Source organism: Rubripirellula amarantea, assembly GCF_007859865.1.
GTDB classification, from domain to species: domain Bacteria; phylum Planctomycetota; class Planctomycetia; order Pirellulales; family Pirellulaceae; genus Rubripirellula; species Rubripirellula amarantea.
In genome coordinates this window covers 576,715-634,385 of record NZ_SJPI01000003.1, presented here as the reverse complement: position 1 = coordinate 634,385, position 57,671 = coordinate 576,715, and the positions used below count along the sequence as shown (strand labels likewise).

Below are 57,671 nucleotides of genomic sequence, written 5' to 3'. Positions count from 1 at the left end.
ACAACCCAACGATGAGGTCGCGTTAAGGCGAATCATTAATACGCCGCCGCGGGGCCTGGGGAACAAGACAATCGAAATACTGCTGGGGCGTGCAGTAAAACGCGGAGTTCCGCTTTGGGACATCATGAATGACCCCAACGAAACCGCCGAACTTACCGGGCCGGCACAACGTGGGATCGAGGACCTACAGCAGCTATCCAAAGACGTGCTTCATCGCAGTCAGAACGAGTCGTTGGTCGCCGCAATGGAAACGTTATTGTCACGCACTTCATTCTCAACCGAAGTGGCTTCTCGCTACGACAAGCCTGAAGAGCGTGAAGCGAGAATGGCGTCCATCGGTGAATTGACCAACGCCATGGGCGCTTTCGAGGATTCCAACGACAACCCTGACTTAACGGGTTTCCTGGGGGAAATCGCGTTGTCAGGTCGAGAAATGGGTAGCGAAAAAGACAAGCTAGCCAAGCAAAATGCTGTCTGGTTGTTGACCATGCACGCCGCCAAGGGATTGGAATTCCCGATCGTATTTATGGTCGGTATGGAAGACGGCCTGCTACCTCATAGCCGCAGCGTGAAGAGCGGCAATGAGGATGACATCGCGGAAGAACGTCGGCTGTGTTACGTGGGCATTACGCGGGCTCAAGAAACACTTACGATGAGCCTCGCTCTTACGCGGCGCAAATGGGGTAAGCCACGACCAACGATTCCTAGCCGGTTCTTGTACGAGATCGTTGGTAAAGCCGACAATCCGAACAAGTATCGCAAGAAGCGATAAGCCGGTTCGAGCGGTACTCGTTCACTCGCCGTCGCTCAGCACCGCCATAAACGCTTTCTGGCTGATTTCTACATTTCCGACCGCCTTCATTCGCTTCTTGCCTTCTTTTTGCTTTTGCAGCAACTTTCGTTTGCGAGTGATGTCACCCCCGTAGCACTTGGCGGTCACGTTTTTTCGCATCGCGGGAACCGTTTCGCGAGCGATCACGCGGCTACCGATTGCCGCTTGAACGGCGACTTCGAACATGTGTCGTTCGATTTCGGACTTTAGCTTCTTGGCGACCGCGCGTCCTCGCCGATCCGCGTCGGCTCGGTGGCAAACAATCGCTAAGGCATCGACACGGTTGCCATTGACCATGATGTCGAGTCGGCAAAGGTCAGCGGGCTCGAAGCCAACCATTTCGTAGTCAAGCGTTCCGTAACCTTTGGTCGCGCTTTTAATCTTGTCGTGCAAGTCATACACAACTTCCGCCAAGGGAATGTGATACGTCAACATGGTGCGATTGGCACCAAGAATTTCGTGGGCTCGCTGGATGCCACGTCTCTCTTGGCACAACTTCATTACCGAGCCGATGTAGTCATTGGGAACAATGATGCTGCAGCGTACGATTGGCTGGCGAAATTCTTCGATATCACCGGGATCGGGAACGTCTTGTGGCTTGTGAATCGTGTGCGTATTGCCGCGTTTATCGACCACTTCATAGGTCACGTTCGGAGCGGTTTGAACCAAGTCAATGTCGGACTCGTTCTCCAATCGTTGCTGGATGATTTCCATGTGCAACAGACCCAGGAACCCGCAGCGAAATCCAAACCCAAGTGCATCGCTGGTTTCGGGTTCGAATTCGAAGCTGGGGTCGTTGACGGCTAAGCGTTCCAATGCATCCCTGAGGTCCGTGAACTCTTGCCCGTCACTAGGAAACAGGCCGCAGTAGACCATTCGCTTGGGACGCGCGTATCCAGGAAGAGCCGGCGCGGATTTGTCGATGTTATCGACCACGGTGTCACCGATGTGCACGTCTCCCAGGCTCTTGATGTTGCAGATCAAGTAACCGACTTGGCCGGCGCTGAGCTCGTTGCAAGAAACTCGCGCTGGCGCAAATTGTCCAAGTTCAACCACTTCATGAACCGAACCTTTGCGGGCGAATTTGATCTTATGACCTCGCTTGACCGTTCCCTGCATGATCCGGACATAGGTAATCGCACCGCGATAGTCGTCGTAATTAGAATCGAAAACCATCGCTTGCAGCGGCGCATTCGGGTCGCCGGTGGGGGCGGGGATTCGCTCGATGATGGCCTCAAGCAAGTCATTCACGCCCAATCCCGTCTTCGCACTGACCCGAACACATTCAAACGGATCCGTTCCGAGCGAATTCATCATTTCCTCGGCCACCTCATCCGGCCGGGCATTCATCAGGTCAATCTTGTTGATGACGGGAACAATCGTGAGGTCATGTTCCAACGCAGCGTAGGCGTTGGCGACTGTTTGGGCTTCGACGCCTTGAAAAGCGTCAACAAGCAACAGCGCGCCTTCGCAACATGCCAACGACCGCGAGACTTCGTACTGAAAGTCAACGTGCCCGGGGGTATCGATTAAATTCAATTCGTACTCAATGCCACCGCGTTGGTACTTCATCGCTACGGCACGAGCTTTGATCGTAATGCCACGCTGCCGTTCAAGTTCCAGATCGTCTAGCAGTTGCTCTTTCATCTGCCGAGTCGTCACCGTTCCGGTGCTTTCGAGCAACCGATCCGCCAACGTGCTCTTGCCATGATCGATGTGAGCGATGATGCAAAAGTTGCGAATTTCTTTTTTCATAAAAGTTTGGCTGAGGCCGCTCTAATCTTGAGCGTGCTCCTTACGTGCATAGCCAGCCAACCCCAAGTATCCAGCTTCGGGGCCAAGCGTAGCGAATTTAATATGGGTTCCCGCGAAAATGTTCTCGAAGGTTCGGCTGCGAAATTCCTCGCTGATGCCCGCCAAGAACCGTTGGCCGATTTTGCAATTCGGTCCACCAAAAGTCATCGCGCCACCGAGCACGACGGTACCGGGGTCGATTGTATGAACCAGGGTAGTGATTCCCACGCCGAGCCATCGCGCGGTTTCGTCGACGACTTGCAAGGACAAGGCATCGCCGTCCAAAGCCGCTTCGTAAACCTTTTTGGCGGTCAGTTCGCTGTTTTCCCCGCCCAACAGTCCTGTCAATGCGCTCTGGGCACCTTGAGTCAACAGTTCGCGAGTGCGTTGGACCACTCCACTTGCCGATGCGTAAGCTTCCAAGTGGCCGCGACCGCCGCCCCAAACACACAATCGGGCCGTTGGTGCAGGATCCACAATCATGTGACCACATTCGCTGCCACAACTATTTACTCCGTTTATCAGTTCATCATCGACGATAATTCCGCCACCGACGCCCGTGCCCAGGGTGAGCAACAGCATGGAAGATTCCGCTCGTCCGCTGCCTAGCCAAAATTCGCCGTAAGCTGCCGCGTTGGCGTCGTTCAGGAAGGAAACGGGCCGGTTAGTGCGTGTTTCAACTGCATCGACAATCTTGTAGCCCCACCAAGCGGGCAACTGAGGTGGCGAAACGAGTAATCCGTTGGGCAAATCCATGGGGCCGGGCGCACCGAGTCCAATCCGCAGACCTCGAACCCCAAGCGAGTCTTCGGTCTTTTGGATGACTTCAGCGATCTGGTCCATCGCCGCATCCGCACCCTCGCTTTGGCGGGTCGGCAAATTGGTGAACGAGACCACATGTCCGCTGTCATCGACCAACGCAAGCTTGATACCTGTGCCGCCAATATCGACGCCCCAGAAGAATGGAGCGGTCGCTTGAGCTATTTCAATCGTGGCATTTGAATAAGTCATACTAAGCAGTGATAATGGTTTAGGTACTTCAATGTCTTGTGTGTCGTGGGCGGCAAGTATAGAAACGGCCACGATTTACCACAACGAGCGTTTTCCCACGCCCCTATCTCAAGCGAGCATCGCTGCCCCACCAGCGACCATTAACGGTTTGCAAATTACCCCTGAATCTCGGCGAATCATCTTCCTAACGGCTGGCGCGGCTGGGATGTTTTGCGGCAGTTGCATGCACGATAACGCATTGGCGAAAGCCTTGATCGCGCAAGGCCACGATTGCATTCTGCAGCCGGTGTACACGCCGCTTCGTACCGATGAGGTGAGCGTGGCGAGGGAATCAGTCTTTTTCGGTGGAATTCAGCTTTATGCAATCGAGCGTTTCCCGTGGATACGGCATCTTCCCGCTAAGTTGCGGCGTTTGCTCGATGCTCCCGCTTTGATCCGAATGGTCACTCGCCAGGACCGAGCCACCGACCCCAAGGTGCTCGGTGAGCTCGCCGTTTCAATGCTTCAGGGGCATGAAGGTCATCACGCCGCCGAGGTCGAGCGTCTTACCCGGTGGATCGTTGATGATGTGCAACCCGATGCGATCGTGCTTAGCAATCTTTTGATTGGCGGTTCGTTGCCTCACATTCGCGCCCAGCTTGATCGAGCCGGTCGCAGCGATGTGCCTATCGCTGTGATGTTGCAGGGAGATGACATCTTTCTTGATTTCCTTCCTGAGCCCTTCCGCGAAAAAGCGTCGACGCTGTGCAAGGGTCTGGTCAAGTATGTAGATAAGTTTGTGACCAATAGCGATTTTTACAGCAGCAAGATGGGAGAGCGTTTTGAAATTCCTCTGGACAAGCGAGCCCACCTGCCTTTGTCGATCGACACCATGCCCTACCAAGTGCTCGCCGATGGTGATCCACGGTCGCAAGAGAGCGGCGAACTGAGATCGGTCGATGACTTCCGTATTGGTTACCTTGCGCGTATCTCACCCGATAAGGGACTTCACCACCTTGTCGATGCGTTTATTCATCTGGCGAAAGATGGCGAACACGAGAATGCCAGTTTGCACGTCGCGGGATATCTTGGTGCCCAGTACAAACCATACTTTGATAATCAACTCAAACGGCTTCGTGACGCTGGTCTAGGCGATCGCTTTACTCATCACGGTGAGTTGACGCTTGACCAAAAGGTCAGCTACTTGCGTTCGCTCGATTTGCTTTGCGTGCCGACCGATTATCACGATCCCAAAGGCTTGTTCGTTTTGGAAGCGTTGGCATCGGGAGTTCCAGTGTTGCAACCCGACCATGGCGCATTCGGCCAGCTCATTCGCGAGACTGGCGGTGGGATGGTTTACGAATCAGGGAACCTCGAAGATTTGGTTTACAAGATTTTTGAGCTCAAGATTGACGATCAAGCGAGAAGATTGTTCGCCGAGCAAGGCAGGATTTCCGTTATGAAAAATCACTCAACCACACAGGTTGCTGCTCAACTGATCGACATTCTTTTTGCCGACAAGCAGTGATCGTGTCGGGTGTAAAAGAAGCACACCGTAAATCAAGCCGCAATTCACTCGGTATGCTACACCAAGAAAACTTGTAGTTTTCGGCATCCGTGAGCGCCTAAAACAAGGCTTTGCTCAATGTCCGCCGTCTTGCTAGGGCCGGATATAAATATCCCAAAGCCAGGTTCGGGTGTACCGAGTGCCGCGTAGCCTTCATGCATGTTGTGAAGTATCTTCGCCTTGGGCACGATGATCGCTGAATATTGTGCGATGAAAAGCATGACTCGGTGAGGCAACGTTTTTCCGTCGACCCAGATCGAACCGTTCTCGGCAACGCCAAATTCGCCCGTTGCGATCACCCAATCCAGCGATTCGAGATGATGGGGATCGGTGACCAAACTCGCGTCGACGTTGCCCGGTACGTAGTCCGGTGCCAGTGACGCGATTCGCTCGGCGTCTGCGAAAACCGGAATCTCGCTTAGTATCTGGTGGACCTGTTCAATGCGATCGATCACGTGAGCTTGTCCGCCCACGGATTGCAGTGATTCGATGAATGTATCCATCGGATTATCGTAGGTCGTTAGTCGACTTGAATCGACAATCGGAAGTTCAGGACCTTTGACGTCATGTCCGCGTAGTCGGTCCATAACGGCTTGCTTGCTATGGGTATGGGGAATCATTTTGGCGGCTTTCGATTCTGGCGGTACCAATCGCGAAAGCTTTCCCTCGGTGGTTCCGGTAGCTCGCGTGCAATGGTCCAGGTGTTGAAACGGTTATGGGTCGCGAACCGAGGCAGGACTCTTAATGCGGTTCGACCAGCCTTACCCATTAACGCAAACATGCGGGGATGACGGAACAAGAGTGAGGCTGCTTTCATGCTCCATCGCTTGTTCAGCGGTACCAGTTTGCGTCCCACTAGTTCACCACGCCACGCCAACAGTTGATGGTGCAGCGGAATTTTGACCGGGCAAACGTCAGTGCACGAACCGCAAAGGCTGCATGCATAAGGCAAGCTTTTATGCCGCTTGTCGTCACGAGTGGGGGAAAGAACCGATCCGATAGGGCCAGGAACCGTCGCGCGGTAAGAGTGTCCGCCGCTGCGCCGATAAACCGGGCATGTGTTCATGCAGGCACCGCATCGAATGCAATGCAGGGCGTCGCGAAAGGCTTTGCTTTGTCGAAGTTTGCTGCGTCCGTTATCCACCAACACAATATGCAATTCGCTATTGGCGTCACGCGGTCCATGAAAATGCGATGTGTAGCTGGTAATGGGTTGACCGGTAGCGCTGCGAGCGAGTAATCGCGTGAAGACAGCCAAGTCTTGTTGGCGAGGAATCAATTTCTCGATTCCCATGCAAGCGATATGGACTCGCGGCAACGACGCACCCAAGTCGGCATTGCCTTCGTTGGTGCAAACAACAAAACCCCCGGATTCAGCGATACCGAAGTTCACGCCAGTGATGCCAACTTCGCCAGCTAAGAACTTTCCGCGAAGATGACCGCGAGCCGCTTCGGTGAGGTATTGAGGATCGGAGGCTCCTTCATCCGTGCCAAGATGTTCGTGGAAGGTTTCGCCGACTTCTTCTTTCTTAATGTGGATCGCAGGCAAAACAATGTGACTAGGTGTTTCGCCACGAAGTTGAACAATTCGCTCGCCAAGGTCGGTGTCTACAACGTCGATACCGTTATCTTCAAGGTAATGATTGAGCCCACATTCCTCAGTCAACATCGACTTACTTTTAATGATTCGAAGAACGTCGTGCCGTTTCAAAATGTCGAGAACGATTCGGTTGTGTTCCTCAGCATCGGCGGCCCAATGCACGACTGCTCCCATTGCGGTAGCGTTGCGTTCGAAATCTTGCAGGTATCGATCTAGATTCGCAATCGTGTGTGTTTTTATCTGGGACGCGAGTTCACGCAGGTATTCCCATTCTGGAATGCTGTGGGCTTGCCGATCACGCTTGCTGCGAACGAACCACAAAGCCTTGTCATGCCAATGCGAACGTTCGTCGTTGTTGACGAAGTCGCGAGCGGCGTCAGGATGGTCGACGATAGGTAGTTTCATGAATCTTGAACGACTGTTTCTAAGCTGTTTCTAAGCGGGCAAAGGTCGACCAGCGAGGATTTGAGCGGCGTGCATGACCTTGATGGGATTATTCTCGCGACGAATCAGACCTTGCAGATGCATCAGGCAACTCATGTCACCCGATACCAACACTTCGCTGCCGGTTCTTACATGATCAGCCACCCGGTCACGTCCCATCGAAGCGGAAACCTCTGGTTCATTGACCGCAAAGGTGCCGCCGAAGCCACAACATTCGTCAGAGCGTTCGGGTTCGCAAAACTCAATGTCTTGAATTAACGATAGGAGGCTGCGAACCTTATCGACTCGTGGCGTCATGTTCTCGCTTGATGAGGCGAGCCGCAATTCACGGAGTCCGTGACAGCTTTGGTGTAGTGAAACGCGATGGGGGAATCGGACGTCAAGATGATCAAGCTTTAGTTCATCGTGAAGATATTCGCAAAGCTCGAATGTTCGCGATTTCACTTTTTGGTAGGCCGCATCGTCGGGTGCAAAGAATGCGTCGTAATGGTGCCGCACCATAGTGGTGCAGGACCCCGAGGGACACACGATGGTGTCGTAATCGGCAAAGATATCAACCATTTGCCTTGCCACGGGTGCCGTGTCACTAACGCAGCCTGTATTGGCCATGGGCTGACCGCAACAGGTTTGCGTGGATGGGAAAACGACGTCTTCACCGAGTCTCTCGAGTAACTCGAGAGTGGAAATTGCAACGTCGGGATAGAATTGATCGACGTAGCACGGAACGAACAGAGCAGTAGTCATGCGGGCATCAAAAGCGGAAAGATCACTGAGGCGGGCCTCCCACTATAGCTGATGTCCTCACCAAACGAATCACTCGGTTGAAGTGTTCGTCAACTCTTCTAGCAATTTGTTCACTTTTTCGTGGGTCGTCTCCTTCGCGGCCACCACTAGCGTGTCCCCAACCACGACAACCGAGCTCGGACCGCCCACGACATCCCAAGTATTGGGGTCGATCAATTGAATTGCTTTTACCACAGCTTCTTTGTCTGCTGCCAACGCCGAATCCAAGCGATGTAGTCGAATCGGCATGTCGTTTTCAGCGGCCTCAAGTGTTGTGATTTGCAACGTTTCATCGTTGATTACGTAGGTCAACGCTAAGTCCCGCAACAACAGCCGTAGGAAGCTTCGTAGTGACACCTTTTCCAGCGACAAAGTAACCGTGTCTTCTGAGGAGATTCCAATTTCGTCCAATGCACGATTGTCGATCACCATCGGAATTTTGTGCGCACGCGAAAGGATCGCGATTGCATCGCTTAACGGCTGTTCAATGAAGCTATGGGTTGTCTCGTCATCGAGCGCTGCACGAATGCGTTGCTCAACAATCTGAGTATTGACTGATTTCGCTATCGAATTTTGAACCGCTTCTTCCGTTGTCAACAACGGTGTTTGCTTTACTCGGTTGCGAGCCGATGGTTGTTGAAACGGATCCGCCTGCGGTGCCAATGGATCGGCACCATTTCCAAGTCTCGGGGGATTGTTGCCAAACGGGTCCGATGCCGGTGGAGCTTGGGGGGCGCCCGGAGGAATTGGACTTGGCGGATCAGCAATCGCCGATCCTGAATTTCCAAACGCAACCATCGCAGCCGCAAACACTGGTAAACAGAACGCTCTCATGACCATCATCAGGAACCTTTTCGCACGAAGAGGAGAATAGAGGGTGTCGGAAGCTGCCAAAACATCTCGGTTGTCGGGACGGCGGTTTGGCGACGCGACGCTCTTTCATCCTATCGGGACGCCAACGGGAAAGCAAAAATAATGGCCCTTGATTTGGACGATGCAAGCGTGGCGTCTGCTCAGGAGCGAAAGGTCGTTCGGTGAGAGTTTTTCGATCACGCTGGACGAAACTTTGACAACACGGGTATCCTTTTGGCTACTTGATCCACCTTCGATCGTTCCTTCGCACAGGGTTCCCACGTGATTCGCTTACTGTTTGCATTGAGTTTGTCTCTGTCTGCTGGTTTATTCTCGGTTGCAGACCAACCTGACAAGATCGCCGAGCCCCCAAAGGTCTCTGGAATCGACCAGTCTTTGTTCAGCCCCACCGTTGAACCAGGTGACAATTTCTACACGTATGCCAACGAAGTTTGGCTCAATAAGACTGAGATTCCCGGTGACAAGTCCAACTATGGCATCTTTACTTTGCTGGACGATCAAACGCGCGAGCAGGTGCGAACACTGATCGAGAAAGCTGCTGCCGAAGGAGGCGAAAAAGGTTCAGCGACTCAGAAGGTCGGCGATCTTTACAATTCGGTCTTGAATCTCGAAGCACGCAATCAAGCGGGCATCAAACCAATCAAGCCGATGTTGGAGATGATTGACAACGCTGAGCCCGAGGACTTGGTGCGCGTTGCTGGCAAGCTTTCCAAGCGTGGTGTCAATCCAGCCTTCGGGATGTATGTCAATGTGGATGCGAAGGATAGCGACAGCTATGCCGTTTACCTCACCCAAGGTGGGCTAACCCTGCCCGACCGAGATTATTATCTCGAGGATGATGAACGCTACGTCACGCTTCGCGATCAATTAAAAACCTACATCTCCGACATGATGACCATCATCGGTGTTGATAATGCTGAATCAGCGGCGGCACAAGTTCTTGAAGTTGAGAAAACGCTCGCTGAGTATCAGTGGACGAAGACTGAGAATCGGGATCCTGTCAAAACCTACAACAAGAAAACCGCTGAAGAAATGCGGGCGTTGATGACGGTATTCGATTGGCAAGGCTACGCCGAAGGCGCCGATATGGGCAGCGTTGAGTCGTTCGTCGTTCGCCAACCTAGTTATTTCGAGATGATCGGACAGTTGTCCCGTAACATCGACAGTGATGCCGCTAAGAACTACATGCGGTTCCGCGTGATCGACACCTACGCAGACAGTCTGAGTGAGGAAATCGAACAGCGTCATTTCGCGTTCCATCAAACAGCCGTCAGCGGCGTTACCGAACAAGAGCCAATGTGGAAACGTGCCGTTTCAACAACCGGCAGCGTGCTGGGCGAATTAGTGGGCCAGATCTACGTCGAAGAACACTTCACGCCGGAAGCGAAAGAGGCGATGAACGAATTGGTCGAGAACTTGAAGAAGGCGTTCGCCGCTCGAATTGAGACGCGAGATTGGATGGGTGAAGGAACGAAGAAGCAGGCGCTTGAAAAGTTGTCGATGTTCACCACCAAGATCGGCTATCCCGATGAGTGGAAGGACTATAGCAAGCTGCAGATCGATTCACTCGTGCTAGCTGAGAACTTGATTGCTTATGGCGAGTTCGAACATGCTCGAGAATTAGCAAAGCTCGGTGGACCTATCGATCGCAGCGAATGGCATATGACACCGCAAACGATCAACGCGTACTACAACCCCGTGATGAACGAGATTGTTTTTCCGGCCGCGATCTTACAGCCTCCGTTTTTTAACCTCAAAGCTGATGATGCCGTCAACTATGGTGCCATCGGGGCGGTGATTGGTCACGAGTTAAGCCACGGGTTCGACGACAAGGGTAGCAAGTACGATGGCAAAGGTAATCTTCGTATGTGGTGGACTGAAACCGATCGCGAAGAATTCGAACGACGGGCCAAAGACTTGGTCGGCCAGTACAGCGAGTTCGAGCCCGTCAAAGGCAATTACGTCAATGGCGAGCTCACGTTGGGTGAAAACATCGGCGATCTTGGTGGGCTTAGTGTTGCCTACGAGGCCTACCGGTTATCGCTCAATGGTCAGGAGGCACCTGTCATTGACGGTCTCACGGGTGATCAGCGATTCTTTTTGGGATGGTCGCAAATTTGGCGTCGACTGTATCGCGAGCCGGAACTGCTCAAGCGATTGGTAACCGATCCACACAGCCCCAGCGAGTTTCGCGTCAATGGAATCGTTCGCAATATGGACGCGTGGTACAAGGCGTTCGACGTCAAACCTGATGACGACTTGTACTTGGCCCCCGAAAAGCGTGTTCGGATCTGGTAAGTAGGGTTCGGCTTGGTCACCTATCGTTTTCGTGACAAGCGATTCGAGGTTATTGAACGTCGTGGCGAAGATTGACTCTGTCGCAATCCGCCACGCCTTTCAATCGGTGTAGCGAATGCGAAGTTCTCGGTTCACCGAGTCGACCGAAATCAGCTTTCCCCAGTAAAGTTTGCTACCCATTTCGTCCAGGCTGCCATCGTGGACCAAGAGCACGATCGCTTCGTCGCCAAAGGATCGTACTGAAATCGCGTCGGGACGAAACTCTTGGCGAAAGTCCTCTTCGATGATGGCAAGCTCGGATGCGGGCGGTGCGTCCAAAATTCTAACCACGGTGATGGACTTATCACGGTGTCGGCGACGAAAGGCCTGCTCGGCAGTCGATGCGGCCGTGTCCTGCGAAGCTTCCTTAGTGGAGATGCCCTCGCTTTCAGGGCTCGATTTCATCGAATTGGCGTAGCGCTCGGCTCGTTTTCGAGCCTCGAGTTCGTCGACTGAGATTCCTTCGTGTCTGGCTTCCTCCCGTCGCATGGCATCACGTTTCTCGGTGGCCTCGTCAAGCATCGCCATTTCGGTGGGCGATCGTCGGATCCGCCGATCTGTCTCTGCTTTCGCCTCGTTTTCCTGGCGGATTCTGTCTTCATTGAAACGCCCTTGAAACCCGCCAGCGGTCTCATCGGTTTCTTGGCTGGGATTCGTTGCGTCAGTCGATTCGATATTCGCCGCTAACTGTCCGAACGACGGCTGGGTTTCATACTTCAAAGCGAGTTGGTATAGCTTTTCGTCGCTGCCACCAAGAAACTCTTCGCTATCCTTCGTGAAGTTTTGGTAGGCCAGCGCCTCGTCGAGCGCACCGAACTGGTCTTCGAGCAACCGAAAGCGAGCGGCCTGTTTCACATGGTAAGTCGCAAGGATCGGCGCGTAGGAGGAACTTGGCCTGATAGTGGTCCCACCCATGTCCTGTCGTTCATATTGCGAACGCAGCGTGGCAACTTGTCGTTCGGCTTTACTGAACGTGTCGCTGAGTGACTGATATTCGCGGTCATCGGCTACGTCGTAAAGCTTCGACCATAGCTGTCGATACACCATCAAGATTTGGTATTCGATTTCCTCAGCGGGCGTCTCGGGGCGCGGAACCGGTTTCCAAGCCGTGTTGGTAACAGCAGCGAAGTCCGCGATTGCGAAGGCCAACCGATTGAGTTGACTTCGGATTTCCCCGTTGGCGATCATTCGTCGACTTTCCACTGCCGAAACATTGCGTTCTAGTGCACTGGCGCTCTGTTGTTGAGCGTTCTTCTTTGCCCAGGTTTCAAGCTCGATCGCCTCGGCCTGCGTCAGTGTTGGCAATGAGGCCGCGCGGCGTGCAAGGTCGCGGAAATCAGATGTGACTGTCGCGAGTTCTTGCATCTCAACGTCGCGAGATTGCGAATCATGAATCCGACCCACGCTGGCGGTTGCTTTCTGCATTGACTTCGACGCGCTAGTGATTACCGATTTGTGCGAGTCGAGACTTGGCAGGCTTTGCAGCAGTGATGCCATCTCGATTCGGTCTTTAAACGCGAAATACAAACCACCAGCCATCAGCATGGCTAGACCCACACTGGCGGCAATGACGATGTGCTTGAGAGATTGGTCTTTGGCGACCGGACGTTTGCGGTGATATGGCGAAAGGTGCGAGTCTGCCAATCTGGGGTCGCCCCCACCGAAGTGGGCTTGGCCCGAATGCACCGAAGATGACGACGCGGTTGCAGGAGGCGAAGTTCGAGGGGATTCAGGGAGGTGTTGGGGGCGACGAGTCGGCGGGGGAGCCGAAACGATCAGCGGCGCAGGTAGTTGAGTGAAGTTATCCTGTGCGGGCGCTGACGTTATCTTTCCGTCGGCTGATAGCGTGATCACTCGAGAGCATTTAGGGCAAGCGATTTGCGATGGTCCCGTGGGCCGCTGCACCAGCATCGGAAGACTGCATTTAGGACACTTTAGCTCAATCGTATCGTTCACGTGGTGGGCCCTTGTGGTGGGCGTGACTTCACGCGGAGTGTGAATTCGACGGCCGCCTCACTGATTTCTTCGAGTACTTCAATTCTTCGCAGCCGTTTTTCTTAAACCAAAAACCGTTGCTTGGTTAATCTTCTATTGTACTCTGCCCCGATCGAGTTAGCTCGTGGGGGTTTCAGGTTCGCGTCAGTTTAAACTAGAGGTTAGACTTCGGTGCACGATGGAAGCCTGGGAAAGAAATGTGAACCTGGGAAAGATTCAAATCTTGGCGGTCACGCCACTGGATTTGCCATGCTCTTGATTGGATTTCTGATTGTGTCCCGCCGAGATCCCCTTCAATCGCCCTTCCGTCGGAACATAAATCCCACCATGCAGTTGTCGTTTGATTTTCTCTTTAGGCCAACGCACCGTTATTTCTTGTGGGTATGCGTATGCTTCTTTGCCTGGGCCACAAACGCCAATGCCGATAACGCCTCGCGTGAAGCCGGTTATCGCGATGTATTGTCGCCGTTATTAAAGACTTATTGCATCGATTGCCACGAATCGGGCAGCGATATCTCGCTCGAAGATCACGCCTCGGCCGGAGACTTGTTGAAGGATCGCAACTTGTGGGTTCGCGCGTTGGCGCAAGTGCAATTGGGCTCCATGCCGCCTGAAGATGGCGAAATGATGGATGCGGCTACTCGTGAGTCGATGATCAAGTGGCTCGACGAGCTTGCTAACGCTGTTGATTGCGTTCGAAATCCGAACGCGGGAAAGGTTGCGTTGCGCCGACTCAACCGAGCTGAGTACCAAAACACGGTACGTGATTTGACGGGAGTGAATTACAAACCCGCCAGTAACTTCCCTGGCGATGACGTTGGCTACGGTTTTGACAACATCGGTGATGTGCTTTCGCTACCACCATTGCTAATTGAAAAGTATCTCGACGCTGCCGAGTACATTTCCGGCAAAGCGATTTACACTCCCCCACCAGGCGAGATTTACGAGATCGACAAAGTTCCCAGTGACTTGATCGGTGGAGAAAAATATACGTACCGTAACGGCTCGCTGAACATGGGCAGCAACGGAACGGTGGCGATGCAGACGGACTTGCCCTTTGGCGGGATCTACACATTAACGTTAACCGCCAGTGGTGACCAAGGTGGTTCCGATCCATGTCGTATGAAAGTCCAAGTCGGACGCAAGGAAAAGATCATCGATGTCCCGAACAAGGAACCCAAGGATTACGAAGTTCGGATGCGATTGGCGAAAGGAACTAAGAAGTTTGAAATTAGTTTCGTGAACGACTACTACAAGGATGGACAGGATCGAAACCTTCGCGTCCATCATTTGCATTTGCGTGGGGACGAGGTCACATCGTCCTTAGTGTCACCCAAGCAGTTGCCCGCGAGTCACAGGAAGCTAATCTTCGTGACCCCCGGATCGCAGCGAAGTGATGACCAGGCGACTGCCTCGGTTGTAAGTCGCCTCGCCAGTCGGGCGTTTCGCCGACCTGCTAATCGCGACGAAGTGAATCGTTTGGTGAAGCTGGCTGCGGACGTTCGCGCCGATGGTGGTAGCTATGAGGAAGGAATCCAGGTGGCACTGCAAGCCATTCTTGTTTCACCGCATTTCTTATTCAAAGTTGAAGCTCCGCGCGGCCCCGATTCCAGCGGCAAGATGCCGCCGATTTCGCAATACGAACTCGCTACCCGCATTTCGTATTTCTTGTGGAGCAGCATGCCCGACGACGAGCTTCTACTGCTTGCTCATCGGGGTGAACTGCGAGACCGAAAGAAATTGCTCAGCAAGGTTGCTCGGATGATTCGTGATCCACGCGCTAATCGATTTGTCGAAAATTTTGCAGGTCAATGGCTTCAGTTGCGTAACCTCGACTCCGTTAACCCAGACACTCGGATGTACCGAATGTTTGATGATGAGATTCGAGATCTAATGCGGCGAGAGACTTTGACATTCTTTGCCGGAGTGATGCGAGAGAACTTACCCGTCACAACTTTGTTGGATGCTGATTTCACATATCTCAATGAACAGCTCGCTCGCTACTACGGCATATCGGGCGTTACCGGTGACAACTTTCGAAAGGTCTCGCTAGCTGGTACCCCGCGAGGTGGATTGTTGACGCACGCGAGTGTCTTGACCGTCACAAGCAACCCGACGCGCACGAGCCCGGTCAAACGAGGAAAGTGGATTCTCGACAACCTACTGGGCACACCACCGCCACCCGCGCCGCCGAATATTCCTGAATTGGAAAAGAGCAAGCTGGTAGGGACCCTTCGCGAGCGAATGGAACAACACCGAGACAATCCAGCCTGTGCAGCGTGCCACAACATGATGGATCCGCTGGGGTTTGCAATGGAGAATTTTGATGCCGTGGGAGCTTGGCGAACGCGAGAAGGACGAGATGAAATCGACGCGTCTGGGAAGATGCCCGACGGAACTGAATTCTCCGGCGTTGAGGACCTGCGCAAGTTATTGTCGACGACGCGGCGAGATCAGTTTGTTCGCTGTTTGACTGACAAGATGATGATTTACGCGATTGGTCGCGGGACGGAATATTACGATAAATGTGCGGTCGATAAGATCATGGCTGACGTGCGTGCCAAGGATTATCGCTTCGCCTACCTGATCGTGGGAATCATCGAAAGCGATCCTTTCCAAAAACAAGGATTTCGAGAATAGGAGCGTGAAACGCCGGACTACAACCGGCGGCGATTTTGGATGATAATTGACGGATGCCCGCCACATCCAAAACTTTGTCCGAAAACTCGACAACCCCGAAGGTGAAATCGAGGGATGGTTTCGGGCAGTCTTCTTCACCCGAACGGGCATCTAATCGACAAGCCCAACGATTCTATCGCGGCCGGTTTGCGATTTTCAGAACGCTTGCAGAACGTTGGCATGCAGCCGCGGGCTTAGTCCGACGTCGTTGGTTTGGGTTGATCGCCGCGCTGGTGTTAGTTTCAACGCTTCTGACTTTGTGGATCGGTTTGATCGCTCGCAATTCGATGCGAGAGGTTACCCGAGAGTCGATGCAGACCATTTTGCTCGCCAATGTTTCATCGCTCGAAATGTGGTTGAGTGAACAGCGAGCCATTGCCCGTCGCGCAGCTGAGCCTGAGTCAATTCAATCGGCGGCTGCGGCATTGCTTTCGAAGTCAACGTCAACGAAGCAGCAAGAATCCGTCGCGCTTCCAAACAGTGCTGCGTTGAACACGCTGGTCAGCGAGCTGCGAAACGATGCACACATTGGATGGTGCGTCGTAACGCTTGATGGCGTTGTGGTGGCATCGAGCGTGGAAGGATTGGTCCTAGAGCGGCTGCCGATTCCGGAGACAATCACGCGTCGCATCATTGGATTGGAAACAGCAATCTGTCATCCCTTTGCTTCGCCCATCGCTATGCAAGATTCAGGTCCGCTTTCGATTCCCGGCGGACCGGTAATGGCCTCATTGGCTCCCATCAAAAACGGAGCGATAGCCGTGGGCAGCTTGATGTTTCTGCTCGATCCCCTCGAGCGATTCACCCAGTTGCTTTCCGTTGCCCGTCATGGGCAATCGGGGGAAACCTATGCATTCGATTCCGATGGCGTCATGTTGTCCCGAAGTCGATTTGAAGACCAACTACGTGACGCGGGGAAATTACCCAGCGATCAGCGAGTGGTTAGCACCTTGAATGTGTTGATCTATGACCCTACTGACGAAGTGACCGTTCGAAACAAGACTTCGTCCACTCGCAATCAGCCAAGGCTGACGTTTATGGCGGATCAGGCCACTCGCGGTGGGACTGGTGACAATGTGGTCGGCTACAACGACTACCGCGGCGTTGCAGTCGTGGGGGCGTGGACGTGGTTACCCGAGTACGAGCTTGGTGTCGCGACCGAGTTGGATGTCGATGAAGCTTATCGAGCTCTTGGATTGTTGCGACGTTCGATGCTTGGCCTGTTAGCTTTGTTTGGCACCGCAGTCCTTGGCATTGTTGTCTTGGGTGAAACGACCTACCACATGCATCGCAAAGTCGACCTGTTTCGGGAATCTTCTCGTGGGCTGGGGAAGTACGCGATGGGCGAACTGCTCGGTCGCGGGGGAATGGGGTCGGTTTACAAAGGCACTCATCAATTGCTGCAGCGACCTGTCGCGATCAAGGTGCTCGCCAAGGACGAGCTAGACGAACTTGACGAGTTATCCGCTTCCCGATTTCAGCGCGAAGTTCAATTGACAGCTTCTTTGCAGCATCCCAACACCATTGATATCTATGACTTTGGCCTGACGGATGATGGAGTGTTCTTTTACGTGATGGAATATGTCGATGGGCTGACTCTACAAGAACTAGTTGATTGCTATGGGGCACAGCCGCCCGGACGTGTGATTCATCTGCTGATCCAGATTTGCGGATCCTTAGCTGAGGCTCATCAAAAGGATATGATTCATCGCGACATCAAACCCGCCAATCTTTTATTGAGCTCGTTTGCGGGAGTCAGCGAGATCATAAAGGTCGTCGATTTTGGGTTGGTAAAGAAAGTTTCGACCGTTTCGTGCGACGATACGCTCACACGCACCGATTCGATCACCGGAACGCCCATGTATATGTCACCCGAGGCGGTTCGGGATGCGGCTCTGACGACGCCGCAAAGCGACCTGTATTCTGTGGGGGCGGTAGGATATGTGCTGCTGACGGGGCAACCACTCTTTGACGCTGCGGGATCGGTCGACATTTGCATGAAGCAGCTCAATGAGAACCCCATTCGTCCTATTGAGCGACTTGGCAGGCCTTTGCCCGAGGATCTGCAAAATGTGATCATGAGCTGCTTACGAAAAAACGCTGGCGAACGACCGCGAACCGCCGAAGACCTAGCATTGGCACTGCGATCATGCAACGATGCCAACACCTGGGACGAATTCGAATCTGCTCGTTGGTGGGAAGACGTCTTACGGTCCTCCAACGCGGACGCATCGTCCTGCGGAAAAACCAATGACGGCAAGCACGACTTTGTGACGGAAACATGAGCATTTTTGGAACTGCGAAACGAGGATCGAAAACGTACATTGACTGGTCGTCTCTGTTGTCGTTGTTGGAAGACGATGACCAGCGTGCTGCGGTCGAACGCGTTTATCCCAACGAAGGTCGCGAAAGTTTCTTGTCAGCGCTGCGTCGATTTGATGCTCGCGATAGCACGACCACGTTGGCTGCGGAGGTGCTTTCGGCGGGGCGTCAATTTCATACCGCCGAACAACTGGTTGATTGGCCGACCGTAGCGGTCGCGGGAATGCTTAACAGCGGTAAGACTTCGTTGGTGGCAACCTTCCTAAGTGAGCAGGGCCGCGCTAGGACCTTGCGAGGAAGCAGCAACCGCGAAGGCACACATCGTTTTGTCTTGTGGTTGCCATCGCAATGGGAAAGTGACGCCGAGTTGTGGGGGCTGCTAATGCAGCGGATTGGCGATTCAATTGGCGAGACGCCTGAAATGCTGAGTCTTGATCCTGCGGTTGCCCATCAACAGTACAACAATCACGACGGGAATGCCGAACTGCTTTCCGTACCTCTGGTAGCAACGGACGATCGGCTCAATCAGATTGGCTTAGGTTTGCTCGATTGTCCGGACATTGTTTCCGACGAAGCCTTTGGTTTGGGGTCACCGCAAGACCGACGAGCTGTTCTCAGTCGCGCAGCAACGTTGTGCTCGGCATTCTTAGTGGTAACGTCGGCGGAATCGTCTCGCGATGCGGCACTGGGCGACTTGCTTCGCATTGCCTCGGACTTGATGCCGGGAATCCCTCGCATGTTGGCAGTCAACAAAATACGACCCCGGCAAACGCCCGATCAAGTATTCGAAACGTTTGATCCGCTCGCCAGAACTCACGGAATTGAAACGATCTATGCGGCGTACGATTTCGAGATCCCATCGAGTCGTCCGTTCATACCCGCACCGGATGACGTGGTTGCGCGGGCCCTCGATCCCGAATCGGATTCTTTGCCGGTGTTCTTTTCTCTTCGCGCAGCGACCGAGGAAAACCCACCCGCAGCGATCGAGAGTAGCCGCATGCTACAGGCGATGCCTGCTCGATTGGACCGCGGTGTTCTCTTCGAGACGTTTCGCTATTCGTTGGAAGAAAATCTTTATCGCGTGGTTTGGGAAGACGCCTACCGAGAGCTCGAGAAAGATGCCGCTCGATCGGAGAAGCAAACCTTCGAAGGACAACGTTGTTTGCTGAACGCAGCTTTGGATTTCTTTGCTCATCGTGGTCTCGGTTCCGAAATCACAGAATTGCGACTGCACCAAAGCGAACGAATTATCCGTCAATTGACTGAATCGTTTGCGATCACAGCGCCGTGGTATGCGCGATGGGGTGTGCGGTTGAACGCCAAAATGAGAAATTTCTTCGGGGGAGCGGGCAACCTGTTGCGCAGCCTAACGCCGACTGCGATTGCGGAAAGAACCGCCGGTGACATCAAAGATAAGTTCAAGCGAGGAGAATACGGCGGGTTGTTGACACCCCAGAAACTGACTCTGGCGATTGACCGTCATGGCGGTGCGACCAAGTTGCCGCATTGGCCGGATCTTTCGAGTCCTTCAGTTACCGCAGAGTCAAAAGAAATGTGGAATGATGCCGCTGAGGCAGCGATTTTGCGATTTGAACGAGACGACTTTACTTCTTTGGATCCGCGAAGATTGGACGAGGCAGTGCGTCAAATGTGGGAGGAAGTCCCGCGTGGCAAGAAGCTGCTCGTTGGATTGACCCCGCTCGGTGCATTGTTGGCGGCTTTCGGTGGTGTGTTGACTTTGCCGGTCGACTTCGGAAGCACATTGATTGCTTCAGCGTCCATGTCCGAACTGTTCATTGCCGGTGGTTTAACAACCTTTGCCACGATGTGGGCGGGCAAGCAAAACACCCGAAACGTCGAACAACAAGCTGCGCGTCAACAAGTTGCCGATTTTCAGGCCGTGCTATGCGATACCTTTGGTGTCGCTCGAGTCGAAGTTCCCGAGACAATAAAGGTGGGCGGTGTGAGCGTGAAATTGCCGATTCCCAAGATCGCTGCACGCGCATCCAATCACGCCACGTTGCCATTGCACCGCATGCGTGATGACTTCCGCAAGTCGTTACGGGATCACTTTCCTAACCAAAAACGTTAGACTTTGTGCTCCCATGCGTGCCCTCGCTCACGACAGATAACTCCTCTTTCACGACAGACACCTTGACTGACACGCACGAGTATTCAACGGAAAGCCGACCCCGAATGAGTGGCGGTGACGATTTCTTGGCGGTGCCCGGATACGAATTTTTGCAGCGCGTTCGGCGTTCGGCAAAGTCTGTGCTTGGCGAAAGTGCTGCTGGTCGTGAAGTGCTTGAACTTTGTGACGAGCATGCCGAAGCAAGGCGTATGATTTGTGACGATCGCAGTCGTGGTTTGACCGTTGTTGCCGTCGTGGGTGCGACCGGACAGGGTAAGTCGTGGATCGTTCGACAATTGGTTCGAGGTTCGGCCGCAGCCAAGAGTGTTCGCAGTGGCAACAATTTGGACGAAGCCACCGAAAAGCTTCTTTGGATTGGGCCGTTTCCGCCTGCGGATTTGGATTCTCGACTAGAGCAATTCGTTCATTGCCCCACCTCCGAAATGCAATCCATTGGGATGCCGTACCTGTTGGTCGACGCGCCTGGTTCGACCGACGATCGACGGGCTATTGCTGCTGCGGCGGGGCGAGCCTTGTCGTTGGCTTCGATCTTGTTGTTGGTGGTTCGGCGAGACCAATTGCGAAGTCGAACGATCGCCATGACGACCGAGGCCAGCGAAGGCACGATTGTCATTCCAGTAGTCAACGCGGTTCGTAAGGACGAGACACTTGTTGCGGATATGGATGCTTTCGTCGGACGCATGCGTTCGGTGGCACCCACTAGCAAGATCGCGACACCGATTGTGATCGAAGATTTCGACGTGCAAAACAACACGGAAGATGAAGTAGGCCGAGTTGCAGCCGAAACAATTAGTTCACGGATTGAATCGGAATTGGCTCAGTCTTGGGAAGGCGATCGTAGGCGAGGGACTCGCTTGGCTGCACTCGACGCCCGCTTTCGATGCGCGTTGCATTCAGTCCTCAGCGATCACTTGCCCGAATTGACCGGTGCCGTCATGCGACTCAATCGCGAGGCTCTTGCGTTGCCGGGCGAAGTGGCAGGGTCACTGGTGGGCAATAGCGGGACGTTGCGAGCGGCAATCAGATCAAGATTACGTTTGTCGCTTCTGACCGATACGGCGGCATTTTGGTTTCCGTATCGAAGTTTGCTAGGACTGCTGAATCTTACGCACGGCGCATGGGATCGTGTTTTGATGTCTCTATCGGGATCGTTGCCGTCGCTGGTTAGCACCGTGTGGACGACGACAAAGAACTTAACGTCCGACCGGGATGCGAACGCGGATGTGCGAGATGGTTTGCGAAAAAGAAGCGCCGCCGCGGTTGCTGATCGGTTAGGGCCGCTCGCGATGAACTTTCGTCGCGAGTTGGCGCACCTCAGGCACGAGAAAGAGTCTTCCGTTCCTTCGATGGTGGAAGATGGCACACGCGGCCAATTGGCGTACTTGTCAGGAATCGATACGCTGCAGGAACGTTCGCAACAAATCTTTGAAGAAGAGGTTGATAAGGTTTCGGCGTCTCGAGGACTCGGTTTCCTGTTCGGATTGATTGGCACAATCATTTTTTGGTTGCTGATGTCCGGCCCCGTCATCGCGTTGTATCGCGGCTATTTTGACGCCAGTTTCGATACCCTTTCCCACTTTTCGGGAAACTTGTCAGCGTTTCCCAAACCTGACTTTGCGATGATGTTGACCAGTTTGATTTTGTCGGTCTTGCCTACCGCAATCTTTTCAATGTTTGTGCTTTCGTTCGTCCAGAGCCGCAGACGTGTCATTCGAGCCGAGTCTGGAATACGTGATCGCCATAGCGAGACGATCGTGAAGCTGCAAAGCGATGGTGTGTTGCGGTTGCAGTGGGACGAACCATTGTTGGCCGACGCCGAGTTTTTGCTTTCGGTGGGAGCGGTTGACCAGGAAGATGATCGCGAGGAAGTTTCATGATGTGTTTGAGGATCGCTTTGGTGTGGGCACAGAATGGCGTCGTACTCGACGAGGACCAAGGAACGGGGTGGGTCGACGTCATTTTCAGCGGTGGAATTTTTGGCCTGCTGATTTTGATCGTTTTATTTGCGCTTAGTGTTTCGGCTGCTTACTTAGCATTTGATCAAGTTATGTCGTTAAGGCGACGAGAGATTGTTCCCGATGGTGTATCGGATGCTGTGCGACAGGCGCTCTTGACCGGCCGCTTGCCCGAAGCCGACGCCGCGTGCCGCCGAGAGCCGAGTGTACTTAGCGTTGTGTTGTTGTCGGGTTTGTCGGAACTTGACTTGGGATGGAACGAGGTCGAAAAGGCTGTCGAAGATTCTTTGGCGGCTCAAGCAGCAAGGCTAATGCGGCGAATTGAGTATTTATCTGTGATTGGCAACATCGCACCGATGGTGGGATTGTTGGGCACCGTTACCGGGATGATCTTTGCCTTTCAGCAGGTTGCGACGACGCGCGGAGCGGCCGGTGCAGGCGACTTGGCTGAAGGAATTTACCAAGCACTCGTAACGACAGTGGGTGGATTGATCGTTGCGATTCCGTCACTGGCAATCTACGCGGTGTGTCGCAATCGAGTCGACGCTTTGATTGCTGACGTGGCTTACCAGTCTCAACATGCTCTTGCTCCCATTAAGCGGCGACCGACATCACGAACTCGAACGCCAGCGGCTACGGCGGCCAAGCCGGTGACGAAAGCGGCTCCCATAAGTTCGCAGCCGCCGGTCGTCCAGCAACCTCCTTCCGTGCCGCCGCGTGGAACCGGCGATGCTTCCGGTTAGCGGCTACGGTGCATCATGAGCGACCTTTGGATTGCAATTGGCACGATGGGAACATTGGGGGTGCTAGTTGCCATTGCTATGGCAATGTGGCTTCGACCGCCAAGCGAGTTCGCAGATCTAGGTTCTCAGCCATCAGTGCCTTCGCATTGGTCGTCATGGATTGCTTCCATCGCTGCACTGTCATCGCTTGCACTGATCTTCTTCAGTAAAGATCGAATCTTTTGGGCAAATTGGATTCCCTCATCAGCCGCGATCGTTTGGTCCAACCTTACCGTGATCGCGTTGGCGGTCGCAGCGGGGGCTGCGTACCGACTTCCACGTCGCCCGAAATGGAGACAAGTGTTCGGAGCGGTCAGTTTGTTGTTCTTGATGGTTGCTACGTTGTTCCAACCCATTCTTCAACCGCTCTTTCGTCCCGTCTACGGAGGAAACCAATGGGCCGACGGCGGAGTGTGCATTCAATCTCATGATCGAACGTGCAGCGCAGCGGCGGGAGCAACATTGTTGCGAGCGTCCGGAGTGGAAGTGTCGGAAGCTCAAATGGTGCAATGGTGTCTGACGGATGCAAGAGGCACACCCTCGCTGGGCTTGTGGCGAGGGTTGGTCAAAGCGACTGCGGGTCAAAACACCAGGCCAATGGTGATAAAGGCTACGGCAATCGAATTGATCGAGAGCGGACCCTATCCCTGCATTGTTGTCGTCGGGTTACCTCGATTCGGTGCCGATCCGAAATACGTTCGTCGATACGGATGGGCTCCGGGCTTTCGTCACTCTGTCGTCTTGTTTGGAATCAAGCCAGATGGGATGGTAGACATTGGTGATCCAGCAATCGGTCGTGAGGCGTGGAGCCAGGAAGACCTGCGAGTGCTTTATCGAGACGAAGCGATCGTGTTGGCACCAAGATCGCCGACTTAACCCCATCAACCTTTTAGCACTTGAGCATTGGCAGGATACATTTATGTTTTGGATCGACGTTATTTCGCGAGTCGTACACGTGGGGACCGCGATCACCTTAGTCGGCGGCAGCGTGTTTACGCTTTTGGCGTTGATGCCCGCTGCGAAGCAAATCAGTGACGCCGAGCACCAAACGCTTGCCACCGCGTTGATGGGGCGTTGGAAGCGATTCGTGCACGGCGGAGTGCTGTTGTTTCTCGTCAGCGGTTTCTACAACTATTTCCGAGCGATTCCCAATCACAAAGGCGATGGTTTGTATCACGCTTTAGTGGGAACCAAGATGCTGATGGCGTTTGTTGTTTTCTTTCTTGCAGCGGCGATGGTCGGACGCAGCGAGAAGTTGGCATTCATTCGCAACAGTCGTCCCAAATACTTGACAATGCTAGTTGTGCTTGCCACCGCGATTGTGATGATCTCGGGGTTTGTCAAGATTCGCGGTTAAAAAAAATCCCGCAATCGGAAATCGTTCCGATTGCGGGTTTCAAGTTTGAAAGCGAAGGTTTACGTGCGACCAGCCTAGACGTTTTCGGCGTCGGGAACTTCAAAGCCGGCGCGGTACTCTCGAGTGAGCCAATGGTTGGCTTCCTCGTTGTTCGTGTATCGCTCGGTTTCGGGATCAAACTTCAACAGAGGGCCCAGCGACAAAGGTGTCGCTTCCAAATCGACATGGTTGGATCGAAGGTGGGCAACTGTTTGCTCAAGCGTTCTTGCATCGTTGTCGAGACTCTTGATGCTTGAAACCGCCTTTTCAATTTCGTCCACCGAAGCCTTGTTGTCTTCACCGAGGTAGAAGGATGTATTGCCCAAGTGAGCAACGGCTGCCGACAAGTGGCCCGTCATGGCGTCCGCGTTAAGCATTGACTCGTCGCGAGCTTGAACGGCATCAAGGAAGTTGGCGAAGTGCTTGTCACCGACGTCACGGCTCTTGAACTCTTTCACCATCTTCATGTCAGGATCAAAGACACGGCACTGATCGTATTGCGTTTGTGCAACGTAACCTTCCGAACCGTAGAAGATAACGCCGATTTTGTTGCCGCCGCCCTTGCCGAACATCGCGTCGACCTCTGGGCCAGCCGATTCGGTCACATCAAGACCACGAGTTTCGAAGACCATGCACTTATCACCATAGTCGTAGATCGAGACTTGAGTGTTAGCGGTGTCGCCAGCGTCGACGTAGTTAGGGTCTTTGCGTTCGGCTTGATATCCCAACCGTCCCGCGTAGCTGAGGATTGCTTCGGGGTGCCGATTGAGTCCGAGTCCCCATCGAGCAATATCGGTTTGGTGAGGCCCTTGGTTGCCCGAGTCACCATTGCCGTAGTGACGTTGCCAGTGCCAATCGTAGTGAAAGTTCTGGCGAGTCAGCTTGGGTTCGGTGAACGTCGCCGGCCCGCTCCACAAATCGAAATCAACACCTTCGGGAATGGCGTAGTTGCCCAACGCTCCAATTGACTTGCGACGTTTGTAGCAAAGACCGCGTGCAAAATTTACTTCGCCAACGCCGCCTTCGGCGATGTACTTGGCCGCTTCAACGCAGGCATCGCTTGAACGACATTGAGTTCCCGTTTGAAAGATCCGACCATACTTTTTGGCCGCTGCCACAAGCGCCCGACCTTCGTGGATGTTGTGACTAATCGGCTTTTCGATGTAAACATCTTTGCCAGCTTGCATCGCCCAGATGCCGATTAAGGCGTGCCAATGGTTGGGTGTCGCACACGAGAGCAAGTCAAAACCGCCAACATCGATCGCCTTACGCACGTCTGCGTAAACGGCTGGACGCGTTCCTTGAAGTTCAGCGATTTGGTCAGCACGTTTCTCGGCAACACCGGGATCGATATCCACAATTGCCGTGATATTAGTGCGAGGGTCTTTGTTGAATCCGCGGATGTGTTCTCCACCGCGACCATTGAGACCGACGATGCATACGCCGAGTTGTTCGTTGGGAGATTGCGACCAAGCTGGTTTCAGTGAAGTCGTGGCAGCGGTTGCGGCAACGAGGGTGCCAAATTGACGACGATTAAGGGAATTCATGGGCGGGCTGTGGGAAGGAGGGAATTCAATAGGTTCGATTCCCATTATGTCCTTCCAGCAGGCATACTGCCAGCGCCGTCTCGCCTAAAATCGCCGCTCTACTGAGAAGTCTGCGATCGCGAGCAAGGATTCTTTCGCTGCGCTATCGGGAATTTTGGCCAATGCGTCTACCGCCACCTGACGAAATCTCTGAGCGGTAGCCTCGGTGTATGCTCGTGCATCACACGCATCAAGAAACGGCAGAATCGCTTCAACGCGTTTATCGCTGGGGCCCTTTAGGATTTCTAAAGCACGCGCGTGAGTCTTCGGGTCAGCAACGCTCAACAGTCGAATGATAGGCAGCGTGATCTTGCCCTGTTCGATATCGGTGCCAAGTGTCTTGCCAACCGTTTCGTCGCTACCCCAAAGGTCAAGGAAATCATCCGCGATTTGAAAGGCGATTCCCAAAGCATTGCCAAATGTCCCCATCGCTTCGACCTCATCATCGGTGCCGCCCGCCGTGCGTGCGCCGAGCTCGCAAGATACGCGGCACAGTTCAGCCGTTTTTCCTCGCAAGATGTCGAAGTAGGTTTCTTCGTCGATGTCGAGTGCATCGCGTTGAAGCACTTGCCTCATTTCACCTTCACAGACCAAACGAGCGGCTTCGCCGACCCACTGACATGCTTCGAGCGAAGTAAGTTTGGCGGCGAGGCAGAACGCTTGCGAGAAGAGGTAATCGCCCAGCAGGATGCTGGTGTGATTACTCCACTTTGCATTCACGGTCGAAACGTGTCGTCGTACTTCGGCTTCATCCAGGACATCGTCGTGGATAAGCGTCGCCGTATGAACCATCTCGATGATTGACCCCAAGGTCACATGCATATCCGTGGTTTCGCCCACGCACTTGCCCGAGAGCATCACTAGAGCGGGGCGTATTCGCTTTCCGCCGAGCTGGGTTCCGTGGCGAAGTAATTGACCAATGGCCTCGTAGGGGCTCTGCAGTTCGCTATTGAGTTGTTGTTCAACGGCGACCAGTTCCCCGAGAATGGGACCATACAATTTAGCGAGCAAAGCCTCGGCTACCTTGTCCTTCGTGCGGGGGCCAGACAGCCGTTCTCGGTTTCCCCGTGCGTTCGATTCGTCGATGGAGCCGGTCTGGTGCGCCGCACTGGGGCGAGACGTATCACCGGCCACTGAGGTCAAATCCATCTGAGGAGGTTCCTTCGGTGCAGGAAATCGAGGGGAATATCGTGTGACTAAAACACTGCATGTTGCGGGCAGTGTACTGAATACTGCGGGCAGTGTACTGAGTTCACTCCCTAGGCAACAGAACCGAATACGTTCGAGCCCGACAACCAACTAAAGAGAGCCAGACCGAGAAAATTCCCCTGATTTGCCACCCGACTTTTGTTCCAGCCGAATCGGGCCGATTTCCACGGCTCGGTCGACCGACTTGATCATGTCGTAGACGGTCAATAGTCCGACCGAAACAGCCGTCATGGCCTCCATTTCCACCCCTGTCTTAGCCGAGGTCGTCACTTTGACCTGACAGACCAGGCGGGCGGAGCTGTCTTGCGGTCCGTCGACCCACTGAAAATCAACCGCAACCGCTTCGATCGCAATGGCGTGACAAAGCGGAATCAAGTGGCTCGTCCACTTGCTGGCCGAAATGGCGGCCAAACGAGCTACCCCGAGCACATCGCCCTTTCGGTTCTCGCCGGCCATCATCGAGCTTTTAGTTGACGGTGACATCGAGATCTCGCCCGAAGCAACTGCCGTGCGGGAAGTGACCGCTTTGGTGGAGACATCCACCATGTGAGCTTGGCCATCAGAATCGAAGTGGGACATAGTTACTTGTCGGAGGGTTACCGGGAATACGGACGCGTGAGCCGGTCAGCATGAACTAGCCAGTATACCGGCTGACACCTCATACCGGCTGAAACCGCGATCCCTCGAATACGACTCATCTGCGAACACCCTAACCCGAAGTCCGCCAACCTTCGTTAGCCAACGAAAAAAGGCGTCTTCTGTCTGCGGGGACAGAAGACGCCAGTCGACGAGGCTTTTAGGATCTCGCTAGCCCGCTTTGATTGAATCCTTTCAATCGCTTTGGGCGAGTTTTTACCACTGGTCGTTTAGACCAGCTCTTTCTTTGCACCGACAAGCGTTCGGAGTCGTTCAGCCAACAAGTGGGCGTCGAACGGCTTCTTGAACGTTTCGTTGATGCTGCTTCGGTCGAAGCTCATTGGTTGCCCGTCATCAGGTAGCAGAGCAATCAAAATAATGTCAGTGAAGTCGATGTTCTTGCGCAGATTCTGACAAATCTGAACTGCCTCGATCTTACCGATCGAGAAGTCGACGATGATGCAATCGGGATTGAAGGACTCGGCTTGGATGCCGGCTTCAAAGCCGCTTGCTGCAACCGCAACCTTGAACGATTTCTCAGGTGGCAATTCACGCTTGAGATTCTCAATCAAGATTTGGTCTTGGGCGACGATCAGGCACTTTGCCATCGCTTCGTCTTCCAAGTCTCCAAGGGGCATACCATGCTCCTTGAGGAATTTGATTAAGTATTCTCGTGGAATACGCCGGTCCTGGGATCCAGGAATGCGGTAGCCTTTCAAACGCCCCGAATCGAACCATTTTGACACGGTTCTTGGGGCCACTTTACAGATCTTGGCGACCTGTCCAGTTGTGAAGACCTTCATACTAGGTTCTCCATAACGCCTCGTTAATGTTCCCTCGAGAGATGGTGCGTCGGTAACCATCACTCTGTCGGCTTTTCGTTCACTTGGGTTCTTTCCGAACAATCGGTCCTGATCGACTGCTTTCGTGGGTCCTGCGGTGGGTCGCTGGTCACGAATCCTTGGATTAAACTTCGGTGTTGGGTCAAAGCCAGCCGGTTTGCATCTTGCGACACTTGCCTAGCGGGATCCTCGCGGTTTTGTTTAATAAGTCATCCGCTAACGCGACAAAGCGTCATCGGTTGGGGCAGAAGCTGCGAAGTGTCTTGGCGATTGAGGCCCAGCGTTCCAGCCAATCAACATCAATGGACGCGCAACGAATCGTTGCGTGTCCAATCATGTTGTCGTATGGACCGCTCGGCGATGATCGCCAAGTCGCTGACGGCAAAGAGGGACGAGAGAAGACAACTGCCTTTTCCCAAACCTCTTCATCGTTTGCATCCCAGAATCCCCCCTGGGTTGGACTCCGAACTTCGCAGAATCCGCTTCCCGAATCATCTCCCGAAGGAGCTGATCTGACAAACGTTTGCTGTTTGGTTCTTTGTCCGAGAGTATGTTTCGAGAAAAATGGGGGTAACTCTTTAGTGTGTTTGATTGCGAATAGCCACTATCAGCGGTTTTGTCGTGCAAACGAGAATCACCGGCACACGCATCCATTGATGTCTTAGATGCACATGATCTGCATTTCCCCGCAAATCCTTCATATTTAGACGCGCCGCAGAACCGCAACATTCCCCTGGCCGACGAAGCAAAGGCTGAAAACTTTTTTTCTCTGGCTTACGCAAAGTCCATGGTTGGGTTGTCCAGAAGGCACGGATGGGTGTCATCGCGACGATTCAGGAGCGTAAAAATGACAGATTTTTGAGGCATCATCTCAAGTTTGCTTCGTCGCTCTGGACATGAATTTGCGCTGGACCGACGCGACAATCCTTCCGCATGCTTGACACCACTAATTGGGGGCACGAAATTACGGGTGCTGAAACACGAGAAGCTGGTCGAGCCTCCGTTTCACGAAGGCAGTCCGTCCAGCGGTAGGACAAACACGAAGATGGTTGAAGGTACTTGTCTAGGCTTTGCCGCCAAGTGCTTCATGACTCTGCCATCAAGTGGTTCAATGTTCTACCGCCGATGCGAAACGCATCCACGTGTTCGATCACAAGTAGACCGACGTTCCAGTTGGACCTTAGACTAAGTCAGATCATTGCGAAGACTTACTTAGCAATCGAAGCTACGCCATTCCCTCCTCTCCCGCGACTGACCTCATGCTGCCAATGTCCCATCTGCTTGCTCAGAAGCCACTCGAGACGTCCGCAATTGCTGGCTTGGTTCTGGCGGTATTCGTCTTCGGCGTGTTGCTGATCTTCTTCTTTGTCTTTGCTCGCTACTTTGGACTTTGGATTCAATCGAAGCTCACGCAAGCGGATATTGGACTTTGGAGTCTCGTCGGCATGACCTTTCGGAAGGTCAACACTCGCACGATCGTGCGGAGCAAAATCATGGCCACCCAAGCGGGTCTGTCGGACCCCGAGCTGACGAGCGAAGCTCTTGAAGCTCACTACCTAGCCGGTGGAAACGTGCCGCAGGTGATCCGAGCTTTAATCGCCGCGAAAAAAGCAAAAACGATCATGCTAAGTTTCCGAGAAGCCGCAGCGATCGACTTGGCCGGACGCGACGTCTTGGAGGCGGTCAAAACGAGTGTCTATCCTAAAGTGATTGATTGCCCACCGCGCGGCGCTGCCAAGCCTTCCCTTGATGCCGTTGCAAAGGACGGCATTCAATTAAAGGTTAAGGCTCGTGTGACTGTGCGGGCAAACCTGCAGCAGTTGATCGGTGGTGCTACCGAAGAAACAATCATCGCTCGAGTGGGGGAAGGAATCGTCAGTGCTATCGGTTCCGCCGAAAACCATAAAGCTGTGCTCGAAAACCCAGATGTGATCAGTAAAGCTGTGCTCGCCAAACGGCTCGATTCGCAAACTGCTTTCGAAATCGTTTCCATTGACATCGCTGATATTGACGTCGGTGCGAACATCGGGGCACGTTTGCAAGCGGACCAAGCCGAGGCTGATACTCAAGTCGCTCGCGCCCGTGCGGAAGGTAAGCGTGCTGCCGCTGTTGCTGAAGAACAAGAGAACCAAGCGAAGATTCAAGAAAGCAAGGCGTCAGTTGTGCTCGCCCAAGCCGACGTGCCACGTGCTATGGCAGAAGCGTTCCGAAGTGGGAAACTGCACATCCTTGACTATTACAAGCTGCAGAACGTTAGTGCCGATACTGAAATGCGGAAGTCTCTCGCTCTGACCGCTTCAGAGCAAAAGAACCCGCAAGACTCGGATAAGAACTAATCATGGCTGGTGATCTCGAAGACTTTCTCCGCCGCGCCGCTCAGCAGCGTCAAGCTAAAGCCGCCCAACAGCGTCAGGCTCAACAAGCGCCTCCGCCTCGGTTGAAGCCTCAGTATTCGAACAGTCGCACCGAGCGAACCGTACGGTCCTCGGTCGAGCCCGAAGAGATCTTGGTCGCGGAGGTCATCGAAGATGAAAATTCGATCTCCGCCCGACGACGACGAGTTGAACAGGCTAAACAGCGTGCCAAAGAGGCCGAGCAAGAACTAGCGAGACGAAATCAGAAATCTTCTCGTGGCTCGTCATCTCAATCCGACCGATCGGTTGCTTCCACAGGGGATCCGATTGCCGACCTGCTCGCGAATCTTCGGCGTCCTGGAGGCGTGCAACAGGCGATCCTGCTTCGTGAAATTCTTGATCGTCCCGAACATCGTTGGTAGCGGCTAGGTTTGAAGTGCTGTTTGCATTCCTGAGCGAACTCGCGTTTGCGAGCGAGGTGACCGCTCTGGGTTGGATCCTGGCGGCGATTGTCACCCTCGTATCAACGATCGTCTTCTGGTCGATGCGCAAGCACATCCGTGCGACTGACTTGCGCCATGCTCAAGAAATTAACAGCGCTCGTGAAACCAACGATCATTGGCAACTCCGCCTAACCAAGATTCAACAAGAAGCGTTTGAAGCCACGTCGGCGCTTCAGCGGATGCGAGAAGGCGTAATCTTGCTTTTGCAAAACGGCGACGTCTTGCTGATCAATCCAGCGGCTCGCCATTTATTGGATCTTGATCCAGCAGGGTCGTTCCACGGGCGTCCCATCGCCGAGATCGTTCGAATTCCAGATTTCAACCAAGCCATTTTGGCTGCGGCGGCCGGTGATGTACCGCAAAACATAAGCATTGAAATCAGCTATTCGGCTGCCGACCAAACAACGCCGGTGCACGTGCGACCGCTTTCGATGCACGTTGATTCGTTTACCGCGGGTACCGAAACAAAGTTGCTGGTCTCGCTGCGCGACGAGTCGAAATCCAAACGTGTTGATGAGATGAGACGCGAGTTTGTCGCCAACATTTCTCACGAGATTAAAACGCCTCTGGCTGCGATCAAGGGCTACGCCGAAACGGTTCAGTTGGCGATTAGCGATGATCCCGACGCTGCGATTCACTTCATGCGCCAGATTAACCATGAATGTGTGCGTCTCGAACAACTGATTGCCGACATGATGCAACTCGCTAGGGCTCAAGAAGGACCCAGCAACCTGCATCTGACAAGTGTTCGTCTAAGCAATGTCGTTGCGCAATCCCTGGCGTCTTATCGACCCGTCGCTTCGGCCAAAGAGATCACGCTGATCGCCAACAACGATTTCGATGGAAGTGTGGAAGCCGATCCCGAGGCAACGCTGACGATCGTGAACAATCTGATTGGAAACGCAATCCGATACACTCCGGCGGGCGGCACAGTCAATGTTGGCTGTCGCGATGCGGGGGACAAAGTGGCTCTCTTTGTGAGCGATACCGGAATCGGAATTTCCGAAGTTGACCAGCAGCGGATCTTCGACCGCTTCTATCGCGTCGCGACCAACCGGCAAAACCGGAGTGGAAAACGTGCTCCGTCTCTTATCAATACCGACGGTGGCACCGGGATTGGCTTGTCGATCGTGAAGAACTTGACCCAGGCGATGGGAGGCGAGGTGAAAGTGTCTAGTCGTCCCAATGAAGGCTCTCGCTTTGAAGTCCTGCTCCCGCGATCTTCAAACTAACTCGCCATTTTTCTACTGGCTTGTTGGCAATTCATTCCGCATTGCCAGGTAACCCCAGACCAACACGTTGGGCGCCCAGGCATCGACGGTAAATTCTTCGAGCATCGGCCATCCCCCCAAATCCCAATACGCTTCGTGAGTCGGCCAGGCGTAGGGATTCGGAGTTGTGACCTTTCCTAGATGCCACTTGATCGGCCAAGAGATTCCGTTGTCATTCCACTTTTGGAAATCAATGTTGCCGTAAGGCGTCAGACCTTCGGGAACCTTCTGGCCCGTGAAACGCGCGTCGAGTTTGAAAACGTTTTGCAGTGGATTTGCACCAAGACCGGTCGTGTAAACAACATTGTTAGGATTGCAACCGCTTTGAAACTGAGTTGCTTGAACAGCACCGTAGAGATACTTCGTCTTGCCAGTTAAAGCATGAGCCCGAGTCAAATCGTAAGCATCGGCTGTGCTGTAGAATCCCAGGAATTGCGGTTTGAACTGATCACAACATGTAAGGTTAAAAGCGTTCTTTGAAGCGTATGTAAGGGCGTTTTCCGCGAGTCGTTCAATCGCTTCAACGGCTTTTCGCTTTAGGTTCTTATCCCCGAGTTCATCTGGCAAACTGGCATAGGCAAACGCATGGTCGCGCTGGACTGCGATTGCGTACCGGAACAAATTCGGAAGGTCATCCTTAAGCGAAGTGTTCTCCATGAACCGTTCGTGGTACACGTCGTCTTTGGTGGTGCGAAAGAGTTCCAGCGCCGCTAAGTTGCGATAGTCAATTGCAATCCACGTGTTGTCCCGTCCATCAATGAGTCCAGCCGCTTTGTCCTTGGCAAAATCAGATTCCGCGAAATCAAATGCTCGCTTTCCACTGTCGAGGTACTCGGCGGCCAGTTTAGGGTCAAAGGGCTCAAGCAGTCGCGAAAGTCGAGCCGCTACGGATGCGTAGCACCAACTCGCCAAGTAGTCGGGTGCGTAAGCATAGCTCGCAAAGCTGTTGTGCCAGCTTACTTCGAACTTAAGCGGATCCCCTTTGCTTTCCAGCCCCATTCCGACTCCGCCGTTAGCATGTTGAAGTCGATGGAAACACGAGAATTCAAACACGGCTTCCGCAAGGATGTCGGGCATTTCTGAACTCTTGGGAATGTTCAGATCAAAAGTATTAAGCCGATCGCTGAATTGCTCGTAGATTTCCAGCATCGCCATTGTCACGCGCATGTGGGTGACTCTTCGCGGGTTCCAGTCGCCCGCATCGTGGTATCCTCCCCATCCGTTCACCGGCTCGCCAGTGTCGCCAGCCACCAACTTGTCAAACGCCTCATTGCCGGCTTCCACCGCTCGATACGTTGACTGAGTCACCCGGTAGCCATCATCCGGGTGCATGTCTCTTGGTTTACGAAAATCACTGTGAGGAGGTCCAATTTTGATGCCAGACCGATTGTGATAGAGACCTCGAAGTTGTGTTCGCCATGCTCGTGTCCAAACGTCGTTGGCAATTTCAAATGGAAACGAACAGCCGACTGAGTCGACCACGACTCGATAGCGTCCTGGTTGGGAAAACTCGCTGAATTCCAGCTTGGCGACGTCGGTGCCGTTGAAATTCGCCGTCCGAGCCATACTTTCCGTTTGGGTCGATGGGAAATGCAAGCCACCTTCACCACGAAACATCACCTTGCCCGTTGCGTCGTCGATGATCGAGAACGCTATCGTTTTGGGTTGGTTGAGCGAGCCGCCATTGCCAAGCCAGCACGAGACAAAAGCTCGCTTGATGGGATCATCGGGGCGATAACCGATTTGATGAACATGCACGGACTCGCTGCGCAGTTGATTGGGATCGAAGACGAACGTAGTTTCGGTTTCAAAGGTATTTAAGGCAGGAAAGGTCAGCTTGACCTTGGATCCCGGCTTGATGGAATCCGGTAACTCGAGATACAGCGTGTGATGAAGTGCGACGTCGTTAGATCCGTGAGCCCATGCGTTAACACGAGTCTTTCGTGACACCTTGATCGGCTCAACAGTGTCCCCATCGGCAATCTGAATTGAATAGCTGGCTCGATCGTCGGCCGCAAATTCCAGCAACGGGTTTCCCGTCACCTTTTCGTGAGTCACAAGAAATTCTCGATTCTCTCCAATCAACGATCCGAGCACGCGTCCATCACGTTTGACTATCAATTCGGTCACTTCGCCCGAGTCGTTCTTTCTTTCTTCAAGCTGGTCCTCATCATTAGGTTGGTAACGACCGTAGGTGGCGTTGGTCATTTTGCCAGCTTGGATCTCTAAAGCGATGCGGTTCGGGGCAACAAGGCTTGCGCGAGTGACTTTGGGTGATAGGGCGGATCGCTCGCCATAGGTTTTTCGCAATTGCTCTTCGGCGGCGCGTTCTGCGGTTATCTTCGCGGCAATTTGTTGAGCATAAGATTGACGAGCGGCGATCATCTGTTGATTCGCATCGACAATCGCAATGATGTCGATTTCAAAGTCGGTGGGTACTCCGCCCGCCCAGTCGCCTATGATTTGCCATTGGGTAATTTGCTTCAACGACAGCGGTTCGCTCGTTTCCACTTCCATGGCGTTGGGGGTTTCTAGCGAAGCGCCGTTCACGGGTGTGACCCAGTGCCAAGCGTCGTCGGCTGGCGGCATTGGGAACCACCAGACTGGTTTTTGACCAGCGGCGTTCATCAGCATCAATCGTACAGTCTTCATCTGGTTGGCTTTGCCTGACTTCACCAAAATCGCAGGTGAAGCGTCGCCTTGTTGCGACAGGTCGAGCGTCAGATTAAAGCCCGCCCCTCCTTGATTCGTAGTGTTACGAACCACGGCTTTGCCATCCTCGACGGTCGCCTTCTTGTTCCATGCGGAGTAGGCAAACAAGAACGGCTGATCCAAATCACTGATAACAGAACGGATTTTGACCGCATCATCGGCCAACGATTGTTTCGATGCCAAAGGACTCAGCAGAGCCGCGACGGCCAAGAGTGTCGGCAGCAATGTGCACCATCGCGGGTTGAACTTACGCAATCTCATCGCACACCTATTTTTGAATGGTTCGAACACCTTGCGGTTGAAACGAACCTCTTATTGTAGCAGAGGGCGTGCCGAAAGATCGTCGGTGTGAGCTGTCTGTGCCGTGGGAGGCAGAGCTTAGGTAGGCAATAGAGCTTAGGCTGGCAATAGAACTCAGGCGGGGATGTGATGTCGGCCCTAGGACTTGCGTTCCCACTGCACGCCTTCACCGGAACTGACAAAGCACATCTTCTTCAACTGCTCGATCAATGCCGCAGAGCTTGATTCAACGGAGACTTGGGCTAATCCAATTCCTCGCCTTCCCACTTCGCCCAAAACCGAAGCGATCAGATATGCGTCGCATGACGTCATCATCCCACTTTCGTTTAGTACGGGGACATCGACGATCAAAGTCGATGGGGACATCACCTCGGCCTCGGCGTCGCTAAACCAAAAATCAACCTGACCCATTTCAGCACCGTGACGGTCAACGAGACGGTGACGCAAAATGTCCAAATGAGAGAACGCTGACGCACGCGTGAGTGAAACAGGGATAACGGTTTCAATTTCAATCGAAGAAGTTCGTCGCCACTGCAATGCCTCGCGGTTGACGGGCGCTCGGTAGCAATCCGTATTCGCACTCAACATCGTCAACGCGAGTTCGGGGTGAAATCCAGCCGAGCTGAGCGTTTCGATCAAGCGTGAATCGAGTTGGTTGACTCCAAACCCCGGACCGTACGGTTCCAGTCCCGAGTAGCCGAATATCTCGTCGTGAAACAATCCAGCACGGAGGTGACCTGCGCCACTGGCGGCCATTTGGTCCGCTGCCTCGCCTACCAGCCGAACCGCAGAGTCGGTGTCGCACTGCGTGCCAAAACAGCTCGCCGCAATGCATCCGACCGTCTTCGCTGAGGCGACGGAAGCAGATGATTGGGGAACAACAAAGAAGTGGCACCACCCCAATACTTTGCTGTTATCGACCAGCATGAGCAATTGATCCGGCCGAAACGATGTTCTCGCCAGAACCGCCTGCTCGAATTGAGCTGTGGTCACGCGGGGCACTATACCGGCGGCCTGGTGGTGTTCGTGAAACACACCTACCAGTTGAGGAAGATCACCGTTTTGAAATGAACGAATCTCAATCACGGCACATCATTGCAGTTTGAATGTTTGCGGCATCGGTGAGGACATACCTCCATGCTACAAAAAAACGGTGGGACAGCCACTAGGGCTATCCCACCGCCTGTATCAAAACCCGCGAGAGCATCCGATTTGGATGTTGGTCAGGCAATCCCACTCGACATGACCCACCAAATCGTTCCGCTCAGATTTTTTTGGAAACTCCGGGCCTCGGCCCGAAATCTCCTAAGCGTCGGGCATCCACTTGGATGTCCTTAGCCGGTAAACTTTCCATCGGCCTGTAGAGGTACAAAAGCGGATTCGAAACTGCGAAAGAGTGCCGCCGATTTTGCAGCGTTCCAGTTGGTCCGGTTAGTTAAACTGTAACGGTTGGTTGCCGACGCAAAACGGCTGAATTGCAAAGATCAAGCCTACCGCTGGCGGCGAAAGCAAACCACCAATCGGGGTGAACCGTTTCAAAGGTGTTTCCCGTTGGATTTGATTCCCTCTGTCCTGGCATCTTCAACGGGACGTTTGACTCGTTCAAAGACTATCTAGCAAGCGACTGCTACACGGTTCAAATTTCATCTTGAGGTTTGTGCTCGACCGTCATGAGGCGTCAACAGCACAACTACGTTCAATCACCGAGCAGCGGTAAGTCTTCGGCTGACTTTTGCGCAAGCCCTTCGTGAAAGTGTTTGCGGCAGACAGCTTGATAGCGGTCATTGCCACCAATTTGAACTTGATTGCCATCCTTGATCGGAAAGCCATTGGCGTCGATTCGCATGTTCATCGTGGCTTTGCGGCCACAATGGCAAATGGTCTTCAGTTCCACGAGCGAATCCGCCCAGGCGAGCAACGCCTCACTGCCTGGGAATAAGTTGCCCTGGAAATCGGTGCGAATTCCATACGTTAGGACGGGAATATCAAGTTCATCGCAGACGTCGCACAATTGGCGCGCTTGCAGTCGAGTCAGAAATTGGGCTTCGTCGAGCAAAACACAATGCACGGGCTCTTGCTGGTGATAAGAACGCACGACGGAAAGCAGGTTGTCGGCCGTATTGAAAGTCATCGCGTTGGCTTCGATTCCAATGCGTGAAACGACCTTTCCGCCTGAACGCGTATCGATCTCGGGAGCTAAGATCAATGTGTTCATGCCCCGTTCGCGATAGTTGTAACTCGACTGCAGCAAGATCGTTGACTTGCCTGCATTCATTGCCGAAAAATAAAAGTACAGCTTCGCCATCGGGCTACTTCAGAGCGGCAATTTGCTGAGCAGTCAGTTCCGCGATTCCGATCTTTGCCAGTCGCAACAGTTCAGCAAGTTGTTGGTCATCAAACGTCGCTTCTTCACCGGTGCCCTGGATTTCAACAAATCGTCCCGAACCCGTCATGACCACGTTCATGTCGACGTCAGCGGCAAAATCAAGTTCGTAATCGAGGTCAAGTTTACATTCTTCGCCAATTAACCCAACGCTGGTGGCAGCGACGGAATCCTTCAATGGTCCATTTCCGATGGTCGATCCTGGAACAGCTTGCTGGGTCGCGATTGCCAGTGCGATGAAACCGCCTGTGATCGAGGCGGTGCGAGTTCCACCGTCCGCTTGCAGCACGTCGCAGTCAACAACGATCGAGTTCTCGCCAAGCGCTTCGAGATCAACGACGCTTCGCAGGCTGCGGCCAATCAATCGCTGAATTTCCGTGGTACGGCCATCCACTTTGCCCCCACGTTCGCGTTTCTTTCGCGGACTGGTGCTGCCGGGCAGCATATTGTACTCCGCTGTCACCCAACCTTTCCCTTTCCCCACCAGCCACGGCGGAACATTCGTTTCAAGCGAAGCCGTGCACAGAACAATGGTGCTGCCGCTTTTATAAAGGACACTTGCAGGGTTGGAGGCGAGGTAGCCAACTTCAATTGATACTTCGCGGAGTTGATCGTGAGGACGCATAGGGAAGGTATGGTTCAAAAGGCAAAAAGTAATGATGTAAAAGAGATGCGTCTCAGACGTCGGCAGCGCCGCTAGCTAGCTGGCACGTGCTTGTCGACCCAAGCTCGGTTGAGCATCCAGACCAACAAGGCCTTTTGCGCGTGCATTCGATTTCCAGCTTGGATGATGACATCGCTTTGCTTGCTGTCGATTACGTCGTCAGTGATCTCTTGTCCGCGGACAGCGGGCAGGCAGTGTAGCACTCTTGCCGTCGAAGGGGCGGCCGCCATCAGTTTCGAATTGACTTGAAAGTCAGCGAACACCTTTCGGCGTTGGGCAGCTTCGACTTCTTGCCCCATGCTGGTCCAAACGTCGGTGTAAATGGCATCGGCGTCCACAACCGCTCCGGTCGGATCATTGGTCTGAACAATCTTCGCCTTGGGATACTTTGCTTCGATTTGAGTCAGCCAATCAGCATCCATTTCGTATTCTGGGGGGCACGCCAGCGTGAAACGCATGTCCAGCATCGCACAAATCAGTGCCAGCGACTGCGAGACGTTGTTGCCGTCACCGACAAAGACGACATGCTTGTCTTCGTACGTCCCCAATGCCTGTTCGATCGTTGCTATATCGGCCAGCGATTGACAAGGATGGCATAGATCAGTCAGTCCATTAATGATCGGCACAGCGTTGAAACTCGCCAACTGGGTTGCTCGATCATGGGATTTAGCGCGGCACACCACCGCGTCGACAAACTGGCCAAGCACGTTGGTAAAGTCGGCTGGCGATTCCCGTTTTCCCCATCCCACGTCTTCGCCCAAGAACAAGCTTGATCCCCCGAGTTGCGCGATTCCAGTTTCAAAACTGACACGAGTTCGCAGACTCGGTTTTTCAAACAGCAATGCGATTACCATCCGCTGCAGAATCGCAGGACGATCGCCTTTGGCCAACCCTTCACGCAGCATCGCCGACGTGCGCAGAATGGTCTTAAGTTGTTGGGTGTCGATGTCAAAGAGACTCAGCAGATGTTGCATGAAAGTGTCTTCTAGGTTGGGATAGGTTGATATTTTTCGGAGGCTTCGAACACATTGGAAAGTCGATCAAGCAGTGTGTTCAAGTCGTCAGGTTCAAGTGTGATGGGTAGCGACATTCGAATCGCGGTTTCGCCAGCGGTTTCAACGTACACGCCAAAGTGCATGCAGTGGGCTGCCAAGACTTCAGAATCCAAGTCTGTTTCGATACCCAGAGAGGTTCCCATCGGGATCACATCGCGAACAAACTCGTAGCCCGCGACACGTTGAGCAATAGAGACGGCCATTTCGTGCGCTCGGTTCGCAGCGCTGGACACCAATTCTCGGTCGAGATATTCATATAGTGTCGCCTCGATGGCTGTTGTTTCTATGGGACAGCATGAACGTTGTTGCGAAGTAAACCGCGTGGTCTCTGCCGATGTCAGCAGCAATCCGCCGTCAAGTCCGCCTAGTAACCCAGCCGACAAGATTGCCGCATCGATATTAATGTCAGCGATCGAAGAGCTAACTAAGGCTTCGCCAGTACTGCCGAAAACCAATTGGGATTCGTCGACGATTAATAGCAGCCCATGTTCATCGCAAAGCATGCGAACACCCTCAAGGTAATCCTGAGTGACGGGACGCGCGGCGTCGAGAAGCCGAATCGGGCTGATTAAGATGCAACCCGTTTGCTCGTTGATCGCCGATTCCACCGCGTTGAGATCGCCTACGGGAACGTGGTCAAAGCCTGCCATCATGGGACCAAATCCGGAACGGAGTTCCGAGATGCCACTGGCGGTGCGGCACATTCCAGTTCGGCCATGATCGCTGCCTACCATCGCGATCGTTCGGTAACGGGCACCTTGGTCCCGCATTCGTGAGGCAGCCAAGATTGCTTCGAGTGCGAGTTCCGACGAAGGGTAAACGGCAGCGGAATCGAAAATCGCATTGGACGATGAAGCGTTGCACTGACTAATTAGGTTCGCGATGTCGTTGGGTTCATCGGCAGCAAAACGATTCAATGCATCGCCAAGGTCTTTGTCGAGACGTTTCTTGATCGCCGATCGAATGGTCTTGGTGTCCAAGCCGAAAATGCTCACTCGGCCGGCAAGAGCGTCGATCAGTTCGAGGCCATCGGCACCGCTACGAAGAAGACCAGCGGGATCGCCACCAAATTCGGCTCGCTTGAACACAGGCAACGCAAATGGTTCGTCCTGGTATGACGGCGAAACCGACTCGGTGATTGCAGCATCGGAATCTTCGTCGATATCACTCGGTTCCGAGTCGACGAGCGTAGCCGAAGTCGATTCGTAAACAATTTCGTCCTGGTTGATAGACGCATCTCGCTGCAGGACCGGCGCTTCCTGATCGACGGCGTCTTCTACTTCTACGTCCTCTACCTCTACGTCTTCTAATTCGTCGTCGACATCCTGATCATCATCATCATCTTCTTCCTGGTCATCGTCGTCCTCACCATCCTCGTCCTCACCTTCTTCGTACTCTTCTTCGTCGTCTTCACCGTCCCACTGCTCTTCCGAAAGATCGTCGTCTTCCGGAATGTCTTCTTTATTCGGGTCCATGAAATTCGTCCTGACACAGAGAGAATTGGGAGGGCTTAACGTGTGAGTGGGCCGGACGGCGAAATTCACACAATCGATCGAGGGAAAAAGAATCGCTACGCGTGAATCTCAGTCCCGACTCCGCTGGTCGTAAAGATCTCCAGCAGCAGCGAATGGCGTACGGCACCATCGACGATGTGAACCTTGCGGACTCCACGATCGAGGGTTTCCAAACAGGCTTCGACCTTTGGAATCATTCCGCCATTGATCACGCCTTCCTTAATCAAGCTTCTCGCTTCTTCTGCAGAAAGCGAATCGATAATCGTCTTCGGGTCGTCCTTATCGCGTCGCACACCGTTGACATCAGAAAGGAAAACAAGCTTCTCGGCACCTAGCGCCTGAGCGACGGCCATGGCGGCGGTGTCTGCATTCACGTTGTACCTTTGTCCGTCTTCGCCCTCGCACATCGACGGAATGACGGGGACTTGATCGGTGTAAGACAATCCCTCGATTACGCTTCGGTCGACTCGTGTGACATGTCCGACAAAGCCAAGGTCTTCATCTTCCTCGGTGGGTAACTTTTCACCGAACAGGACATTGGTGGTCGTGAATGAGAGATTCATAGCACGGCCGCCGAGTCGCTCGATCTCATCGGTAATAAAGACGTTCAGTTCACCGGCGAGAACTTTTTCGACCACCTTCAACGTGGGAGCATCCGTGACGCGGCGACCTCGAACGAAGTTTGGCTCGATGCCCGATTCGGCCAAAGCTCGGTTAATCGCCTTTCCACCACCGTGGACGATGACCGGTTTCATGCCGACCGATTCCATGAAAATCACATCGAGCAAGATATGCATGAGTGCATTTTCGTCATCGAGCAGGCTACCGCCGAGTTTGATGACCGTGGTCTTGCCGCGAAAGCGACGAATCCAGCCCATGGCTTCGATGAGCGTGTTGGCTTTGCCGATAGCTTCTTCCACGCTGAATTCTCCGCGAGGGGTGTGACTGGGACTATTATCCGGGTGAAACGGAAATTCGGCAGCAGGTAAAGTTCCCTTTGCATCAAAGTTCATGGGGCGTCCGAATTTCAAACAGGATTTAGGCTTAGAAAAACCGATCAATTTACGGCGGCAGGCCTATGGGGTCAATTGAGTTTGGGTAGCCTATTACCCTACTTCGAGAATGCTCAAACCAAACGAAATCTTCATTCATGACTGCTAGACACACCTCGGCCACTGCAAATTCCTGGACAATCATCGGCGGAGGTCAAATGGGACGGGCTCTGGTGGGCGGAATGCTCGCCAGTGATGTGGTTCAGGCGGACCAAATTAAGGTCGTCGAACCTAATGCCGAAAGCCAAGCGTGGTGGGCCGCCAATCAGCCCGGCGTCGCTCTGACAGAGCTCGCTTCAGCTGTGCCGGCTTCTAGTGCGGTTCTGATCGCCGTCAAGCCAAATGTGGTGTCGAAAGTCCTCGACCAACCCAACGGTTTTTGGGACGGCAAACTTGTTGTTTCAATCGCCGCAGGTGTGAGTTTGGAAACTCTATCCGCCGGAGCCGGCCACGGACGGGTTGTGCGCGTCATGCCCAACACGCCCAGTCTCGTTGGTGCCGGTGCCAGTGCCTATTGCGTAGGATCCGAGGTGACTCAGCCCGACCGCCAAACGATCGACACGCTGCTGGGCGCGGTAGGGCTCGCCGTTGAAGTTGAACAGTCGCAAATGGATGCCGTGACGGGGCTCAGTGGATCCGGTCCCGCGTACGTTTGTTTGATCATTGAAGCGTTGGCCGATGGCGGTGTTGCATCTGGTTTGCCTCGATCTTTGGCCATGAAATTGGCGACGCAGACTGTTTTGGGGACGGCGCAGATGATTCAGCAAACCGGTCGTCATCCCGCAGAACTAAAGGATGCAGTCGCTAGCCCTGGCGGAACAACCATTGCCGGACTTAACGCTCTTGAACAGAATGGGGTTCGGGGTGGTTTGATTGCGGCGGTAAACGCAGCGACCGCTCGTAGCAAAGAGCTCGGTTGATGCAAAGTCAGTTGAGTCAAGATTCGCTCTACTTAACGGTTTGAAACTTAGAAAGAGAAGTCCGTGGATTCACCTCTCCTAAAGATCGACGACAAATGGGTTCCCCTGTATCGCATTGTGTGGGTGGCTGACGTGCCGCATTTCTGCGGCGAACCTGACTGCATGCACGAGGGCGAATACGAGATTCGCTTGGACGTTGACGATTCAATCTGGACCAATGGCGAAGGCCGAGATGAAGCCGTTCAAGGGCTTACGAAGTGGTGCAATGGTCCCAGTCCCGGCGAAGACGAAAAGCAGTGGTAAGCTGCTAGCGGATCTGGATTGCGTCGCCCGCAACCAGGCACAAGGTGCGGTTTCGGACGGGGTACAGTTGGTTTCCCGACACGATACCGCCTTCGATTGGCACCTGAACTCTTTGGTCGAATCCATCTCGGATGTCGCCATTGCCCTCCGCGATCGCATGGTTGATTCGTTCAATCAAAGCAGCATCCGCTTGCCGAAACGGACCGTTACCTGACTCCGTCGGGCTTTGAAGCATTGCGAGCAGTTTTTCTGGAATCGAGTGTTGGGCAACGCTGGGCCGCATGATTGTTCCTTCTGACTAACGAATTTGCGCTTGTTCACCAGTTTAGCTCAAAAGCGACGTTCGTTCTTGCCGAACTGTCCCTTGAGGTACTGTGTCTGCTGGGATGACGGGGTAGACACAGGTCGCATGAAACTGATTGGGTCAAGGATGACGCAAACAGATTCGCGGCTTGTCGCAGCAATGCGCAAGTTGGGTGCGAGGAGAGCGTCTCCTGTGAACCGTCTGTCCGAACCACGCGGCGAAGGATTGCCATGAAAGCTCGGATCTATTCTCAGCTTGTTGACCACTTTGGTGGCCAACGTTTGATCAAGCAAGCAACTCTTGCGTTTGTCGGGTGCACGCTGACTTCCATCGTGATCAGCTCACCTATTCAAGCACAAGACAATAACGGCTTCTTTACCGATCCCGCGACGGGGATCGTGTATCGAAAGGTCGCTAAAACTGTTGAGCGACCCGTGATTGAAACGAAAGTTGAATCGCGAAACCAAACCATCTATCGACCACAGACGGTTACCGAAACGAAGCCAGAAGCGAGGACGGTATATCAGCCGGTCGTGGAATACAAATGGGAACCGCGACTGCACGGTCGTTGGAATCCGTTTGCACGCCCGACGGTCGCGTATCACCATGTTCCCGAAACACGCTGGGAAGCTCGCAACGAAGTCGTCAATCGGACGGACTCGCGAACCGAGTGGGTCGCAGAAAACCGCACTGTGGAAGTTCCACAGCAAATCGTTCGGATGGAACGAGAGCAGAAAGTGGAATTCGAACCCGTCGGTAAAGTGGCTCCGGCCCAACAGGCTTCACCGGGAATCGACAGCGCTGTGGCCGCACGGCTACGTCCGCTTGATAGCACCGCTCGTGTCGAACCGATTGGCGGATCCCAATATGCCGTTGGCCCGGCCTACACGGCACCGAGCTTTTCGGCTCCTCGAATCGCGGCTACCAGTGTGGGACGCATGACCAGTGACCCACCGCGACGCAACGAAGGCCAAAGTGGCGTTCGGGCGACGGAGTTGTATCCAAGTAGCTCGACCGTTCGCGGTCAAGCACTACCACCTGCATCGGGTGGAGTTGGAATCGCGAACTTGCCAAGCTTGCCGTTCATGCGGTAAGGGTGTGAACGTCAAAGGCGTTCGAGCGATCAAGTCAACGTACCGTCGCGTCAGTGCAATGCCGACCCGGCGTACCAACAACGAAAAAAAACCCACGCGTGAAAACACGCGTGGGTTTTTTGTTGGGTTCAAGCGATGGTAGCGAACTACTTGAGTTCGACCGAACCACCAGCTTCTTCGATTTCCTTCTTGACCTTTTCAGCGTCTTCCTTGGAAGCTTGTTCTTTGAGCTTCGCAGGAACGCCTTCGACCATCTTCTTAGCTTCCATCAGCGAAGCACCGGTCAAGTTCTTAACGACCTTAACCACGTTCAGCTTGTTGTCGCCGAAGCTGGTCAGAATAACGTCAAACTCGGTTTGCTCAGCAGCAGCGTCTCCGCCACCATCGCCACCACCTGCAGCGGCCATGACAACTCCACCGCCAGCAGCGGGTTCGATGCCGTGAACATCCTTCAGGTAATCGCTAAGCTCTTTGGCTTGCTTAAGGGTCATTTCGGCGATCTTGTCGCCCATGGTTTTTGCTTCGGCGCTGTATTCGGCGACGGCGGTTTCTTCGGACATGTCTCTACCTCGAAAACAGAATGAGTTAGTTTGGTTGGTTAGTTGGGAACGTGATTATGAAAAACGGGAGACTACTCGTCGCCCTCGCCTTTTTTCTTGATCTGGCTGTTGAGCATCTTGCCAGGGCCGAGAAGCGCCGCTGAAAGCTGCGATCCAGGTCCGAGAATTTGTCCAACAAGCATCGAGATTTGTTCTTCGCGGTTAGGCCACTTGCTGACGGCTTTAAGGCCCTCGGCATCAAGTTTTTCGCCATCCATGACGCCGCCACCGGCGACGAACTTCTCGTACTTTTCTTTGTCTTTGTCGAGCTTGACGATTTCCTTGACAAGCGAAACAAAGTCCGATGCACCCCAGCAAACACTCACTTGGCCGGCGGCACCTTCAAAAGCACCGTGGATTTGCGAGCCTTCGGTTGCCCGACGAGCCAGTGTGTTCTTGACAACCAACATGTGGATGTCTTTCTTTTCCAGTTCACCGCGAAGTTCATTCGTGGTGTTTGCGTCCATTCCGACGCATGAGACCACGACCGCATCTTCGACTCCTTCGAGTCGACGCTTGATATCGCGAGTCACTAGTTCTTTGACGTATTTACTCATCGTTTTGGTTCACCTAACCCGCTACGCGGACGCTGGGGCTCATCGTGCCGCAAATCGCGATGCCTTTGACATAGGCACCCTTCACTGTTTGCGGCTTTAAGCCTTCGACGAACTGGATGAAAGCACGGATGTTTTCGGCCAACTTTTCAGTGTCGAAACTCATCTTGCCAACCATGGCATGGACGTTTCCGCCCTTGTCGTTGCGGAACTCGACCTTACCAGCCTTGTATTCCGCTACAACCTTTCCGACATCGGGAGTGACCGTGCCAGCACGTGGGCTAGGCATCATCCCGCGAGGGCCGAGGACGCGTCCGAGTGGACCCACCAAACCCATCATGTCGGGAGCGGCGATACAAACATCGAAATCGGTCCAGCCGTCTTTGATTTTCTTGGCCAAGTCATCTTGGCCTACTTCGTCGGCCCCAGCAGCAAGAGCTGCTTCGGCGGCGTCGCCCTTGGCGAACACGACGACTCGCTGTTGCTTTCCGATGCCGTTTGGCAACACGAGCGAACCGCGAATGATTTGGTCGGCCTGGTTCGGGTCAACGCCCAAACGCATGTGGACTTCAACCGTCTGATCGAACTTGGTCGAATCATACTTTTGAAGAACGGCAACCGCTTCGTTAAGTGGCAGCGGTGTCTTTGGCTGTTTTTCCAGCGCGGCGCGATAGCGCTTTGATTTTTTACCCATAGGTCACGACTCTCAGTTGTCGGGTGGTTTGGCAAATTCACCTGGCCCAGAATCCACTTAAAAAGCAGTTTCTAGCGGCAAACTCTCCCACTTGCCCAGGCTCACTGCCTGAGAAGACGCAGAATGTGGCTGACGAACGCCGCGTCGTCAACTCCAATCGGTTCGCTAGCGAAAGAATTTCAGCAAAATCCCGACGAAGTCAGGATCCGGCTTGATTGGCGATCAATTGGCGAAGTCCTTCCAGGACAATTTGGAACCGCCGTCGTGCCCGCTCGACTTCGGCGGATTGAGCTCGGTCGCGGGCACGTTTGGCGACGACGTCTTTCGGAGACATCTGGACTCGGCCCGATGCAATGTCGGCGTCTTCGCGAGTGAGTCGCTGCGCCCGTTGATTGGCGTTGGACGTGAACTGAGCGAAAACGTTGTTGATGGCTTGGAATGCCATGTCGTATTGCTTTTTGCGAAATTCACGGTCGCGCGTGTGAGCAATTTGATCGGCACCTGGAACCATGCCGCTGCGTTGAGCTGCGGTTAACAGTTGGCTAAAGGCTCCGATATCTAATAGTTCAGGCGTTCCGTCCTCGGTATCACTCTCAACCATCGATGGGTTTGCGACGGTGTCGAACTCCGATTGCGTCGCCTGATCACGCTGAGTGAGCATGACCATCTTGCGGTCTTTCCCAAGCTTGACGAACTGAGCAAGTTTGAACGGTTTGACTGGCTTGTCTTTAATGATGTCGGTCATCGCGACCGTTTGAGTTGCCGAGTCGATCTTTTTGGTTTCAACCAAATAGAGTTGGTCCGAGTTATTGATCAGGTACAAGGCCGACGAATGAACGTCTCCCTCGGAGGCGATTTCGCGAAAGTCAAACCGCGACAGAACCACGTCGAACACCTCATCGCCCTCAGCTTTCGAGTAAGCGTCAACGAACGCTTGGTCCAAGTTTGCGGTGGACGCAGGTGCAGCTTCAGCGGATGACTCGGGATTAGAGTCGGCGTGGTCTTTGACGCCAGTGTCTCCGTCGCCAGAGTCCTCGGCGCAAGAGTCCTCGGCGCCAGAGTTTTCGGCGCCAGAGTTTTCTGGCGAACTGTCGTCGTCGCTATCGTCGTCAGCAATTTTGGATGCCGCGGGCTCTTCTTCGCTGGGGCTTTGCGTTTGGGGCGAAGCACTGCCTTGCTTAGCCGATTCGCGTTCGGCTCGTTTTCGGTCACGTTCGGCGAGTTTTTCAATCGTCGGCATCAATTCTTCGAATGCTTTGATGACCTCGATCGTTTTTTCGTACTTCCGTTCGGCAGTTCGCCGTTGTCGATCCGCATCGGCTCCCTTGCCTGTGATCTGGTCGGCGGCCCCTGGCTTCAGGAATCTGGAACGACTCGCCTTGTAAGAATCTAAGGCGTCGTTGAGTTTTTCGATCACAAGTTCGTGCTTGCCATCAAACGCGAGCGTTCGAGCTTCCAGCACTTTGGCGGCTGCTTTATTGCCGCGAAGCAGCTTGTAGAGATCGTTAATGTCTTCGGCGAGCATCAATGGTTCTCGGAATTTTTCGGGCGGTCAACTCAGGAAAAGACGCAGGATTGCGCGAGCGGTTGATCAATCGATACTTATGTTTTACCAGACTCCGGCATGGATAAGCTGCTTTGTTGCCTGTCCCGACCAGTCTTTATTCGCAGCGGGGGAGGCAGGGCTAGGGTGCAAGATGCGTGACAAATGTGCATCGTAGGATGCCTCTTCCAGCACGCGGGCTAAGCATTTTTCGGCGTAGGCACCCACACCAACCAAGTGCTTGGGTTTCAATGCATCGATCACCGCTCGTAAGTGAGCGTCGCAAGCCGAGTCGAGCAATTCACGCTCGGCGGCCGGAAGTTTGTCGGGAGTTCGGTTGCGTGCCGAGCTTTCCATGAACACCAAGGGGCAATAGTTGGCGATGAAGTGTCGCTTGAAGAAATCCGAGGGCTGCTCGTATTTGGACTGAAAGAGGCCCCACAGCCGACGCCCGCTAACTTCACTTCGCTGACATTCAAATCCCTCAACGATCCGCTTGGGATGTTCATTCTTGGGATGTTTGACGGACTCGTGGATCCCGAGCCAATCTTTCACCGCAGCGATTTCACCAAACGGAACGCCAGTTTGAGCCATTCCCCAGGGCCCCGGGTTCATGCCGAGAAACAGTACCTTCGCGCCGGCGTCATTGGCCATCGATAAGTACGCCTCGTGCGATTTCCATGCGTATCGCAGCGGGTTGTAGACGTGGGTAACCGGTTCAGCAAACTCTAGCTTGTCGACTCGGTCACGCAGCTTCTTGGCGGCTTTGATGAGAGCCGTTCGAGCCGACTGAGCCCCTGACCGTTTGGAAGGAGTTGCCATGGTTTAAGTCGGAGTTGTAGGGCAAGGTGAATCGGGTTGGTCCGGTTGGGTGTCATTGCAATCATCAAGAACACGAGTCTGTTCCAAGATCATGATCTTTTGCCAAATCTTACGAGATAGGCCGGTGGTGAGTTGTTCTACTTCACTGACTGCCGCGACCGCATCGGCGTCGTCGAAGTGTTGGACGTAGAGTGCTGCGATCTTACCGATCAAGGACAACATTTCGCTGCAGTAATCGAGGTAGCGATTGAGTTCGAACGCGGACATCGTTTTCTTGGGTGAGTTCTTCGTGTCGGTCCATTCGCGTACATAGCGTTCAGGGTTCTTGGTCAGTTGGTGCATATCAATGATGTGCGCAATTGCCCGAAGTTCGTGAATAGCCTTTAACGTTCGCTCACGTTTGATTCGTGTTTCAAGCCGAACCAAAAAGTAGATAGCGATCGCGAAGAAGATGATGTCGTTGAGACCAGACTCAATGGCGGCAATCCATTCGAGCACGCCAATCTTATCGGCCTCGACTTTCAATAACGCATAGATCACCGAGGCAACCAAAACGACAATTAGCAAAGTGGCCATCGCAAACCCAAGGATGCGAATGGATTTGATCGGCTGACTAATTTGGTTGGCGCGTTCTGCCGCGTGTTGTGACACGTCTAACAAACGTTGGCAAAGACCCGATAAGCCCGAACCGGGAAACCGTTCTTCGATGCGTCGCCGCAGCGTCGCGACAGTGGCAATGATGCGGTCGTCTCGTAGAACGAACGAGTCTGTCTTATCGTTCATCGTTCAGACACCAAGGTATTCTTCGATGGCTTCGGCAATCGTTTCGCTGCTGACGTCCTCGCCGGTCCAACGATGCAGGCATCTTTGCAATGTGCCGGTCTGGATTTCTAAGGCGGAAACAAACTGATAACCTCGCCGAGCGATCCGAGCGGCGTCGACGTGACCCGACGTCAGATCAATGACCAATGATGTTCCATCGTTTTCGGGCCAAGCTTCAGCCTCAAGCGGATCGTCTTCATTAATTTCGGCGGGTAAGTCGGCTAACAGGATAAGGTCAGCCGCCGCAATGGTTTCGGGTTCGGGCGGTATCAGGCTGGGAGCCGCTGAGAGCTTGTCGGGATCAACCACAGGCGGGATGGCTTCACCGTCGCTGGGGAGTTCTCCGATCCAGCGGGTCGTCTCAAATTCTCGTGAATCGATCAAATCGTTGATCCAATTCTTCCGCTCGTAAGTTCCCTTGAACCGGCCGTCATCACCCATGTCAAGGCAATCAATGACCGCTGCTTCGTCAAGCTCAGCGTACTGGGCATACCATTGCATCGCCTGGTTTCTAATTGAGGGGTCGATCATTACCCCCTGGATCCCGGTAACCGAAAAGCCATCAAGAGCTTTGGCGACGTCGTTGGGCGCAACATCAAAGGAAAGCACCCGCCATTCCAATCCTAGTTTGGCTAGCGAACGCTCAATGGCGAGTTGACTTGGATTGCCAGCGATCGGGTGTCCGATGACGACAATGATCGGTTCTGTGGTACCATCCATGAGTGATCGTAAAATACGTTTGAGAGCTTGATGACGACTAAAAATCTTTCCACTGAATTGCCCGTAAATGTCAGTCGAAAACCCATTCTAACTTGGTGGGCTCTCTTGATCATAGCAGCTTGGACACTGATTCATGCAGTTCTGTTCGTGCGTCTGACGTCGGCGAACCCCGAATCGATAGTCGATGAGTCCCTCGATAGGAATCTGCAACTCGTTCGCCTGTATTTCTCAGGGGGCCTTTACGGATTGGCAAGCGGCGGCATTTGGGTAGCCACCGTGGTGTCGTCGATTGTCTGGCGAAGATTTGTACAAGCGGCGGTCACAGCAGCGGTCGTGGGGTTGCTGAGCGTCGCGAGTGACAACTCACCAGTCGTTCTAATTTCAGGCGTCTTGGGAATGGTGGTTTCGCAAGTGGTGCTGTTCCAACTTTTCGCCATCAGCCATTGGAGTCTTTCATTCAGTGTTCGTACTGATCTCGATCGGGAACGTCGCCAATTCACGATCGGTAACGTCGTAACGCTAACGGTGATATTTGCTGGCTTGTTCGCGGTGATGAGATTGGCGGAAACAAGGATTGATGCGGCAATGTACTGGGCCGTACTGACCGTTTGCTGGGTGGCCCAACCGATCATTGCGGGATTGGTGTATTCGACAGCTACCGGTAACTCAGGAACGCTTCGTTGTATTGGCAAGGGATTGTTAGCGGTGGCGTTGGTCACGGGGTTAGTTCTTGGCTTAGGGTTCGCCCAGTTCTTAACACTCGACGATTCATTGCCGACGAATCCCAGCGTTCGGTCAGCGTTTCTCGTTGCCGTGGTAAGAGTTTACGCCGCCGTCATGGTTGGTTTCTTCGCTAGTGTTTGCATGTTTGCGATCACCGGTTGGTTGTCGAGATCGAGCCGTGCGGATCGTGTCGATTGTGATGGCGACTCGCAGGTACAACCCTTTTAATTGGACCGGCAATCAATCCATCTGGTCCAACCGTCGAATCTGACATTACACGGCGAGGCTGACCGTGTCTTCCTCGATGGATTGGGGTTGGCAGTTTCACGGACGGATTGGATTTCTTATGCGCACCCATCAAAGTGTTGTCTTCTTGTTCTTGGTCGCGTCGATCTCGACCAGTGATCACGTCAACGCCCACCATCCTGATCGTGAATGCCAACCGGTGCATGAGCGGATCGATGTGATTGGACCTCTAGGGAACAACTTACCCGCCGGTCACCGACGTCGATTGAATCGACCGAGCTATTGGGAGGGAAAGATCCTGTACAAGATCGCTCCCACCAGCCAAGAGGCGATGGCTTGGCACCGTGCCGAGCACAAGGGCTACTACGAGTGCGACGCGCCGCGGATGGAAACGCACTACTTTTATCCTAAGCCTTACGAACGAATGCGGATCGGTTCACGCGATCCACAAGAACCGCACAACAAGCACGCAGTTTCACGCTCAGTCGATGTGGAACCCATGGAAGATAGTGATCTGCTAGAAATCGACACTGAACTTCCCGGATCCGACGACGACACGCCAACTGAAGATATGCCAGTTGAAGATATGCCAGTTGAAGATATCGAAGTCGACGAGATCGAAAATGAATACGATTCGATCCGTAGCTTGTCCGAAGACGAGGATTCCGTGTCGATTTTTCGTTCGCAACGAACGCTCGCTGAATGGATTCGGCAAACCGGATCCTAGTGAAAAGCAGGCCCAGGAAAGTTGATCACTTTTTTTCTCAGAACCGTCAAAGTTTGACATCTGAGCGGCCGATACAAGTACCTGGGTGAGGTTTCCTCATTAATCGTGTCATCGCTTTTGCTCGTACTTGACCTCAAGTAACTGCTAAAGCGACTTGCCGGTGGGCTACTGACACGCTGATGAAGAAACCTTGTGGGGGGCTTCCACAATCGACCCGTACGGTTCGCACAGACAAGACGCGTGTTGCGTTGTTTCTGTTGGTGCGTTTCACGGCGGCACGACCCCGGAAGTCCAGAGCATGAACCGCTCGTTACTAAAAACGATTACTTATCTGCAACTTGCACTAGCCGTCTTCATGGCGACTGGATGCACGCCCACGCAGCCATTCTTCATGAATGAGTCGCCGGATCTTCAGTATTATCTGAATACCGCGACTCAGATCGAGTATCCCGATGTGGATATCGATTCGCTTGCTGAGACCACCGAGTCTTATGCACCGCTGACAATAGGTAACCACGACTACAAGTTCTGGGACCTGTCGTTGGAAGAATGCGTCTCGCTTGCGGTTCAAAATGCCAAGTTCTTTGTGACCACCAGCGGCAACGCCGAGACTCGTCAAAATGTTGCGGCTCAGTTCACCAGTGCTTCGGCTGATCAACTCGGCAGCGTCTACGATGTTGCAATCTCACAATCGACGACTCAATCGGTGCCTTTGACGATTGACGGTTCTGGCAATCGCGTGCTTCCACGTGGTGTGCTGCGAGCGAACCAAATCGGTGGCGTGGAAGATGCCTTGTCCGAATTCGATGCTCAAGCGAGCGGATTTGTTAACTTCAGCACGACCGATCGTCCGTCAAACTCTCGCGACAGTGGTGTTTCGACCGCGATCAACCAAGCGACCGATGTGACTCAGCAATTCGCGCTCAGCAAGCGATACGCTACCGGTGGCGTCGCTACGCTTCGCGAGCAAATCATTTACAACCGAAGCAACACGCCGACTGACACGCTGGGAGCTCTGCGAGTCAATCCGAGCGACTACACCGCGGTCATCGAAGCTCAGGTTCAGCACCCATTGATGCGAAATCGGGGAACCCTGGTCAACCGTATTCCCGTCGTGTTGGCTAGCCTGAACGAAGACATCGCGATCACAGACTTTGAAATTCAAGTGCGTAACCTCGTCCGTGACGTCGAAGTGGCCTACTGGGACCTGTATGTTTCGTATCGCAATGTTTCGACGGCGATCATCGGTCGCAACAGTGCGATTGCGACGGCCAAGTTTGCTCAGTTGAACTTGGACAACGGAACGGGGACGATTCAAGAAGTTCAGCAAGCTCGTGTTCAATACTTTGAGTTCAAAGCACGCTTGGAATCGGCACTGGCGGGTTCGAACCTTCCCGGCAGCGATCGTGCAGGCGTTTACGGCAACGAGCGTCGTCTTCGTGAAATGATCGGTATCGCTCCCACCGACGGACGATTGATTCGCCCCATCGACGAGCCTTCCATTGCCCGTCTTGAATTTGACTGGGACGAAATCGTTTCACAAATGCTGTACTTGAGTCCTGAACTTCGCCGCGGTCGCACTGTGATCAAGCAACGCGAACTCGAGCAGATTTCGGCCAAGAACCAAATCCTTCCGGAAGTGAACCTGTCGCTTCTGTACCGTTGGGTGGGTGTCGGCGACACTCTCGGCCCACCGACTCGCCAAAGCGTCAACTCACCAGCAATCGGCAGCAGTGCATTGGGTGAATTAACTGAAGGCAACTACCAAGAAGGTGCCGTTCGTCTTGAAATTACTCCTCCGGCAATTGGTGCTCGTCGAGAACGTGCTCGCATTCGAGGTTCGCAGCTTCGCTTGCAACAATCTCGTGCTTACATCCAAGACGCCGAACGTTTGATGGTCAGCCAACTCAGCGACGCGGTTGCCAAGACATCCACGCACTACCAACTTGTTCAAACCAACGCTCAGCGATGGCAGTCGGCCGAAGCCGAAGTCGAAGCACGCTTGGCTGAATTTATCGGTGGTCGCAGTCCAGTGAACGTGGTGCTGCAAAGTCAGCAACGCAAGGCAGACGCGGAACTGGCGTACTACCAAGCTCTTTCGGAATACAACAAGTCAATCAACTACGTCGATTACCTCAAAGGCACGATGCTCGCGAACAGCAACATCACCTTGCACGAAGGTACTTGGCACAAGAAAGCTTATTGGGACGCACTTGAACGTGCTCGCGAACGCAGTGCTGGGAAGAAGGTTCAGTATGGCGTCAGCCGACCCGGCGTGGTTCGTCGTGGACCCCTGGGCGACGCTGATGCGGCACTGCACCATGCTGGCGATCTGGACTCTGTTGATGGTCTGCCGCCGAATTTTCCTGGTGAATATGAAGGCGAAGTGATCTTGGATGGCCCCGGATCGTATGGCCACGATCCTATGGGAGCTGGCATCGAAATCACTCGCGATCCTATCGACATTCCCAACAGTGTTCCATTGAGCGAATTCGGGGACACCCCCAGTGAATTGATGAGCCCTCAAAATACTTCGCCTCAAGGGCCACCGGCTTACGAGCCACGGCGTTCGGTTCCCTTGCCAACTCCAGATTCTCTGCCTGACTCGATGGACGATTTGGCTCCACCGTCCGGCAGCGTTACCCCAATCAACCACGAAGCTGAAATTGACATCAGCGGAGCACCTCAGCCTGTCCGCCGTCGAGCGGTACCTATGCCCTAACTATGTCTTTTAAGACACCTTCAGCGAAAAGCATTCGCTGCTAACCATTCTCCTGGGCGGAGGCATGGCGAGAGTCTTCCGATTACGCGCTTCGGATCTACCACTCTCGCCCCGCGATAGCTCGAGCAAGTTGAAAAACTGCTCGAGCTTTTCGCCGTTGATACCGGGCTCGTGCCCTCGCGTCGCTTGAAGATCGCCGCTTCGATCACGATCTTGATTGCTTACTTCGATCGGGGGCGGAATGCGACAACCCGATTCGGATCGGTTTCCACTCGAGGGCCGTCGATCAAATCGATGCAGTAAGGAATTGCCGGGAACACGGCGTCGAGACATTCTGCGATCGCTTTTGGCTTTCCAGGCAAATTCACGATCAAGCAAGAACCGCGTATGCCAGCGGTTTGACGTGACAGAATCGCAGTCGGGACTTTTTCGAGCGATACCTTTCGCATCAGTTCACCGAAGCCGGGCATCATCTTCTCGCAAACCGCTTCGGTCGCCTCGGGTGTGACGTCGCGTTTTGCGGGGCCAGTTCCGCCCGTTGTTACGACCAAACAACATTGCTCACCGTCGCAAAGCTGCTTCAATGTCTCGGAAATTGTGGCGGTGTCGTCGGGGATCACACGGGCAACGGTTTCAAAGTCACTCGCTAGTACGTCGTTCAAATAGGCGACGATCGCCGGTCCGCCGAGGTCTTCGTACTCACCCCGAGAAGCTCGGTCGGAAACCGTGACGACGCCAATTCGGATCGGAAGACTCTCGCTCAAAGTTCAGTTCGCTGGGATTAGGATTCGTTGCTAAGATGGTTCTGGATTGCCTCAATCGCTGCCAAGGTGGCAGCGCTCAATTGATCGAACTGTTCGCTTAGTTCCGCCACGTCTTTCGTCTTGCAATCCTGTTCCAAGTATCCCGCAATCTCACTCGTTCGCACAGCACCCACCGAAAGCGACGCACCTTTTAAAGTGTGAACAAACCGACCCATTTGTTCGGTTTCGCCATTGGCACGTGCCGTCGCGATTTGACGAAGGATATGTTCCGCCTCACCCACGTAGACCGCCATCAACTCAGCCAACAACTTGGGGTCACCACCAACGGTCGCATGAGCATGGTCCCAATCGATCGGTGGGGGATCGTCGGACGTAGGTGAAGCCGAGGTGGTTTCCGTTTCGGACGTCTGTGGAATGGAGTTTTCGTCCGCTTCCTTGTTTTCCGAATCCGCCGACGCATCTAAATTGTCGGCGTCATTGCGGTTGTCGCTGCGGCCGTTTTCACCTTCTTCGAAGCCTCGTTCATCGCCCTCCTCATCTTGCTCTTCATCTTGGGGCATCACATAGAGAAGTTTCTCTCGCAGCGTGCCGATGCGGATTGGTTTGGCGATGTATTCGTCCATGCCGGCGTCGAGACATTTTTCGCGATCGCCCTTCATTGCATGGGCAGTCATTGCAATGATCGGAATATGGTTCCCCAAATCGCCTTCGAGTTCGCGAATTTGCCGTGTCGCTTCCAATCCATCAATCCGAGGCATTTGGACGTCCATTAGGATCACGTCAAACTCGTTCCGACTAAGAAGTTCAATCACTTCTTGACCGTCGTTGGCGATGGTGACGATGTGCCCGTCTCGCGATAGCACGCCCACGGCTAGCTTCTGGTTGATGATGTTGTCTTCCGCAAGCAAGATCCTTAGATGATTGACGTTCTTGGGGATGGGGCTCAAGTGTTTGTGGCCCGAGTCTTCGGCTGCGTTGATGCCGAGGATGCGAACAATAGAATCGAACAATTCCGATTGCTTGACCGGTTTCATCAAACGTTCGTTCACATTGAGCGTTTGATCGAGTTCTTCCTCTTCATCGCGTCGACCACTCGTCAGCACAACGATCTGAGTCGGCGCAATGTTTTCGTCCGAGCGCACGTGCTTGATGAAGTCGTAGCCACTCATTTCTGGCATGTTGACGTCTGTGATCACCAACCCGAATGGTTGCTGACGTGATGACGCCGATCGCAGAGCATCCAACGCCTCCTTGCCACTTTCAACCAGCGTGGCGATCATGCCCCAGCCCGATAAAATTTCGTCGAGAATTTTTCGGTTCGTCTCATTGTCGTCGACGACCAAAACGCTGGTCCCGCCCACGACAACGGCCCCACGCATGGTCAGACGTTCTTCGTCTTTCTTTTGCTCCTCAGCGTCTTCTGGCGCAATGCGAAGTTTGACATCGAACGAAAAAAGGCTTCCGCGGTCGACTTCACTATCAACAGAAATTTCTCCGTCCATCAAAGCAGCAATTCGAGACGAAATGGCGAG

48 protein-coding genes (2 of these 48 only partly in view) are annotated in these 57,671 nt (G+C 53.7%); 20 read left to right on the top strand and 28 right to left on the bottom strand.

Annotated features, from left to right (window positions below; all coding sequences use genetic code 11):
* Positions 1-772, top strand: partial view of an ATP-dependent helicase gene (locus Pla22_RS22405; protein ID WP_146517008.1) — the 3' end only. Its footprint begins 1,238 nt before the window's first position; 772 of the gene's 2,010 nt are visible here — the last part of the coding sequence; the start codon falls outside the window, past its left edge; it ends in the stop codon at positions 770-772.
* 21 nt (positions 773-793) lie between these two features.
* On the opposite strand, the gene lepA is transcribed toward Pla22_RS22405, so the two are convergent.
* Positions 794-2,587 (bottom strand): translation elongation factor 4, encoded by a 1,794-nt coding sequence (gene lepA, locus Pla22_RS22400; RefSeq protein ID WP_146517007.1) that lies wholly within the window; start codon positions 2,585-2,587, stop codon positions 794-796.
* A 21-nt stretch (positions 2,588-2,608) separates the two neighbouring features.
* Positions 2,609-3,637, bottom strand: a complete 1,029-nt coding sequence (locus Pla22_RS22395; protein WP_146517006.1) for an ROK family protein — start codon at positions 3,635-3,637, stop codon at positions 2,609-2,611.
* Positions 3,638-3,668: 31 nt separating this feature from the next.
* Between Pla22_RS22395 and Pla22_RS22390 the strand changes: the two genes are divergently transcribed.
* Complete coding sequence (locus Pla22_RS22390; RefSeq protein ID WP_242632264.1) at positions 3,669-5,144, top strand: glycosyltransferase family 4 protein; 1,476 nt, start codon at positions 3,669-3,671, stop codon at positions 5,142-5,144.
* A gap of 56 nt (positions 5,145-5,200) precedes the next feature.
* Here Pla22_RS22390 and Pla22_RS22385 read toward each other — a convergent pair whose 3' ends face one another.
* The 4 genes from Pla22_RS22385 to Pla22_RS22370 form a co-directional block, all read right to left on the bottom strand.
* Positions 5,201-5,770: a LutC/YkgG family protein gene (locus Pla22_RS22385; protein WP_242632263.1), complete on the bottom strand. Its 570-nt coding sequence runs from the start codon at positions 5,768-5,770 to the stop codon at positions 5,201-5,203.
* A 29-nt stretch (positions 5,771-5,799) separates the two neighbouring features.
* Positions 5,800-7,188, bottom strand: a complete 1,389-nt coding sequence (locus Pla22_RS22380; protein WP_146517004.1) for a lactate utilization protein B — start codon at positions 7,186-7,188, stop codon at positions 5,800-5,802.
* Positions 7,189-7,218: 30 nt separating this feature from the next.
* A complete protein-coding gene (locus tag Pla22_RS22375; RefSeq protein WP_146517003.1) occupies positions 7,219-7,971 on the bottom strand; it encodes a (Fe-S)-binding protein in 753 nt (250 codons plus the stop codon).
* Positions 7,972-8,040: 69 nt separating this feature from the next.
* Positions 8,041-8,853, bottom strand: coding sequence for a hypothetical protein (locus Pla22_RS22370; RefSeq protein WP_146517002.1), 813 nt, complete (start codon positions 8,851-8,853; stop codon positions 8,041-8,043).
* 291 nt (positions 8,854-9,144) lie between these two features.
* Here Pla22_RS22370 and Pla22_RS22365 point away from each other — a divergent pair, with 291 nt between their 5' ends.
* The gene (locus Pla22_RS22365) at positions 9,145-11,181 is read left to right on the top strand and encodes a M13 family metallopeptidase (protein WP_146517001.1); all 2,037 of its coding nucleotides are present in this window, start codon (positions 9,145-9,147) and stop codon (positions 11,179-11,181) included.
* Positions 11,182-11,280: 99 nt separating this feature from the next.
* Here Pla22_RS22365 and Pla22_RS22360 read toward each other — a convergent pair whose 3' ends face one another.
* Positions 11,281-12,864: a hypothetical protein gene (locus tag Pla22_RS22360; RefSeq protein ID WP_146517000.1), complete on the bottom strand. Its 1,584-nt coding sequence runs from the start codon at positions 12,862-12,864 to the stop codon at positions 11,281-11,283.
* A 151-nt stretch (positions 12,865-13,015) separates the two neighbouring features.
* Here Pla22_RS22360 and Pla22_RS22355 point away from each other — a divergent pair, with 151 nt between their 5' ends.
* The 8 genes from Pla22_RS22355 to Pla22_RS22320 all read left to right on the top strand — a co-directional run bounded on the left by Pla22_RS22355 (position 13,016) and on the right by Pla22_RS22320 (position 24,462).
* Positions 13,016-13,219 carry a hypothetical protein gene (locus tag Pla22_RS22355; RefSeq protein ID WP_146516999.1) on the top strand — a complete coding sequence of 68 codons (204 nt, stop codon included), beginning with the start codon at positions 13,016-13,018 and terminating at the stop codon, positions 13,217-13,219.
* 323 nt (positions 13,220-13,542) lie between these two features.
* A complete protein-coding gene (locus tag Pla22_RS22350; protein ID WP_146516998.1) occupies positions 13,543-15,855 on the top strand; it encodes a DUF1592 domain-containing protein in 2,313 nt (770 codons plus the stop codon).
* Positions 15,856-16,127: 272 nt separating this feature from the next.
* On the top strand, positions 16,128-18,179 hold the full coding sequence (locus Pla22_RS22345; protein ID WP_165440791.1) for a serine/threonine protein kinase: 2,052 nt from the start codon (positions 16,128-16,130) through the stop codon (positions 18,177-18,179).
* Positions 18,176-20,308 carry a hypothetical protein gene (locus Pla22_RS22340; RefSeq protein ID WP_146516996.1) on the top strand — a complete coding sequence of 711 codons (2,133 nt, stop codon included), beginning with the start codon at positions 18,176-18,178 and terminating at the stop codon, positions 20,306-20,308. Before Pla22_RS22345 ends, Pla22_RS22340 begins: the two co-directional genes overlap by 4 nt.
* A 62-nt stretch (positions 20,309-20,370) precedes the next feature.
* Positions 20,371-22,245, top strand: coding sequence for a hypothetical protein (locus Pla22_RS22335; protein WP_242632262.1), 1,875 nt, complete (start codon positions 20,371-20,373; stop codon positions 22,243-22,245).
* On the top strand, positions 22,242-23,066 hold the full coding sequence (locus tag Pla22_RS22330) for a MotA/TolQ/ExbB proton channel family protein (protein ID WP_146516995.1): 825 nt from the start codon (positions 22,242-22,244) through the stop codon (positions 23,064-23,066). Before Pla22_RS22335 ends, Pla22_RS22330 begins: the two co-directional genes overlap by 4 nt.
* 15 nt (positions 23,067-23,081) lie before the next feature.
* Positions 23,082-23,981, top strand: coding sequence for a cysteine peptidase family C39 domain-containing protein (locus tag Pla22_RS22325; RefSeq protein WP_146516994.1), 900 nt, complete (start codon positions 23,082-23,084; stop codon positions 23,979-23,981).
* Between the two features lie 43 nt (positions 23,982-24,024).
* Positions 24,025-24,462 carry a hypothetical protein gene (locus Pla22_RS22320; RefSeq protein WP_146516993.1) on the top strand — a complete coding sequence of 146 codons (438 nt, stop codon included), beginning with the start codon at positions 24,025-24,027 and terminating at the stop codon, positions 24,460-24,462.
* 74 nt (positions 24,463-24,536) lie between these two features.
* On the opposite strand, the gene Pla22_RS22315 is transcribed toward Pla22_RS22320, so the two are convergent.
* The 4 genes from Pla22_RS22315 to Pla22_RS22300 form a co-directional block, all read right to left on the bottom strand.
* A complete protein-coding gene (locus Pla22_RS22315; protein ID WP_146516992.1) occupies positions 24,537-26,048 on the bottom strand; it encodes a Gfo/Idh/MocA family protein in 1,512 nt (503 codons plus the stop codon).
* 84 nt (positions 26,049-26,132) lie between these two features.
* Positions 26,133-27,236, bottom strand: a complete 1,104-nt coding sequence (locus tag Pla22_RS22310; RefSeq protein ID WP_146516991.1) for a polyprenyl synthetase family protein — start codon at positions 27,234-27,236, stop codon at positions 26,133-26,135.
* A 150-nt stretch (positions 27,237-27,386) separates the two neighbouring features.
* Positions 27,387-27,875: a cyclic pyranopterin monophosphate synthase MoaC gene (moaC, locus tag Pla22_RS22305; RefSeq protein ID WP_146516990.1), complete on the bottom strand. Its 489-nt coding sequence runs from the start codon at positions 27,873-27,875 to the stop codon at positions 27,387-27,389.
* Between the two features lie 287 nt (positions 27,876-28,162).
* Positions 28,163-28,735: a helix-turn-helix domain-containing protein gene (locus Pla22_RS22300; protein ID WP_146516989.1), complete on the bottom strand. Its 573-nt coding sequence runs from the start codon at positions 28,733-28,735 to the stop codon at positions 28,163-28,165.
* A 1,298-nt stretch (positions 28,736-30,033) separates the two neighbouring features.
* Here Pla22_RS22300 and floA point away from each other — a divergent pair.
* Genes floA through Pla22_RS22285 form a run of 3 tightly spaced genes read left to right on the top strand, consistent with a single transcriptional unit; the run spans position 30,034 to position 32,863 of the window.
* Positions 30,034-31,110, top strand: coding sequence for a flotillin-like protein FloA (gene floA, locus Pla22_RS22295; RefSeq protein WP_146516988.1), 1,077 nt, complete (start codon positions 30,034-30,036; stop codon positions 31,108-31,110).
* Positions 31,111-31,112: 2 nt separating this feature from the next.
* Positions 31,113-31,550, top strand: coding sequence for a hypothetical protein (locus Pla22_RS22290; protein WP_146516987.1), 438 nt, complete (start codon positions 31,113-31,115; stop codon positions 31,548-31,550).
* Between the two features lie 14 nt (positions 31,551-31,564).
* Positions 31,565-32,863 (top strand): sensor histidine kinase, encoded by a 1,299-nt coding sequence (locus Pla22_RS22285; RefSeq protein ID WP_146516986.1) that lies wholly within the window; start codon positions 31,565-31,567, stop codon positions 32,861-32,863.
* 12 nt (positions 32,864-32,875) lie between these two features.
* Here Pla22_RS22285 and Pla22_RS22280 read toward each other — a convergent pair whose 3' ends face one another.
* From Pla22_RS22280 to argB, 7 genes are all read right to left on the bottom strand, one after another.
* Entirely contained in the window at positions 32,876-35,875 is a 3,000-nt protein-coding gene (locus tag Pla22_RS22280; RefSeq protein WP_146516985.1) for a glycoside hydrolase family 9 protein, read from the bottom strand.
* Positions 35,876-36,052: 177 nt separating this feature from the next.
* Positions 36,053-36,907, bottom strand: coding sequence for a hypothetical protein (locus tag Pla22_RS22275; RefSeq protein ID WP_146516984.1), 855 nt, complete (start codon positions 36,905-36,907; stop codon positions 36,053-36,055).
* 703 nt (positions 36,908-37,610) lie between these two features.
* Positions 37,611-38,219, bottom strand: a complete 609-nt coding sequence (locus Pla22_RS22270) for a thymidine kinase (RefSeq protein ID WP_146516983.1) — start codon at positions 38,217-38,219, stop codon at positions 37,611-37,613.
* 4 nt (positions 38,220-38,223) lie between these two features.
* The gene (gene rph / locus Pla22_RS22265) at positions 38,224-38,922 is read right to left on the bottom strand and encodes a ribonuclease PH (protein ID WP_146516982.1); all 699 of its coding nucleotides are present in this window, start codon (positions 38,920-38,922) and stop codon (positions 38,224-38,226) included.
* 71 nt (positions 38,923-38,993) lie between these two features.
* Complete coding sequence (argF, locus tag Pla22_RS22260; protein WP_146516981.1) at positions 38,994-39,935, bottom strand: ornithine carbamoyltransferase; 942 nt, start codon at positions 39,933-39,935, stop codon at positions 38,994-38,996.
* An 11-nt stretch (positions 39,936-39,946) separates the two neighbouring features.
* Positions 39,947-41,491, bottom strand: a complete 1,545-nt coding sequence (locus tag Pla22_RS22255) for an aminotransferase class III-fold pyridoxal phosphate-dependent enzyme (protein ID WP_165440790.1) — start codon at positions 41,489-41,491, stop codon at positions 39,947-39,949.
* 95 nt (positions 41,492-41,586) lie between these two features.
* Complete coding sequence (gene argB / locus Pla22_RS22245) at positions 41,587-42,450, bottom strand: acetylglutamate kinase (protein ID WP_146516980.1); 864 nt, start codon at positions 42,448-42,450, stop codon at positions 41,587-41,589.
* A 230-nt stretch (positions 42,451-42,680) separates the two neighbouring features.
* Here argB and proC point away from each other — a divergent pair, with 230 nt between their 5' ends.
* The gene (gene proC, locus Pla22_RS22240) at positions 42,681-43,502 is read left to right on the top strand and encodes a pyrroline-5-carboxylate reductase (protein ID WP_146516979.1); all 822 of its coding nucleotides are present in this window, start codon (positions 42,681-42,683) and stop codon (positions 43,500-43,502) included.
* Positions 43,503-43,565: 63 nt separating this feature from the next.
* Positions 43,566-43,805 carry a hypothetical protein gene (locus Pla22_RS22235; protein WP_146516978.1) on the top strand — a complete coding sequence of 80 codons (240 nt, stop codon included), beginning with the start codon at positions 43,566-43,568 and terminating at the stop codon, positions 43,803-43,805.
* Between the two features lie 4 nt (positions 43,806-43,809).
* On the opposite strand, the gene Pla22_RS22230 is transcribed toward Pla22_RS22235, so the two are convergent.
* The gene (locus Pla22_RS22230) at positions 43,810-44,088 is read right to left on the bottom strand and encodes a Trm112 family protein (protein WP_146516977.1); all 279 of its coding nucleotides are present in this window, start codon (positions 44,086-44,088) and stop codon (positions 43,810-43,812) included.
* A 251-nt stretch (positions 44,089-44,339) separates the two neighbouring features.
* Here Pla22_RS22230 and Pla22_RS22225 point away from each other — a divergent pair, with 251 nt between their 5' ends.
* Positions 44,340-45,203, top strand: a complete 864-nt coding sequence (locus Pla22_RS22225) for a hypothetical protein (RefSeq protein WP_146516976.1) — start codon at positions 44,340-44,342, stop codon at positions 45,201-45,203.
* Positions 45,204-45,349: 146 nt separating this feature from the next.
* On the opposite strand, the gene rplL is transcribed toward Pla22_RS22225, so the two are convergent.
* The 7 genes from rplL to Pla22_RS22190 form a co-directional block, all read right to left on the bottom strand.
* Complete coding sequence (gene rplL / locus Pla22_RS22220) at positions 45,350-45,763, bottom strand: 50S ribosomal protein L7/L12 (protein WP_146516975.1); 414 nt, start codon at positions 45,761-45,763, stop codon at positions 45,350-45,352.
* Between the two features lie 71 nt (positions 45,764-45,834).
* Positions 45,835-46,359: a 50S ribosomal protein L10 gene (rplJ, locus tag Pla22_RS22215; protein WP_146516974.1), complete on the bottom strand. Its 525-nt coding sequence runs from the start codon at positions 46,357-46,359 to the stop codon at positions 45,835-45,837.
* Between the two features lie 13 nt (positions 46,360-46,372).
* Positions 46,373-47,050 carry a 50S ribosomal protein L1 gene (gene rplA, locus Pla22_RS22210; RefSeq protein ID WP_146516973.1) on the bottom strand — a complete coding sequence of 226 codons (678 nt, stop codon included), beginning with the start codon at positions 47,048-47,050 and terminating at the stop codon, positions 46,373-46,375.
* 199 nt (positions 47,051-47,249) lie between these two features.
* Complete coding sequence (locus Pla22_RS22205; RefSeq protein WP_146516972.1) at positions 47,250-48,575, bottom strand: hypothetical protein; 1,326 nt, start codon at positions 48,573-48,575, stop codon at positions 47,250-47,252.
* A gap of 84 nt (positions 48,576-48,659) precedes the next feature.
* Positions 48,660-49,415, bottom strand: coding sequence for a single-strand selective monofunctional uracil-DNA glycosylase (locus Pla22_RS22200; protein WP_146516971.1), 756 nt, complete (start codon positions 49,413-49,415; stop codon positions 48,660-48,662).
* A gap of 3 nt (positions 49,416-49,418) precedes the next feature.
* Positions 49,419-50,198 carry a hypothetical protein gene (locus Pla22_RS22195; RefSeq protein WP_242632261.1) on the bottom strand — a complete coding sequence of 260 codons (780 nt, stop codon included), beginning with the start codon at positions 50,196-50,198 and terminating at the stop codon, positions 49,419-49,421.
* Between the two features lie 3 nt (positions 50,199-50,201).
* Positions 50,202-50,957, bottom strand: a complete 756-nt coding sequence (locus Pla22_RS22190) for a hypothetical protein (protein ID WP_146516970.1) — start codon at positions 50,955-50,957, stop codon at positions 50,202-50,204.
* Between the two features lie 30 nt (positions 50,958-50,987).
* Between Pla22_RS22190 and Pla22_RS22185 the strand changes: the two genes are divergently transcribed.
* The 3 genes from Pla22_RS22185 (at position 50,988) to Pla22_RS22175 (ending at position 55,375) form a co-directional block, all read left to right on the top strand.
* The gene (locus Pla22_RS22185) at positions 50,988-51,908 is read left to right on the top strand and encodes a hypothetical protein (RefSeq protein WP_146516969.1); all 921 of its coding nucleotides are present in this window, start codon (positions 50,988-50,990) and stop codon (positions 51,906-51,908) included.
* Between the two features lie 118 nt (positions 51,909-52,026).
* Positions 52,027-52,653 carry a hypothetical protein gene (locus Pla22_RS22180; RefSeq protein ID WP_146516968.1) on the top strand — a complete coding sequence of 209 codons (627 nt, stop codon included), beginning with the start codon at positions 52,027-52,029 and terminating at the stop codon, positions 52,651-52,653.
* Positions 52,654-52,951: 298 nt separating this feature from the next.
* Positions 52,952-55,375 carry a TolC family protein gene (locus Pla22_RS22175; RefSeq protein ID WP_146516967.1) on the top strand — a complete coding sequence of 808 codons (2,424 nt, stop codon included), beginning with the start codon at positions 52,952-52,954 and terminating at the stop codon, positions 55,373-55,375.
* A gap of 221 nt (positions 55,376-55,596) precedes the next feature.
* Here the strand turns inward: Pla22_RS22175 and mog are convergent, their stop codons facing one another.
* Together mog and Pla22_RS22165 are read right to left on the bottom strand one after the other, a co-directional pair.
* Entirely contained in the window at positions 55,597-56,139 is a 543-nt protein-coding gene (gene mog, locus Pla22_RS22170) for a molybdopterin adenylyltransferase (RefSeq protein ID WP_146516966.1), read from the bottom strand.
* Positions 56,140-56,156: 17 nt separating this feature from the next.
* A protein-coding gene (locus tag Pla22_RS22165) for a PAS domain-containing protein (RefSeq protein ID WP_165440789.1) crosses the window boundary here: on the bottom strand, positions 56,157-57,671 show its 3' end. It continues 2,223 nt past the right edge of the window; 1,515 of the gene's 3,738 nt are visible here — the last part of the coding sequence; its start codon lies off the right edge, out of view — the gene reads right to left on this strand; it ends in the stop codon at positions 56,157-56,159.

Excerpts from the sequence above, each read along its gene's own strand:
- Pla22_RS22230 (WP_146516977.1), bottom strand. The coding sequence starts at position 44,088 with ATGCGGCCCAGCGTTGCCCAACACTCGATTCCAGAAAAACTGCTCGCA.
- rplL (WP_146516975.1), bottom strand. The coding sequence starts at position 45,763 with ATGTCCGAAGAAACCGCCGTCGCCGAATACAGCGCCGAAGCAAAAACC.
- Pla22_RS22385 (WP_242632263.1), bottom strand. The coding sequence starts at position 5,770 with ATGGACCGACTACGCGGACATGACGTCAAAGGTCCTGAACTTCCGATT.
- Pla22_RS22300 (WP_146516989.1), bottom strand. The coding sequence starts at position 28,735 with ATGAAGGTCTTCACAACTGGACAGGTCGCCAAGATCTGTAAAGTGGCC.
- rplJ (WP_146516974.1), bottom strand. The coding sequence starts at position 46,359 with ATGAGTAAATACGTCAAAGAACTAGTGACTCGCGATATCAAGCGTCGA.
- Pla22_RS22370 (WP_146517002.1), bottom strand. The coding sequence starts at position 8,853 with ATGATGGTCATGAGAGCGTTCTGTTTACCAGTGTTTGCGGCTGCGATG.
- Pla22_RS22310 (WP_146516991.1), bottom strand. The coding sequence starts at position 27,236 with ATGGATTTGACCTCAGTGGCCGGTGATACGTCTCGCCCCAGTGCGGCG.
- Pla22_RS22185 (WP_146516969.1), top strand. The coding sequence starts at position 50,988 with ATGACGACTAAAAATCTTTCCACTGAATTGCCCGTAAATGTCAGTCGA.
- Pla22_RS22195 (WP_242632261.1), bottom strand. The coding sequence starts at position 50,198 with ATGAACGATAAGACAGACTCGTTCGTTCTACGAGACGACCGCATCATT.
- Pla22_RS22330 (WP_146516995.1), top strand. The coding sequence starts at position 22,242 with ATGATGTGTTTGAGGATCGCTTTGGTGTGGGCACAGAATGGCGTCGTA.
- proC (WP_146516979.1), top strand. The coding sequence starts at position 42,681 with ATGACTGCTAGACACACCTCGGCCACTGCAAATTCCTGGACAATCATC.
- Pla22_RS22180 (WP_146516968.1), top strand. The coding sequence starts at position 52,027 with ATGCGCACCCATCAAAGTGTTGTCTTCTTGTTCTTGGTCGCGTCGATC.
- Pla22_RS22175 (WP_146516967.1), top strand. The coding sequence starts at position 52,952 with ATGAACCGCTCGTTACTAAAAACGATTACTTATCTGCAACTTGCACTA.
- Pla22_RS22190 (WP_146516970.1), bottom strand. The coding sequence starts at position 50,957 with ATGGATGGTACCACAGAACCGATCATTGTCGTCATCGGACACCCGATC.
- Pla22_RS22375 (WP_146517003.1), bottom strand. The coding sequence starts at position 7,971 with ATGACTACTGCTCTGTTCGTTCCGTGCTACGTCGATCAATTCTATCCC.
- Pla22_RS22390 (WP_242632264.1), top strand. The coding sequence starts at position 3,669 with ATGTCTTGTGTGTCGTGGGCGGCAAGTATAGAAACGGCCACGATTTAC.
- moaC (WP_146516990.1), bottom strand. The coding sequence starts at position 27,875 with ATGTCCCACTTCGATTCTGATGGCCAAGCTCACATGGTGGATGTCTCC.
- Pla22_RS22225 (WP_146516976.1), top strand. The coding sequence starts at position 44,340 with ATGAAAGCTCGGATCTATTCTCAGCTTGTTGACCACTTTGGTGGCCAA.
- Pla22_RS22280 (WP_146516985.1), bottom strand. The coding sequence starts at position 35,875 with ATGAGATTGCGTAAGTTCAACCCGCGATGGTGCACATTGCTGCCGACA.
- Pla22_RS22395 (WP_146517006.1), bottom strand. The coding sequence starts at position 3,637 with ATGACTTATTCAAATGCCACGATTGAAATAGCTCAAGCGACCGCTCCA.
- floA (WP_146516988.1), top strand. The coding sequence starts at position 30,034 with ATGCTGCCAATGTCCCATCTGCTTGCTCAGAAGCCACTCGAGACGTCC.
- lepA (WP_146517007.1), bottom strand. The coding sequence starts at position 2,587 with ATGAAAAAAGAAATTCGCAACTTTTGCATCATCGCTCACATCGATCAT.
- rph (WP_146516982.1), bottom strand. The coding sequence starts at position 38,922 with ATGCGTCCTCACGATCAACTCCGCGAAGTATCAATTGAAGTTGGCTAC.
- Pla22_RS22315 (WP_146516992.1), bottom strand. The coding sequence starts at position 26,048 with ATGAATTCCCTTAATCGTCGTCAATTTGGCACCCTCGTTGCCGCAACC.
- Pla22_RS22270 (WP_146516983.1), bottom strand. The coding sequence starts at position 38,219 with ATGGCGAAGCTGTACTTTTATTTTTCGGCAATGAATGCAGGCAAGTCA.
- Pla22_RS22380 (WP_146517004.1), bottom strand. The coding sequence starts at position 7,188 with ATGAAACTACCTATCGTCGACCATCCTGACGCCGCTCGCGACTTCGTC.
- Pla22_RS22290 (WP_146516987.1), top strand. The coding sequence starts at position 31,113 with ATGGCTGGTGATCTCGAAGACTTTCTCCGCCGCGCCGCTCAGCAGCGT.
- Pla22_RS22350 (WP_146516998.1), top strand. The coding sequence starts at position 13,543 with ATGCAGTTGTCGTTTGATTTTCTCTTTAGGCCAACGCACCGTTATTTC.
- rplA (WP_146516973.1), bottom strand. The coding sequence starts at position 47,050 with ATGGGTAAAAAATCAAAGCGCTATCGCGCCGCGCTGGAAAAACAGCCA.
- argF (WP_146516981.1), bottom strand. The coding sequence starts at position 39,935 with ATGCAACATCTGCTGAGTCTCTTTGACATCGACACCCAACAACTTAAG.
- Pla22_RS22340 (WP_146516996.1), top strand. The coding sequence starts at position 18,176 with ATGAGCATTTTTGGAACTGCGAAACGAGGATCGAAAACGTACATTGAC.
- Pla22_RS22200 (WP_146516971.1), bottom strand. The coding sequence starts at position 49,415 with ATGGCAACTCCTTCCAAACGGTCAGGGGCTCAGTCGGCTCGAACGGCT.
- Pla22_RS22325 (WP_146516994.1), top strand. The coding sequence starts at position 23,082 with ATGAGCGACCTTTGGATTGCAATTGGCACGATGGGAACATTGGGGGTG.
- Pla22_RS22320 (WP_146516993.1), top strand. The coding sequence starts at position 24,025 with ATGTTTTGGATCGACGTTATTTCGCGAGTCGTACACGTGGGGACCGCG.
- Pla22_RS22255 (WP_165440790.1), bottom strand. The coding sequence starts at position 41,491 with ATGGACCCGAATAAAGAAGACATTCCGGAAGACGACGATCTTTCGGAA.
- Pla22_RS22205 (WP_146516972.1), bottom strand. The coding sequence starts at position 48,575 with ATGCTCGCCGAAGACATTAACGATCTCTACAAGCTGCTTCGCGGCAAT.